The 57,671-nt window shown below is 65.0% G+C and carries 47 protein-coding genes and 1 pseudogene (1 of these 48 running past the window's edge); 26 read left to right on the top strand and 22 right to left on the bottom strand.

Features of this window, described 5'->3' with window-relative positions:
- Both AXW67_RS11425 and AXW67_RS11420 read left to right on the top strand, forming a co-directional pair.
- Positions 1-724 carry the final stretch of a CHAT domain-containing tetratricopeptide repeat protein gene (locus tag AXW67_RS11425; RefSeq protein ID WP_161491246.1) on the top strand. The gene continues 2,474 nt to the left of window position 1, outside the view, so 724 of the gene's 3,198 nt are visible here — the last part of the coding sequence; its start codon lies beyond the left edge, outside the window; its stop codon occupies positions 722-724.
- Between the two features lie 332 nt (positions 725-1,056).
- Entirely contained in the window at positions 1,057-1,371 is a 315-nt protein-coding gene (locus AXW67_RS11420; RefSeq protein ID WP_245315524.1) for a hypothetical protein, read from the top strand.
- Between the two features lie 152 nt (positions 1,372-1,523).
- Here the strand turns inward: AXW67_RS11420 and AXW67_RS11415 are convergent, their stop codons facing one another.
- Positions 1,524-2,324, bottom strand: coding sequence for a L,D-transpeptidase (locus tag AXW67_RS11415; RefSeq protein ID WP_063677956.1), 801 nt, complete (start codon positions 2,322-2,324; stop codon positions 1,524-1,526).
- Between the two features lie 302 nt (positions 2,325-2,626).
- On the opposite strand from AXW67_RS11415, the gene AXW67_RS11410 reads away from it, so the two are divergent.
- Entirely contained in the window at positions 2,627-2,953 is a 327-nt protein-coding gene (locus AXW67_RS11410) for a hypothetical protein (protein ID WP_063678048.1), read from the top strand.
- 156 nt (positions 2,954-3,109) lie between these two features.
- On the opposite strand, the gene AXW67_RS11405 is transcribed toward AXW67_RS11410, so the two are convergent.
- Both AXW67_RS11405 and AXW67_RS11400 read right to left on the bottom strand, forming a co-directional pair.
- Positions 3,110-3,871, bottom strand: coding sequence for an ABC transporter permease (locus AXW67_RS11405; RefSeq protein WP_027556915.1), 762 nt, complete (start codon positions 3,869-3,871; stop codon positions 3,110-3,112).
- Positions 3,868-4,791, bottom strand: a complete 924-nt coding sequence (locus tag AXW67_RS11400; protein WP_027556916.1) for an ABC transporter ATP-binding protein — start codon at positions 4,789-4,791, stop codon at positions 3,868-3,870. Before AXW67_RS11400 ends, AXW67_RS11405 begins: the two co-directional genes overlap by 4 nt.
- Before the next feature lie 269 nt (positions 4,792-5,060).
- Between AXW67_RS11400 and AXW67_RS11395 the strand changes: the two genes are divergently transcribed.
- Positions 5,061-5,777 carry a hypothetical protein gene (locus AXW67_RS11395; RefSeq protein ID WP_027556917.1) on the top strand — a complete coding sequence of 239 codons (717 nt, stop codon included), beginning with the start codon at positions 5,061-5,063 and terminating at the stop codon, positions 5,775-5,777.
- A gap of 62 nt (positions 5,778-5,839) precedes the next feature.
- On the opposite strand, the gene AXW67_RS11390 is transcribed toward AXW67_RS11395, so the two are convergent.
- Positions 5,840-6,700, bottom strand: coding sequence for an alpha/beta fold hydrolase (locus tag AXW67_RS11390; protein WP_063677955.1), 861 nt, complete (start codon positions 6,698-6,700; stop codon positions 5,840-5,842).
- 291 nt (positions 6,701-6,991) lie between these two features.
- On the opposite strand from AXW67_RS11390, the gene AXW67_RS11385 reads away from it, so the two are divergent.
- Entirely contained in the window at positions 6,992-7,609 is a 618-nt protein-coding gene (locus AXW67_RS11385; RefSeq protein WP_063677954.1) for a CGNR zinc finger domain-containing protein, read from the top strand.
- A gap of 56 nt (positions 7,610-7,665) precedes the next feature.
- Here the strand turns inward: AXW67_RS11385 and AXW67_RS11380 are convergent, their stop codons facing one another.
- Positions 7,666-8,301 carry an oxidoreductase gene (locus AXW67_RS11380; RefSeq protein ID WP_063677953.1) on the bottom strand — a complete coding sequence of 212 codons (636 nt, stop codon included), beginning with the start codon at positions 8,299-8,301 and terminating at the stop codon, positions 7,666-7,668.
- Between AXW67_RS11380 and AXW67_RS11375 the strand changes: the two genes are divergently transcribed.
- Positions 8,301-8,555 carry a glutathione S-transferase family protein gene (locus AXW67_RS11375; protein ID WP_063677952.1) on the top strand — a complete coding sequence of 85 codons (255 nt, stop codon included), beginning with the start codon at positions 8,301-8,303 and terminating at the stop codon, positions 8,553-8,555. The genes AXW67_RS11380 and AXW67_RS11375 overlap by 1 nt on opposite strands.
- A gap of 78 nt (positions 8,556-8,633) precedes the next feature.
- Positions 8,634-9,572 (top strand): LysM peptidoglycan-binding domain-containing protein, encoded by a 939-nt coding sequence (locus AXW67_RS11370; RefSeq protein WP_063677951.1) that lies wholly within the window; start codon positions 8,634-8,636, stop codon positions 9,570-9,572.
- Between the two features lie 81 nt (positions 9,573-9,653).
- Here the strand turns inward: AXW67_RS11370 and AXW67_RS11365 are convergent, their stop codons facing one another.
- Positions 9,654-13,676 carry a VCBS domain-containing protein gene (locus tag AXW67_RS11365; RefSeq protein WP_063677950.1) on the bottom strand — a complete coding sequence of 1,341 codons (4,023 nt, stop codon included), beginning with the start codon at positions 13,674-13,676 and terminating at the stop codon, positions 9,654-9,656.
- A 564-nt stretch (positions 13,677-14,240) separates the two neighbouring features.
- On the opposite strand from AXW67_RS11365, the gene AXW67_RS11360 reads away from it, so the two are divergent.
- The 3 genes from AXW67_RS11360 to AXW67_RS11350 all read left to right on the top strand — a co-directional run bounded on the left by AXW67_RS11360 (position 14,241) and on the right by AXW67_RS11350 (position 16,332).
- Positions 14,241-14,864, top strand: coding sequence for a FecR family protein (locus tag AXW67_RS11360; protein ID WP_347336751.1), 624 nt, complete (start codon positions 14,241-14,243; stop codon positions 14,862-14,864).
- A 54-nt stretch (positions 14,865-14,918) separates the two neighbouring features.
- On the top strand, positions 14,919-15,767 hold the full coding sequence (locus AXW67_RS11355) for a tetratricopeptide repeat protein (protein ID WP_347336750.1): 849 nt from the start codon (positions 14,919-14,921) through the stop codon (positions 15,765-15,767).
- A 322-nt stretch (positions 15,768-16,089) separates the two neighbouring features.
- Positions 16,090-16,332 (top strand): PilZ domain-containing protein, encoded by a 243-nt coding sequence (locus AXW67_RS11350; RefSeq protein WP_027555789.1) that lies wholly within the window; start codon positions 16,090-16,092, stop codon positions 16,330-16,332.
- 111 nt (positions 16,333-16,443) lie between these two features.
- Here AXW67_RS11350 and AXW67_RS11345 read toward each other — a convergent pair whose 3' ends face one another.
- Both AXW67_RS11345 and AXW67_RS11340 read right to left on the bottom strand, forming a co-directional pair.
- The gene (locus AXW67_RS11345; RefSeq protein WP_063677947.1) at positions 16,444-17,517 is read right to left on the bottom strand and encodes a tartrate dehydrogenase; all 1,074 of its coding nucleotides are present in this window, start codon (positions 17,515-17,517) and stop codon (positions 16,444-16,446) included.
- Between the two features lie 21 nt (positions 17,518-17,538).
- Positions 17,539-18,837 (bottom strand): MFS transporter, encoded by a 1,299-nt coding sequence (locus AXW67_RS11340; RefSeq protein WP_027555791.1) that lies wholly within the window; start codon positions 18,835-18,837, stop codon positions 17,539-17,541.
- Between the two features lie 171 nt (positions 18,838-19,008).
- On the opposite strand from AXW67_RS11340, the gene AXW67_RS11335 reads away from it, so the two are divergent.
- Positions 19,009-19,926 carry a LysR family transcriptional regulator gene (locus AXW67_RS11335; RefSeq protein ID WP_063677946.1) on the top strand — a complete coding sequence of 306 codons (918 nt, stop codon included), beginning with the start codon at positions 19,009-19,011 and terminating at the stop codon, positions 19,924-19,926.
- 38 nt (positions 19,927-19,964) lie between these two features.
- Positions 19,965-20,789, top strand: a complete 825-nt coding sequence (locus tag AXW67_RS11330) for an aspartate dehydrogenase (RefSeq protein WP_027555793.1) — start codon at positions 19,965-19,967, stop codon at positions 20,787-20,789.
- Positions 20,790-20,851: 62 nt separating this feature from the next.
- Here AXW67_RS11330 and AXW67_RS11325 read toward each other — a convergent pair whose 3' ends face one another.
- The 8 genes and pseudogenes from AXW67_RS11325 to AXW67_RS11290 form a co-directional block, all read right to left on the bottom strand.
- Positions 20,852-22,153, bottom strand: a complete 1,302-nt coding sequence (locus AXW67_RS11325; protein ID WP_063677945.1) for a PQQ-dependent sugar dehydrogenase — start codon at positions 22,151-22,153, stop codon at positions 20,852-20,854.
- 257 nt (positions 22,154-22,410) lie between these two features.
- Positions 22,411-22,618: pseudogene (locus AXW67_RS11320) on the bottom strand (hypothetical protein).
- A 218-nt stretch (positions 22,619-22,836) separates the two neighbouring features.
- On the bottom strand, positions 22,837-23,463 hold the full coding sequence (locus AXW67_RS11315; RefSeq protein ID WP_027555796.1) for a methyltransferase family protein: 627 nt from the start codon (positions 23,461-23,463) through the stop codon (positions 22,837-22,839).
- Positions 23,464-23,490: 27 nt separating this feature from the next.
- Positions 23,491-24,522, bottom strand: coding sequence for an NAD-dependent epimerase/dehydratase family protein (locus tag AXW67_RS11310; protein WP_063677944.1), 1,032 nt, complete (start codon positions 24,520-24,522; stop codon positions 23,491-23,493).
- A 30-nt stretch (positions 24,523-24,552) separates the two neighbouring features.
- Positions 24,553-25,089 carry an Mpo1 family 2-hydroxy fatty acid dioxygenase gene (locus AXW67_RS11305; RefSeq protein WP_063677943.1) on the bottom strand — a complete coding sequence of 179 codons (537 nt, stop codon included), beginning with the start codon at positions 25,087-25,089 and terminating at the stop codon, positions 24,553-24,555.
- 151 nt (positions 25,090-25,240) lie between these two features.
- Positions 25,241-25,924, bottom strand: coding sequence for an OmpA family protein (locus tag AXW67_RS11300; RefSeq protein ID WP_063678047.1), 684 nt, complete (start codon positions 25,922-25,924; stop codon positions 25,241-25,243).
- On the bottom strand, positions 25,924-26,340 hold the full coding sequence (locus tag AXW67_RS11295; RefSeq protein ID WP_063678046.1) for a hypothetical protein: 417 nt from the start codon (positions 26,338-26,340) through the stop codon (positions 25,924-25,926). Before AXW67_RS11295 ends, AXW67_RS11300 begins: the two co-directional genes overlap by 1 nt.
- A gap of 91 nt (positions 26,341-26,431) precedes the next feature.
- A complete protein-coding gene (locus AXW67_RS11290; protein ID WP_063677942.1) occupies positions 26,432-29,038 on the bottom strand; it encodes an ATP-dependent helicase in 2,607 nt (868 codons plus the stop codon).
- A 244-nt stretch (positions 29,039-29,282) separates the two neighbouring features.
- Here AXW67_RS11290 and AXW67_RS40395 point away from each other — a divergent pair, with 244 nt between their 5' ends.
- Positions 29,283-29,453, top strand: coding sequence for a DUF1328 domain-containing protein (locus AXW67_RS40395; RefSeq protein ID WP_027555802.1), 171 nt, complete (start codon positions 29,283-29,285; stop codon positions 29,451-29,453).
- A 129-nt stretch (positions 29,454-29,582) separates the two neighbouring features.
- Here the strand turns inward: AXW67_RS40395 and AXW67_RS11285 are convergent, their stop codons facing one another.
- Positions 29,583-30,077: a thioesterase family protein gene (locus tag AXW67_RS11285; RefSeq protein ID WP_063677941.1), complete on the bottom strand. Its 495-nt coding sequence runs from the start codon at positions 30,075-30,077 to the stop codon at positions 29,583-29,585.
- 99 nt (positions 30,078-30,176) lie between these two features.
- Between AXW67_RS11285 and AXW67_RS11280 the strand changes: the two genes are divergently transcribed.
- The 3 genes from AXW67_RS11280 (at position 30,177) to AXW67_RS11270 (ending at position 33,583) form a co-directional block, all read left to right on the top strand.
- Entirely contained in the window at positions 30,177-31,601 is a 1,425-nt protein-coding gene (locus tag AXW67_RS11280; protein ID WP_063677940.1) for an FAD-binding oxidoreductase, read from the top strand.
- Positions 31,602-31,724: 123 nt separating this feature from the next.
- Positions 31,725-33,089: a Spy/CpxP family protein refolding chaperone gene (locus AXW67_RS11275; protein ID WP_063677939.1), complete on the top strand. Its 1,365-nt coding sequence runs from the start codon at positions 31,725-31,727 to the stop codon at positions 33,087-33,089.
- 119 nt (positions 33,090-33,208) lie between these two features.
- On the top strand, positions 33,209-33,583 hold the full coding sequence (locus AXW67_RS11270; protein ID WP_063677938.1) for a hypothetical protein: 375 nt from the start codon (positions 33,209-33,211) through the stop codon (positions 33,581-33,583).
- Positions 33,584-33,679: 96 nt separating this feature from the next.
- Here AXW67_RS11270 and AXW67_RS11265 read toward each other — a convergent pair whose 3' ends face one another.
- From AXW67_RS11265 to AXW67_RS11255, 3 genes are all read right to left on the bottom strand, one after another.
- Positions 33,680-35,362, bottom strand: coding sequence for a SulP family inorganic anion transporter (locus AXW67_RS11265; protein WP_063677937.1), 1,683 nt, complete (start codon positions 35,360-35,362; stop codon positions 33,680-33,682).
- A 142-nt stretch (positions 35,363-35,504) separates the two neighbouring features.
- Positions 35,505-37,010 (bottom strand): caspase family protein, encoded by a 1,506-nt coding sequence (locus AXW67_RS11260; protein ID WP_063677936.1) that lies wholly within the window; start codon positions 37,008-37,010, stop codon positions 35,505-35,507.
- A 174-nt stretch (positions 37,011-37,184) separates the two neighbouring features.
- A complete protein-coding gene (locus AXW67_RS11255) occupies positions 37,185-38,105 on the bottom strand; it encodes a LysR family transcriptional regulator (RefSeq protein ID WP_063677935.1) in 921 nt (306 codons plus the stop codon).
- A 97-nt stretch (positions 38,106-38,202) separates the two neighbouring features.
- On the opposite strand from AXW67_RS11255, the gene AXW67_RS11250 reads away from it, so the two are divergent.
- The 4 genes from AXW67_RS11250 to AXW67_RS11235 all read left to right on the top strand — a co-directional run bounded on the left by AXW67_RS11250 (position 38,203) and on the right by AXW67_RS11235 (position 42,926).
- On the top strand, positions 38,203-38,646 hold the full coding sequence (locus AXW67_RS11250) for a DoxX family protein (RefSeq protein ID WP_027555810.1): 444 nt from the start codon (positions 38,203-38,205) through the stop codon (positions 38,644-38,646).
- Between the two features lie 397 nt (positions 38,647-39,043).
- Positions 39,044-40,075 (top strand): TRAP transporter substrate-binding protein, encoded by a 1,032-nt coding sequence (locus AXW67_RS11245; RefSeq protein ID WP_063677934.1) that lies wholly within the window; start codon positions 39,044-39,046, stop codon positions 40,073-40,075.
- A 7-nt stretch (positions 40,076-40,082) separates the two neighbouring features.
- Positions 40,083-41,936 (top strand): TRAP transporter large permease, encoded by a 1,854-nt coding sequence (locus tag AXW67_RS11240; RefSeq protein WP_063677933.1) that lies wholly within the window; start codon positions 40,083-40,085, stop codon positions 41,934-41,936.
- 12 nt (positions 41,937-41,948) lie between these two features.
- The gene (locus AXW67_RS11235; protein WP_063677932.1) at positions 41,949-42,926 is read left to right on the top strand and encodes a hydroxyacid dehydrogenase; all 978 of its coding nucleotides are present in this window, start codon (positions 41,949-41,951) and stop codon (positions 42,924-42,926) included.
- A gap of 6 nt (positions 42,927-42,932) precedes the next feature.
- Here AXW67_RS11235 and AXW67_RS11230 read toward each other — a convergent pair whose 3' ends face one another.
- Positions 42,933-44,099, bottom strand: coding sequence for an ABC transporter substrate-binding protein (locus tag AXW67_RS11230; protein WP_063677931.1), 1,167 nt, complete (start codon positions 44,097-44,099; stop codon positions 42,933-42,935).
- 323 nt (positions 44,100-44,422) lie between these two features.
- Here AXW67_RS11230 and AXW67_RS11225 point away from each other — a divergent pair, with 323 nt between their 5' ends.
- The 4 genes from AXW67_RS11225 (at position 44,423) to AXW67_RS11210 (ending at position 52,105) form a co-directional block, all read left to right on the top strand.
- Positions 44,423-46,825, top strand: coding sequence for a bifunctional diguanylate cyclase/phosphodiesterase (locus AXW67_RS11225; RefSeq protein WP_063678045.1), 2,403 nt, complete (start codon positions 44,423-44,425; stop codon positions 46,823-46,825).
- 91 nt (positions 46,826-46,916) lie between these two features.
- Positions 46,917-48,218 carry an MFS transporter gene (locus AXW67_RS11220; RefSeq protein WP_063677930.1) on the top strand — a complete coding sequence of 434 codons (1,302 nt, stop codon included), beginning with the start codon at positions 46,917-46,919 and terminating at the stop codon, positions 48,216-48,218.
- Between the two features lie 156 nt (positions 48,219-48,374).
- Positions 48,375-50,960, top strand: a complete 2,586-nt coding sequence (locus tag AXW67_RS11215) for an EAL domain-containing protein (protein ID WP_063677929.1) — start codon at positions 48,375-48,377, stop codon at positions 50,958-50,960.
- A 347-nt stretch (positions 50,961-51,307) separates the two neighbouring features.
- Positions 51,308-52,105, top strand: coding sequence for an outer membrane protein (locus tag AXW67_RS11210; RefSeq protein ID WP_145927543.1), 798 nt, complete (start codon positions 51,308-51,310; stop codon positions 52,103-52,105).
- A 249-nt stretch (positions 52,106-52,354) separates the two neighbouring features.
- Here AXW67_RS11210 and AXW67_RS11205 read toward each other — a convergent pair whose 3' ends face one another.
- Positions 52,355-52,966: a TetR/AcrR family transcriptional regulator gene (locus tag AXW67_RS11205; RefSeq protein ID WP_063677927.1), complete on the bottom strand. Its 612-nt coding sequence runs from the start codon at positions 52,964-52,966 to the stop codon at positions 52,355-52,357.
- Positions 52,967-53,092: 126 nt separating this feature from the next.
- On the opposite strand from AXW67_RS11205, the gene AXW67_RS11200 reads away from it, so the two are divergent.
- Both AXW67_RS11200 and AXW67_RS11195 read left to right on the top strand, forming a co-directional pair.
- On the top strand, positions 53,093-54,325 hold the full coding sequence (locus AXW67_RS11200; RefSeq protein WP_027551366.1) for a cytochrome P450: 1,233 nt from the start codon (positions 53,093-53,095) through the stop codon (positions 54,323-54,325).
- 146 nt (positions 54,326-54,471) lie between these two features.
- A partial coding sequence (locus AXW67_RS11195; RefSeq protein ID WP_063678044.1) for an AsmA family protein occupies positions 54,472-57,671 on the top strand: 3,200 nt, incomplete at its 3' end.

Here is a 57,671-nt window from a genome sequence, read left to right as displayed (position 1 = left end):
CGGGTTCGGTGATCCAGTGTTGCAGCGTTCCCTCGCGGACAAGCGCCCGGGGCGCAACGTGCAGCCGTACCAGAGCTACTATGACGGCACGACCGTCGATCTCGAGCGCCTGCGCTCCGGCCTGCCGGCGCTGCCGGAAACCGCAGGCGAGCTCCAGGCCGTGGCGCGCGCGCTCGGCGCCTCGCCGCAGGAGGACGTCAAGCTCGGTCCGGCAGCCACGGTGACGAACGTCAACACGTTGCCGCTCGATCACTACCGCGTCGTGGATTTCGCCACTCACGGGCTCGTCGCCGGCGAGGTCAACGGCCTCAGTGAGCCCGCGCTCGTTCTGACGCTGCCGGATCGGCCGACCAGTGAGGACGACGGTCTGCTCACCGCGAGCCGGATCGCAAAGCTGAAGCTCGATGCCGACTGGGCGGTGCTGTCGGCCTGCAATACGGCCGCTGGCGACAGGCCCGGCGCGGAAGGTCTTTCGGGCCTCGCGCGCGCATTCTTTTATGCCGGTGCGCGAGCGCTCTTGGTGTCGCACTGGCCGGTCGATTCCGAGGCGGCCGTGCGGCTGACGACAGGCGCGTTCTCCGAGGTCACCGCGCATCCCGGCATCGGTCGCGCCGAAGCATTGCGGCGCGCGATGAAAGCTCTGATTGCGGACCGGTCGTCGCCGCGCAACGCTGATCCGGCCGTGTGGGCGCCGTTTGTGCTGGTGGGTGAGGGAGGTTCGTGAAATGCGCCAATTCATCAAACAGAGCGAGATGGCTCTATAAGAGCCCATCCTTCGAAGCTCATCGTGGCCAATTCGCGCCTGTCGACAAATACGTCGTTCGCCGAACGGCGTTGCTCTCGCCAATGAAATTGTCGTGACATGCGAGCGTTTCCGATCGGACAGCAGCAGGTTGTATTCATCGCTCGTTTGATGTCTAACCTCGCCTCGTTCGACTCACTCAAACAGGCAATGTAAGTATGTTTACAAGATTAAGTTGTGCGTCTATCCTCGCGGTTCTTTCCTGCATGCCAGCGTTCGCCGATACGTGCGCAGACCACTACGAGAGCAGTGGCGTGCCGCTGGTGACCGGCCTGACTCACAAGACCTGGATGGTCTTCCCGTCGGTCAATTCCACCGTCGCCCTGGACAAGATCACCCGCGCCGTTCTGGCAGAGGGCTTTGCCAATGTGAGCGTGGACAAGAAGCTCGGTACGTTGACCACACAGCAGGAAACGACCGGATCCGGTCGGCCACAGACCTTGCGGGTGGTCGTCCGCAATGACGCTAAAGGTAGCCGCGTCGACGCAGTATTCATCTTGCCGCCCGGGCAAGTGGCCCCGGGCGTCAGCAACAACCTGTGCCGTGTCGTGAACGCAGCCGGCCAATAAGCTCCGTCTCTCGATGGAGGGATGCTCAAGCTGAACCTGCAATACGCTCCAAACCAGCCGGCATGTTCTCACTTGCGGATGATCGCCGGTCATGTGTCGCCTTCGTCGCCGCGTAAGATCGTCGTACGCGGCGACGAAGCGTTCAAATAGCGTCAGTTCTGGTAGTAATTGTAGCCGCCGCGCGGCTGATAATATTGGCGGGGCTGCTGCTGATAGTAGTAGCCCTGCTGGCCGTAGCCTTGGCCATAATACTGCTGCTGCTGCTGCTGCTGCTGTTGCTGCTGGTAGACCTGCGCATCGTAGACTTGGCGAGTCGCCGAGCGCGGCGCCGGATAGCGCGCGCCGGTGTCGCTGCCGTCGGCCGGATAGATGTAGTTGTCGTTCTGCGGCATGTAGCGGCGCTGCTGCGGTTGCGGCGTGAGATCGACGGGCTCACCGGCGGCGGAGTATTGCTCGCCCGGCGGCTGCGCGGCGCGGGCCACCGCAGCGGCGTTGCGGACGCGCGGATTGCGCGCCAGCGCAACTTGCGCCGAGCCGCTCAGCGTCACCGTGGTGTTGAGCACGCCCTGCTCCTGCACCAGCGCATAGAGCGTCGAGGCATTCTGGCGCGACAGCCGCACGCAGCCATGCGAGGCCGGGGTGCCGAGCCGACTGACCGAATCGGTGCCGTGAATGGCATGCCCGATCTTGGTGAAGAAGATCGAGTGCGGCATCGGCGCGTCGTCGAATTCCTTGGAGTAGTGGTCCTCTTCCATGCGGAAGGCACGAAACGCCCCGCTCGGCGTCTCGCGTGAGGGGATGCCGGTCGACACCGGCCAGTGGTAGCGCTCGACGCCGTCGACTGCGACGGTCATCTGCTGACTGTCCTTGTCGATGGTGATCGCGACCTTGGCCTGCGCGGTGCCCGCGCTCAAAAACATCAGGGAAGTGAAAGCAATGAAAAAGGAACGCATCTGACTTCTGGCCTCCGGCCCGTTCACGCAAGCGCCGCGGCTCTCCGTCCCCCGGCGTGCAATATGCCTGCAATCCGGCGTTGGTTCCAGCAGCCTGCCCGCGCATCGTTAACGTGGCGCCGGGCGTAAGCAAGGCCACATTGTGCCACTGCCATGCCGTCGACGCTGACATTTTCGCGAGCCAGCGCGCTCATCTCGACGACAATCCGTCATAAACGCGCAACCATTTCGCCGCTTCTCGCGTTGAGCATGGCCTGCCTTTGACCGGCGGCTTTCGCCGCCGGCTATCCTTGGAAATGAAGATGAACAAAGCTCGTATCGCCGCCGCAGCCCTGCCGGCCGGTCTATCTGTCCGCCTGTTGTTCGCAGCCGCTGCCTTGCTCTTTGCCCTGTTGTTGCTGCCGCAGCCCGGCCATGCCCAAGGCATCGTGCGCGGCGCCCAGGAGGGCGCCTATGAGGGCAACCGGATCGCCGGTCCCGTGGGCGGTGCGGTCGGAGGCGCCGTTGGTGCCGGTGTCGGCGGAGCGGTGGGCGCGGTCGAAGGCGTGTTCGGCATTCCCCACCATTATTACCGCCACCACTGCCGCGGCTATTACGACGGCTATCATCGCTTCCATTGTTATCGATAAACCAACCGTCATTCCGGGACGCGCGCAGCGCGAGCCCGGATGCGGCAGAGATGGTGGATGAATGGATTCTCTGATGCGCAATTGCGCATCATAGTTCGCGCTTCGCACGCCCCGGAATGACAGTTGGTGGCTGGAGCCCCGGAATGACCACGGTGATCAATTCTTCAGCCGGTACCCCGTCCGGAAGATCCACCAGATGATGGCGAGGCACATCACCAAAAACGCCAGCGTCATGCCGATGCTGACCGACACGCTGACATCGGCGATCTCGTAGAAACTCCAGCGGAAGCCTGAGATCAGATAGACGACCGGGTTGAGCAGCGCGACGGTGTGCCATGCCGGCGGCAGCATGTTGACGGAATAGAAGCTGCCGCCGAGGAAGGTCAACGGCGTCACCACCAGCATCGGGATCATCTGCAGCTTCTCGAAGCCGTCGGCCCAGATGCCGATGATGAAGCCGAACAGGCTGAAGGTGACGGCCGTCAGCACCAGGAAGGTCAGCATCCAGATCGGGTGCAGGATGTGCAGCGGCACGAACAAGCCGGCGGTCGCCAGGATGATCAGGCCGAGAATGATCGACTTGGTCGCGGCCGCGCCGACATAGCCGAGCACGATCTCGAAATAGGAGATCGGCGCCGACAGGATCTCGTAGATGGTACCGACGAATTTCGGGAAGTAGATGCCGAACGAGGCATTCGCGATGCTCTGCGTCAGCACGGACAGCATCACCAGGCCCGGCACGATGAAGGTGCCGTAGCTGACGCCCTCGACTTCGCTGATGCGCGAGCCGATCGCGGCGCCGAACACCACGAAATAAAGCGAGGTCGAGACCACCGGCGAGACGATGCTTTGCAGCAGCGTGCGCCAGGTGCGCGCCATTTCGAACAAATAGATGGCGCGGATGGCGCGGTAGTTCATGACGTCCTCACGAGGTCGACGAAGATGTCCTCGAGCGACGATTGCGTCGTATCGAGATCGTTGAAGCGGATGCCGGCGGTGCGCAAGTCGCCGAGCAGGCTGGTGATGCCGGTGCGCTCGCCCTTGGTGTCGTAGTCGTAGACCAGCGTCGCGCCGCTGTCGCAGAGGTCGAGCTTGTACTGGCTCAGGCTCTCCGGCAACGCGCTGAGCTTACCTTGCAGGTGCAGCGTCAGCCGCTTCTTGCCGAGCTTCTGCATCAAGGTTGTCTTGTTCTCGACCAGCACGATCTCGCCCTTGTTGATGACGCCGATGCGGTCGGCCATCTCCTCGGCTTCCTCGATGTAATGCGTGGTGAGGATGATGGTGACGCCGGACTGCTGAAGGGTGCGCACCACCTCCCACATGCCCTTGCGCAGTTCGACATCGACGCCGGCGGTCGGCTCGTCCAGGAACAGGATCTGCGGCTCGTGCGACAGCGCCTTCGCGATCATCACGCGCCGCTTCATGCCGCCGGAGAGGGTGAGGATCTTGTTGTCTTTCTTCTCCCACAGCGAGAGGTCCTTCAGCACCTTCTCGATATATGCCGGGTTCTTCGGCTTGCCGAACAGGCCGCGGGAGAAGCTGACGGTCGCCCACACGCTCTCGAACGCGTCGGTGTGCAGCTCCTGCGGCACGAGGCCTATCAGCGAGCGCGCCTTGCGGTACGAGGTCTGGATGTTCTCGCCGCCGACGGTAACCTTGCCCTCGCTCGGATTGGCGATGCCACAGATGATGGAGATCAGCGTGGTCTTGCCTGCGCCATTGGGACCGAGCAGGGCAAAGATCTCGCCGCGCTTGATGTCGAGGTTGACGTTTTTCAGTGCCTTGAAGCCGGACCCATAGGTTTTGGACAGGTTGGCGACGGAGATGATGGAGGACATGATGGCCGGACGGCTGGGGAAGGGAGGCTGGAACCCCCACCCGGCGAGGGCAGGTCAGCGGAGCCCTGAAATAGGAATGCACTTGCCCGGCCGCAATTCCCCGGAGAAAAATGGCCTCAAGACAGGCCCTTGGCTGGGCAACTGTTGCGCAACAGTCACGGGCTGCGGCTAAGATTGTCACTCACGCGGCTCTTTGTTGCGTCTGCGAGCGGGCCGTGGCTACGATTCCGGCCAAATCGCGAAGCCTATGTCCCCAGGGAAACAGATCGATGAGACCGAACGGCCGTCACGCAGCCGGCGCCAGCCAGTTGTCCGCCATCCGTATGTGGGCGATGTGCCTGCTCCTGCTGTCAGCTGTTGCCATGAGCCCGACCACCGCCAAGGCTGCGCCGTCCTCGGCGGCCGCCACGACCCATGTCTACCTGCTGCGCGGGGTACTCAATATCTTCTCGCTGGGCCTCGACACGATCGGCGCCCGGCTCGAGCAGCAGGGCATCCCCGTGACGGTCGCCAATTTCGTGTCCTGGTCCTCGCTCGCCGATGAGGCGGCGACCGCCTACAGGTCCGGCCGGATCAAGACCATCATCCTGGTCGGGCATTCCTCGGGCGCGACCGCGCTGCCGGACATGATCGCCAAGCTCAACCAGCTCGGCGTCCCCGTGAAGCTCGCGATCGGCCTCGACTCCGTGTTCAAGACCAGGCTGTCGACCGGCGCCGAGCGCTACATCAACATCTATATCGGCGACGGCCCTGGCGAGCCGGTGCGCGCCGCGAACGGTCTCCGCGGCAAGCTCGACAATGTCGACGTGCGCGGCACCGGCGTCGGCCACATCACCATCGACAAGAACGAAGCGATCCAGCGCCGCGTGATCGCCGAGATCGACGCCGCGATCGCTCGCTCGCGCGGTCCGGCCGCACCGGTTGCTGAACCCGGCGCGCCGCGACCTGCGCGCTCCGCTGCGGCAACGGCGCCGGCGCGGAACTGAGCCTTCAGCCGGAGACCACGTTTCTGCCGCCGTCGACATCCAGGTCGACGGCGGCATTGTTTTCATCGCAGCCGGCCCAGGAAGTCGCGAATGCTGCTCGCGATCTCGCGCGCATGCGTTTCCAGCGCGAAATGGCCGGTGTCGAAGAACTGGACCACGGCATTCGGATTGTCGCGCTTGAATGCTTCGGCGCCCGGCGGGATGAAGAACGGATCGTTCCTGCCCCAGACCGCCAGGAACGGGGGCTTGTGCGTGCGGAAATAGCTCTGGAATGACGGATAGAGCGCGACGTTGCTCTTGTAGTCGCCGAACAGATCGAGCTGCACGTCGTCCGAGCCTGGGCGCGCCAGGTAGAAATTGTCGAGGTTCTGGCCGTCCGGCGACACCATGGTCGCATCAGGTACGCCGTGGGTGTATTGCCAGCGCGTCGTCTCCGGCGTGAGAAAGGCGCGCAGCGCCTCGCGGTTGGCCGGCGAGGGATCCTGCCAATAGGCCTTGATCGGAGTCCAGCCGTCGCTGAGGCCGTCCTCATAGGCGTTGCCGTTCTGCGAAATAATGGCCGTGATCCGCTCGGGATGGCTGAGCGCAAGCCGAAAGCCGGTCGGCGCGCCGTAGTCGAACACGTAGACCGCGAAGCGATCGAAGCCGATGATTTCGGTGAAGCGCTCGATCACATGCGCGATGTTGTCGAAGGTGTAATGGAAGGTCTCGCGCGGCGGCATGTCGGACTGGCCGAAGCCGGGAAGATCGGGCGCGACGATGTGATACTTGTCGGCGAGCGGCGGGATCAGGTCGCGGAACATGTGGCCGGCGCTGGGAAAGCCATGCAGCAGCAGAAGCTTTGGCGCACCTTTGGGCCCGGCTTCGCGATAGAACACCTTGAAGCCGTCGACGTCGGCTGTGCGATATCTGGTGGTGGTCATGACATCCTCTGTTTTGGAAATCTGATCAGGCGACATCGTCGGCCAGAGACGTCAGCGGAAACGGTGCCGCCTGGGTCCTGATGCCTCAGCCCCGAGCGCCGTGATGACACGCGCCTAGCTCGACCGATCCGCCCAGGGTCGGACCACGGTCACACCTGCTTTGGCCATTTTCGCCTCCTGCCTGGTAACCTGTATAATAGCTTGAAGCGGGTTATGTTTAGGCGTGGTAACTTGTCAAGTGGCATTTTACAGGTTATTTCCGTGATGTTTCCTCCGGCTGGGGAGCCGCACATGCCAAACAGACCGCCCGCCCTGTTCGTTGCCGACTCGCTCGGCCTCGATTTCCTGAATTCGATCGCGACGCCGGTCGATACGCCCGTCGACTGGATCGACGACGGCGATGGACTGGTCGACTGGCTGGCCCAGGCCAGGCTGGTGCCGGCGGATGAGCTGGACGAGCTGAAGGCTGGCGCGATGCCGGGCGAATTGGACAAGGTCGCCGATCAGGCCCGCGCCTTGCGCGAGTGGTTCAGGACGTTCGTGCGCAAGCATGCGGGCCGTCCGCTCGGCGCAGAGGCGCTACAGGAGCTCGGTCCGCTCAACAGCCTCCTGGAGCGCGACGAAGCGTTCAGCCGGATCGAACCGCGACACGGCGATGGCGGCCTCGCGCTACGGATGACGCGGCGCTGGCGGTCCGCCGAATCTTTGCTGCTGCCGGTCGGCGAGGCGCTGGCGAAGTTCGTGTGCGAGGAGGATTTTTCGAACGTGAAGGCGTGCGAAGGCCATCACTGCACGATGATGTTCGCCGACCACACCCGCCGGCGCGCGCGGCGATGGTGCAGCATGGCGCTCTGCGGCAACCGCGCCAAGCAGGCCGCGCATCGCAACAGGCTCAAGAGCAGGCTGTGACGGCCTAAGGCAACCGGTGAGAGACCCGGGCCGTGACCCGGGTCTCGTCCTTAAGGTTACGCGACCTGGGCGAGATCATCGTGGCAGGGATAGTCGGTGTAGCCCCGCTCGTCGCCGCCATAGAAGGTGTCGCGATCGTGCGGGCTGAGCGTCAAGTTGCGGCGCAGCCGCTCGACCAGATCGGGGTTTGCCGCAAAGTGTCGGCCGAAGGCGACGAGGTCGGCATCACCGCTCTCGACGATCGCTTCCGCGCTGTCGCGCTCGAAGCCACCGGCGGCGATGATCGGTCCCTTGAAGACGCGACGCAATTGATGCGCCGCGACCGGCGGCAGACCATCGGCGCGTAGCTTCGAGCCGTCGATCCGCGGTTCGATCAGATGCAGATAGGCCAGACCAAAGCGGTTGAGCCGTGCGGCCGCATGGCCGAACAATGCATCCGGGTTGCTGTCTGACATCGAGCCGAAGGTGCCGCTCGGACCGAGCCGGACGCCGACGCGCTCGCCACCCCAGACCGAGGTGACGGCCTCGGTCACTTCCAGCAGGAAGCGCGTGCGGTTCTCGATCGAGCCGCCATAGATATCGGTGCGCTTGTTCGAGCCGTCCTGGAGGAATTGGTCGATCAGGTAACCATTGGCGCCGGCGGCCGATGCTGTTCGGCCAGCCGACCGACGAGGCCGCGGTGTACGAGGCAATGCCCCGCGCGCAGGTCGTGTTCGGCGAACTGGCGCGGCTGCTCGGGAATGCCGATTGGTTCGGCGGGGACAGCGTGAGCCTTGCCGATCTCATGGCCGCACCGCATTGTGATTTCTTTGCCCAGACGCCCGAATGGCCAGCACTTACCGCAGGGCGCGCCAACCTCGTTAACCGGCTCGCGCGCGCCGAAAATCGCGCATCTCTGAAAGCCACGACCTGGGCCAGGGTCAAGGAGATGGTCGCAGCCGGCTGATCCGTGCCCCAAAAACCGCCAAATCGGCGGTCACTAAGCCCCGCGAGGGCGGCCCGTTGCCTCCTGTGGTGGGGACTTATGCTTGATCCAAGGCGAATGGTTGTGCTGGCGGCGGTTGTGCTGCTCGCCTTGAATGCCGGCGCGGCCGTGGCTTCGCCGGCCAAGCCGAAGCCGACTGCGATTGCGACGGCCGTGCCGACAGCTCCGCCATCGCCTCCCCAGGTGCAGCTGCCACCGCCGAAGATCTACCTGTTCCGCGGCGCCATGGGCCCGATCTTCTCGACCGGCATGGACCGGCTCAGCGAGAAACTGACCAAGGCCGGCTTCTCGGCCGACGTCTACGAATTCACCCTCTGCCGGCTGGTCGGCAACCGCGTCATCTCCAGCTACAAGGAGAGCCCGGCCCCGATCGTGATGATCGGCCATTCCATGGGCGGGCTGTGCTCGATCATCATCTCCGAGATGGCGGCCAAGGAGAACATCCCGGTCAGCCTCGTTATCATCATCGACCCTGCGCACGCGACCGGCAACGTGCCGCTCAATGTCGAGCGCTTCATCAACATCTTCATGTCTGACAGCGTGCTCGGTGGCGGCGACGTCGTAGCCGAGCCCGGCTACCGCGGTCATTATGCGAGCTTCGACCTCAAGGAAAACTCGCGCGTCACGCACATCAACATCGAGAAGTCGGACGACATCCATCGCCAGATCATCGACATGGTGACGCAGCTGCCGCGCATCCCGCCGCAGACCCAGGTCGATGCAGTGCCGCTGCGCTATGTCGTGCCCGCGAACACGCCCGTCGAGCTCTGGGATTCCGGCGTGCGCGTGCCCGTGCGGGCCGGCGACACGATGGAGAGCATCGCCGCAGCCAATCGCGTGCCGCTATGGTCGATCGCGCAGAGCAACTCGCTGCCGGAGAACGCGCCGCTCACCCCCGGCCAGTCGATCATCGTCCCGCGTCATCTGATGCCGCTCGAGCCGGCCGCTGCCATGGCAACGCCGCCGGGCCGGCGGTAGGCATGCCGCGAATCCGGAGCGTCTTGAGCAACCGGCCGTTCCACAAATTCGTCGTGCCCCGGCAGCTTGGGCAGGCCAATGTCACACGATGAGATCGTGTTGCATATGAGGGGCGACCAAGCCGTGTCCGTGGTGAGCGCCATTGTCCGGCTGGAAGTCCTCGGTCGTTGGCGCCGCGTCGGCATGCCCCTTGGCTTCTGCCGCGCGTCCGTGCTCATCGCGCGGTGAGGGGAGATCGCTCACAAGCGTGATGCTCGATGTCTCGTGACCCGGATTCAAGAACTTGAAGGAATGGCCGGGTTCACGCGCGTTTTCGTCCGAGCCGAACGCGCCATGAGCCTTGGACAGCCATTGCGCATCGGGCACGTCGAGCCACTCCGCGCGGGCATGGCCGTGTTCGTTCGCTTGACGATAGATCCAACGATCTCCGTCGTCATTCTCGAACCATTTCAGGGGGCTGGATTCGACCGCGCTGTCCGTATCGGCAGCGCTTGCTTGGTCGGTAGCTTCGATGGCGTTGCCATTGTTGACGTGTTGATCGGCCGCAAGCTGGACGGCATTTTGCGTGCCGAGAGTGACATCCACTATCGAATGACTTTCGGTCCCTGTGCCGGCTGTTGGACCACTCCCCTTCGAATGTGCGCTGTCGGCGGTCTCGGTCCGGTCGAAGACAAATCTGGAGTCCGTCGACGGCGAAATGCTGACCTGTTCCGAGAAAGTGGGCTGCGCCGCAGTGCCGTCCGCGCTGGAAGAGAAGGAATTGTCGTTCGACGCGGTCCGGCTCTGATCGACGGCGGAGTGATGGCTCACGTCGGTTGTTTGGGGAACTGAGCTTCCGTCGACCGAGCGGGAGCCGCTACTGTCCGTCGTGCCGGAGGAGGCGTCGGATGTGCTGACCGTAACGATGGCCGCGCCGCTTTGTGTCGTTGCAGTCGGGTCAATGGCGTCGCTGACCGCGGCGGCCGGTGCCGCGGCCGAGTCCACGATGAAATCGGACGATTCGATGGTCGCGACGCCCTGTAGATGAATCTCGACCAGGCTGGAATCGCCGATATGAAGGGAGTGATCCGTTGGATTGACAAACACGACCGTCTCGTTGGCCGAGCTGTCGTAAAGCCAGGCGATGGTGTGCGCCGGCACAGGCGTGCCTGCCGAGTTCAATGCCAGGATCACGAATCCGAGCGCACCGATGGCCGTCAGATCGATCTTGTCGGATCCCGATGCGAAATCAGTGATGGTGTCGAACCGGCCCGCTCGGGAATCCGCAGCCGCGAGATAAACGAAAACATCATTGCCGTTGCCGCCCGTGAGCTTGTCCGCCCCGAGCCCGCCGATGATGGTGTCGTTGCCGTTACTGCCGTCGATATTGTCTCGTCCCGAGCCGCCGTAGATGACGTCGTCCCCGTTATTGCCTTTCGTCGTATCGTTGCTCGATCCGCCGAAGATCGTGTCATTCACGCCGGAGCCGTTGAGGGTGTCCTCGCCGGCGCCGCCATAGATGATCTGAGCGGTATTGCTGCCGCCAGCGGTGTGGTCATCACCGGGAGTTCCGTGGACGGACGGGGGATCCGATACGACGGTGTGCCCTACTGCCAGATTGTCGAAATCGTTGGGATCGCCATCGCCGGCGCCATGGATGGTGATCGTGATCTCCTGCCTGGTGCCATCGATGGTCGTGACAGTGAAGTGATCTTTGAGCGTATCGCCGACATCGAGCGCGTCGACCACGCAGTTGTTGTTGTCGAGCGTATAGGTCCATACGCCGGCCGCCGTCATCGTGAAGGTACCGTAGCCGCAGTCGCTTGCCGTGGGGCAGGGCACCGCGGTGAAGGTGTTGGACGGATTGTCGACGTCGGTGTCGCCGAGCGTGCCGGTCGCGACCGGCTTGCCGCATGAGATGCCGCCGGCTTCGAGCACCGAGCCTGTCGTGTCACCAAAGATGACGGCCGCGTCATTGGTGCCATGGATAGTGATCGTCACCACCTGCGGCGTGCCGTCGATGGTCGTCACTGTGAACCGATCGGTCAGCGTATCGCAGACGTTGAGAGCCTGCACCGTGCTGTTGTTGTTGTCGAGCGTGTAGGTCCACACGCCTGTCGCCGTCATCGTAAAGGTCCCGAAGCCGCCCGCGCTCGGCTTTGGAGAACTCACGGCGGTGAAGGTGTTGGGTGGATTGTCGGGATCGGTGTCGGTAAGCAAGCCGGTTGCAGTTGGCCGGCCAGGCATCTGATTGTCGACGCATCCGGCCTCGATCACCGCGCCGGTCTTGCATCCGGAGATGACGGCCGGATCGTTGCTGCCGTTGATCGTGATCGTCACCACCTGCGGGGTGCCGTCGATCGTGGTAACCGTGAAGCTGTCGGTCAGCGTGTCGCCATTGTTGAGCGCCTGCACCTTGCTGTTGGCATTGTTGAGTGCATAGGTCCACGCGCCGTCCGCCGTGATCGTAAAGCAGCCGTAGCCGCCCGAGCTTGCCGTCGGCGAACCGATCGCCACGAACGTGTTGGAGGGATTGTCGACATCGACGTCTGTAAGCGTGCCCGTCGCGACCGGCTTACCGGGCGATGCGCAGCTCGCTTCGATGACTGAACCGGCCGTGTCGCCGGAGACGACGGCGGCATCGTTGCTGCCATGGATGGTGATCGTTATGACTTGCGGTGTGCCGTCGATGCTGGTCACGGTAAAGCTGTCGGTCAGGGTATCGCCGACATTGAGGGCCTGGACCGCATGATTGGTATTATCGACGGTGTAGGCCCACAGCCCGGCTGCGGTCATCGTGAAGCTGCCGTAGCCGCCCGTGCTCTTGGTCGGGGAGCTGACCGTCGTGAAGGTGTTGGGCGGGTTGTCGACGTCCGTGTCAGTGAGCGTGCCGGTTGCCGTTGGCGTGCCCGGCATCACGTTGGCGACACCGCCTGCCTCCGCCACCGTGCCACCGGCGTTGCCTGAGATGATGGCCGCGTCGTTGACGCCGTTGATGTCGATCGTGAAGGTCTGGCTCACCGAGAGCGAGCCGTCCGAGACGGTGACGACAAAGCCTGTGGTCGTCGGCGACTGCAGGGCATTGATCGCATCGTTGTTCGGAACGAAAGTGTAGGCGCCGGACGTGCTGTTCAAGAAAAGGGTGCCGAAGGGGCCCGTCTGCGAAAGATTGAATGTCTCGCCGTTCAGGACCGTATTGCCGGCCGTTCCTCCGCTGAGGCCGAACGTCAGCACGGCATCGCTGTTGGGACTGCTGGCCGCGAAAGTGCCGCTTGTCGCTGTGAACTTGTCGAAAGTGCTCGTGTCGATTTCGATTGGCCCGACCGGCACAGCCAGCGACGGCGGCGCGCGTACGATTATGACTTCGTTGATCGGGATGACGAATGTCGGCAGGGGCGGAAGCACGTTCGGCGGCGCGGGCGAATCTTCCGGAGTGAAGTTGATCGGCTCCACGGGAAACGTACCGACGGACGGTGGTGTACCTGATCCTGTCGCACCATGCGTTAGATTGGCGAGCACGTCCTGTTGAGCCGCCTGCAACTCCTCCATTCGAGCGGCGCTATTGGTGACCTGGCTCACGCTGACCGACGAACCGATCCTGTTCAGGACGACGGTCTCGGCGGGATCTTCAACGATGATGTGTCGAGGTATGGCTTCCTTGGTAATGAGCTCGAAGACGCCGTGCTGCATGTCCTTGTAGTTGATCTTGTCGTCATCCAGGAATGTGGCGTCCGGGTCCGCGGCGTTTGCGTCCGGCATCATCGAGAAAGTCAATGCGGCAAGGGTCAAGATTCCGAATCCGCTTGAATAGGAGCGGCCGCGAATGCTTCCCATGGGCGTGTCGACCGTCAGGGTTCCGCCGTCTTCAAGTCGGCCGGCTGCGAAGGAAAAGCTTCCTCTGGTGACCGCAAGCACGATCGACCGCACGGTGCCGTCGGGATCGTAGACGTACTCGCTCAGCTCGATGCGAGCCCCGCTGGCGACGTTGAAGACGGTGCCGTCGACAAGCAGAATTCCGATCTGCCCGTCCGTCGCGGTCTCGATTATGTCGCCATGGCAGACAGGGTCGCCAACGCTGACTTGCACCGCCGCGCCGCTATCACGCGTCAACGTGGCATGACCCATCGCTGTCTGAACGATGCCGATGATTTGGTGAGGTAGAGTCGAGACGGCCTCATCCGTGGGTTCAACGCCGGACGCAACTAACATTGGATGTAGCCTCGCCTGCTGGATAGTTCAGGCTCGGTGCGATGCCGCAGTCTTCTTGTTGGTTTTGCCTACGCCACGGGGCAAATAGATTAGCGTTGGCAAACTTGGGCTTGCACGCCGAAAACGTCTGATGAAGAAAACCGATCTTAATACGTATAGCCAAGAGGATGACGGGTTCACGCGAACGGCAATGCCCGACGCGAGCGGGTGTTGTCTCTCAAGAACAGTTCACGATTGAGCTGCGCAAAACAAAATGTGACTTACTTTTGGTGGTCAGGCAAATGGCTTGGAACTAAGATCGATGGCAAAAAAGAGGTACTCCATCTGGGGGACTGGTCCGCAGGACCGATCCAGGTCGTAGATACCCGTGATGCATGAGGTGCAGGCTTAAGCCAGGGTTCAACGAGACATCAAGCGGCCACGCGAACGAGATCTTCTCGGAAAGGGCGGGTCATGTGCAGGCAAACGATAGCTGCTTTGGTGGCCGGTTTCGTTTGGGTATTTGCGAATGTTCTCGCTGGTCCAGCGCAAGCGCAAGTCAACCCTGCGACGCCCGCCGTTCAGGATGCTGCGGCAAAACCCATCGGTAAGGTCATAGTCGTCGTCGGCTCGGTCACGATCGAGCACAAAGGCGCGGTCGTGGTCCAGGCGAACCTCGGAGATCAGGCCGCCCAAACCAGGGTTGGCGATGTCGTCTATCTGGGCGATGTGGTGCGAACCGAGGCCGACAGCCGGGTCGGCATCAACTTCAGCGATGGGTCCTCGTTCAATCTGTCGAGCAACGCCCGCATGACTCTGGACGAGTACGTGTATGAGCCTGAGGGAAAATCCAACGCGACGTTCTTCAATCTGACCAAGGGGACGGCCACGTTTGTTGCCGGCAAGGTCGCCAAGACAGGCGATATGAAGGTCGATACGCCGGTCGCAACCATGGGAATCCGAGGCACCACGCCGCACATCGAAATTTCGGATGATGGTTCTACCAAGTTTTCGACTCTTATCGAAGAGGGCAAGAGCAAATTGCTCAAGAAGCGCGCAGCCGCCAAGACGCCGCAGCGCGCAGACGCGGCCGATCGCAAGCTGAACATCTGCCGAGGATGCTAAAGCGAATTCGTGCTGCTCGGTCTGTTTCCATTGGGGCCTGATACGGACATGACCATGAGGGCCGCCATCATCGACAGCGTCGCACCCATTCTCGTCTTGCTGTTGCTCGGTTCACCGGCGGCGGCGCAGCAGTTGCAGAAGCATAGCCAGCTCAAGAGCATCGAACAGTGCAATGGTGCGGACCGCATCCCGCCTCAAGCCAGGATCGCCGGCTGTACGGCGCTCATCGATTCCGGTGAGGCCAAGGCGGACGCGCTGGCCGTGGCGTACAACAATCGCGGCAATGCGTACACCGCAACAGCGGAGTACGACCGGGCGATCAGAGATTTCGATCAGGCCATAGAGCTCGCGTCAGCTTACGCCAAGCCCATGAACAACCGCGGCGTGGCCTACCTGAGGAAGGGAGCATATGACGACGCGGTCAAGGCGTTCGACCAGGCCATCGAGGTCAACCCCAATTACGGCGGCGCCTTCGCCAACCGTGGGGAAGCCTACCTGAAAATGAACCAGTTCGAGCGCGCCGCGCGCGATTTCGACGAGGCCATTCGTCTCGATCCGAATTCCAGTCTTGCCTGGAGCGGACGTTGCTGGATCCGAGCGATCCTCGGCGATCTGCAGGCCGGGCTCGACGACTGCAACAGGGCGATTCAGTCGGGACCGGAAAATGCTGCGACATACGACTCGCGAGCGCTGATCCATTTGAAGATGAGCCAACTCGCTGCGGCCATCGATGACTACAATTCGGCGCTGCGTGTCGAGCCACGCTTGGCAAGCGCGCTTTATGGACGCGGGCTTGCCAAGCTCAGGCAGGGTGACAAAGCCGGCGGCAACAGCGACATCTCGGCGGCAAGGATCATCGAGGCCAAGGTCGCTGACGATTTCGCCCGCCATGGCGTGCAGTGACGCCGGCCAAGGGGCGACTTGGTCCATAGCCGAGGTGTTCTGCCTGAGTGAGCCCCGTTAGCGCTTTCTGAATGTTTCGCGCGCATCATGCGAGGCTGACACGCCATTCATCCACGTGTTGTCCGGGAAGGCCTGCGCCGGTCGGGTTTGCCTCCATTCCCGGCCTTCGAAGGCCCCGGACGGTCAATTTTGTAAGTAACCAATTACCTCGTGTCCTTGTCAGCAAAAGCGCGGACGGGAACGGTCGGTTTCGGTCTGGATCAATGGTCACCTGATCGGGTCCACATTCTGCGCGGCAGGAACGGGAAGGCGTAGGTCACCGGTGGAAGAGCGACGCAGAGAGCAGCGCACGTCCGTCAGCGAGATCGCCTACATTGCCGGCGACGGATCCAGCATGCGATGCCACGTGGTCAATCTGTCCGATCATGGCGCCGCGATCGAGATATCGGACAAGATCTATGTCCGACCCCGCTTCAAGCTGATGCTGGAGAGGAGCCGTACGATCAGGGATTGTCGCGTGATCTGGTCCAGCGGAAATCGCATTGGCGTTGAATTTGTGGACTAGAGGGCCCGGAGACGCTCCGGGCCGTGATGGTCGAGGAAGACTCAGGCCGCCGATCTCCCTCAACCAGTCTGGCATCGGATGTCACTCCGATCGCGTGCTCTCCCGAGACTGTTAGACGTTCGAGCCGTGGATCGCGTCGATCACGGCGTCGGTGACTTCCTCGGTCGTCGCCTTGCCGCCGACGTCAGGCGTCAGCACGCCGGCCGCGCAGACGCGCTCGACGGCCACCATCAGCCGGTTCGCTGCGTCCTTCTCGCCGAGATGCTCGAGCATCTGCGCGCCGGTCCAGAAGGTGGCCACCGGATTGGCGATGCCCTTGCCGGTGATGTCGAAGGCCGAGCCGTGGATCGGCTCGAACATCGACGGGAAGCGGCGCTGCGGATCGATGTTGCCGGTCGGCGCCACGCCGAGGCTGCCGGCGAGCGCGCCGGCGAGATCGGAGAGGATGTCGGCGTGGAGATTGGTCGCGACAATGGTGTCGAGGCTCTTCGGATGCAGCGTCATGCGCACGGTCATGGCATCGACCAGCACCTTGTCCCAGGTGACGTCGGGGAATTCGCGCGCGACCTCGGCGGCGATCTCGTCCCACATCACCATGCCGTGGCGCTGCGCGTTCGACTTGGTCACCACCGTGAGCAGCTTGCGCGGACGCGACTGCGCGAGCTGGAACGCATAGCGCATGATGCGCGTGACGCCGACGCGGGTGAACACCGCGACCTCGGTGCCGACTTCTTCGGGCAGGCCCTTGTGGGCGCGGCCGCCCATGCCGGCATATTCGCCTTCCGAGTTCTCCCGCACGATCACCCAGTCGAGATCGCCGACGCCGACATTGCGCAGTGGCGAGGCGACGCCCGGCAGGATCTTGGTCGGCCGCACATTGGCGTACTGGTCGAAGCCCTGGCAGATCGGCAGGCGCAGGCCCCACAGCGTGATGTGGTCGGGCACGTCGGGTGCGCCGACCGCGCCGAAATAGATCGCGTCGAACTTCTTCAGTTCGGCGAGGCCATCGGCCGGCATCATCACGCCGTGCTTCTTGTAGTAGTCCGAGCCCCAGTCGAAGGTCTTGACGTTGAAGGCGAGGTCGCCGCTGCGCTTTGCCAGCGCCTCCAGCACACGGACGCCGGCGGAGATGACCTCGGGGCCGATTCCGTCGGCGGGGATTGCTGCGATCGAATGGGTACGCATGGGAATGCTCCGTTTGAGATATCAGTGGGATTGCGTGACGGGCTCGGCGCGTACGGTCTGCGCACGCGACAATAGCAGGGTGAGGACAGCGGAGAGAACGAGCAGGCCGCCGACGAAGTAAAGTCCGCCGACGAAACTGCCGGTCTGGTCCTTGACCCAGCCGATCATGGCGGGTCCGACGAAGCCACCGAGATTGCCGATCGAGTTGATGGTGGCGATCCCGGCCGCGGCGGCCGACCCCGACAGGAACATCGTCGGCATGCTCCAGAGCGGCGGCTTGGCCGAGGAGATGCCGATATTGACCAGCGCCAGCGCGACGAGAACGCTGACCACGCCGGTTGCAAGGCCGGCGAAGGCGAGACCTGCGGCAGCGAGCAGACAGGCCCAGACAACGTGCCAGGTGCGCTCGCCGGTCCGGTCCGAGTGCCGCGCCCACAGGATCATGGCGACGACGGCGGCGGTCGCGGGCACCGCGTTGAGGAAGCCGACCTGGAGCGAGGACAGGCCGAACTGCTTGATGATCTGCGGTGCCCAGACGCCGAGCGTGTAGAGGCCGGCCGAGGTACCGAAATAGATCAGCGACAGTGCCAGCACGCGCGGATCGGCAAGCCCGCGCCAGATGCTGTGGCTCGCGGTCGCGGCCTTGCTCGTGGTCTCCGCGTTCATGGCCTCGACCAGCCACCGGCGCTCGTCGTCCGCGAGCCATGTGGCCTTCTCCGGACGGTCGGTCAGGAACACCAGCACGACGAAGCCGAGCACCACCGCCGGCAGCGCCTCCAGCACGAACAGCCATTGCCAGCCCTTCAAGCCGAGCAGGCCGTCCATCTCCAGAAGCGCGCCGGAGATCGGCGACCCCAGCACGGTCGAGAGCGGCGCCGCGGCCATGAACAGCGCGGTCACCGCGGCGCGTTGGCGCGCCGGGAACCAGTAGGAGAGGTAGAGGATGATGCCGGGAAAGAAGCCGGCTTCGGCGACGCCGAGCAGGAAGCGCAGCACGTAGAAGCTGGTCGCGCCCTGCACGAAGGCCATCGCAGCCGACACCAGGCCCCAGGTGATCATCACCCGTGCGATCCAGATCCGTGCGCCGACCTTGTGCAGGATGATGTTGGAGGGCACCTCGAACAGGAAATAGCCCCAGAAGAAGATGCCGGCGCCGAAGCCGTAGACCGCCGGCGACAGGCCGATGTCCTTGTTCATCGTCAGCGAGGCGAAGCCGATATTGACGCGGTCGATGAAGGCCACGAAGTAGAGCAGCATGATGAAGGGAACGATGCGCAACGTGATCTTGCGCAGCACGCGCGTCTGAAGCTCGCTCGCCACCCTGGCCTCCTCGATATCTGGTTTATCGTTGTGCCGGCGGACCCTTAAGGTCCACGCCATCAGCAAGCCTAGGCGAGGAGAAGAGGCGGACTCAATTGGCGCTGCTTTATACAAAAAAATGATATAATCCAGGGAAAGATCGGGCGAGAGGATTCGGAACAGGACCGGCGAATGGAATTGCATCAGCTTCGATGCTTCGTGGCGGCAGCCGATCAGCTGCATTTCGGCCGGGCGGCGCAGCATCTCCAGATGCTGCCCTCCGCGCTCGGGCGCCAGATCAGGCTGCTCGAGGAGGATCTGGGAACGCGGCTGTTCGCGCGGACGACGCGCGCCGTGTCGCTCACCGAAGACGGCACGACGCTGCTGCGTGATGCCCGCGCCATCCTCGCCCGCGTCGAGGCGGTCGAGAGCAACTTACGCAACCGCTCCCGCGAGCAGACCGCGCGGCGGCTGCGGGTCGGCGCCATCGACAGCGCCGCGGCGGGACTGCTGCCGCTGCTCTTGCGCGACTTTCGCGCCAAGCATCCGGAGATCGCGGTGCAGCTTCTGGAGGACAAGACCGTCCGGCTGCTTCCGAAGATTCTGACCGGCGCGCTCGATCTCGCCTTCGTCCGGCCGCCCGACCGGCCGGACAAGCGGCTCGAATTCCGCCCTCTCTTCCAGGAGACCGCGATCGTGGCGTTCCCGCAGCGGCATGCGCTCGCTGGGAAGAAGTCGATCGCATTGTCCGAGATCGCGGACGAACAGATGCTGGTGCCGGACCGCCGCTCGCGGCCGCACAGCTACGACCTCACCATAAAGCTGTTCGAGCAGGCCGGCCTGACGCCGCGGATCGTGCAGGTCGCCGACGAGAAGCAGACCATCATCAATTTGGTCGCAACCCGTCTTGGCGTTGCGATCGTGCCGCGCTGGACGACGCGGATGGCGGTCTCGGGCGTGCGGTTCGTTCCGCTGCGGCCGCGGCAGAGCGGCCCGGTCGGCCGGCTGCCGCTGGCGGCGGCATGGCTGCGCGCCTCGCGCGATCCGGTTCGTGATGCGATGCTGTCCGTGCTGGAAGCGCGCCTGCGCAGCTATGCGCGGGAGGCTTGAAGAGCTATGACACCGGCTTGGCGAGAAAGTACGATGCGATGACCGAACAGAGAGCTTCGAACGAATTGCGGGTGGCGATCGCCGGTCTGGGCTCGATCGGCACCAAGATCGCGACCGCGCTCGATCAGGGCATCGAAGGGTTGGCGCTGTCGGCCGTCGCGGTGCGAGATCCCGCCAAGCATCAGGCCTTCCTGAGTGGCCTCCGCCGCCCGCCGCAGGTCGTGCCGATCGATCAGCTCGGCGATGCCGCGGACATCGTGGTCGAATGTGCGCCGAGCCGGCATCTGCGCTCGATCGTCGAACCGGCGGTGAAGCGCGGCAAGACCGCGGTCGTCGTCAGTGTCGGCGCGCTGCTGGACAATTCCGATCTCATCGATCTCGCCCGCGCCAATGGCGGGCGCATCATCGTGCCAACCGGTGCGTTGATCGGGCTCGATGCCGTCAACGCCGCCGCGGTCGGCACCATCCATTCGGTGAAGATGGTCACGCGCAAGCCGATCGATGGGCTGAAGGGCGCGCCGTTCATCGTCGAGAACGGCATCGACATCGATAACCTTCGCGAGCCGCTCAAGCTGTTCGAGGGCACCGCGCGCGAGGCGGCCAAGGGTTTTCCGGCCAACCTCAACGTCGCGGTCGCGCTGTCGCTGGCTGGCGTCGGGCCCGACCGCACCTTGGTGCAGATCTGGGCCGACCCGACCGTGACGCGCAACGTTCATCGCATCGAGGTCGAGTCGGATTCGGCGCGCTTCTCGATGTCCATCGAGAACATCCCGTCCGAAAATCCCAAGACCGGGATCATCACGGCGCTGTCGGTGATCGCGCTGCTCCGCAAGCAGCGCGCCACGCTCTGTGTCGGGACATAGAGCATGATCCGGAAAAGGGTGTAGCGGTTTTCCGAAAGATCATGCTCAAACTATTAAAGTCCTTACGCGCCGGTGACGCGCCAGATCACGTTGCCGACGTCGTCGGCCATCAGCAGCGACTTGTCGGGTCCGATCGCAACGCCGACCGGCCGTCCATAGGATTCCTTCTCGTCCGGCGACAGGAAGCCCGAGAGGATGTCGCGCGCCGGGCCGGACGGGCGGCCGTTCTCGAACGGGATGAACACGACCTTGTAGCCGGACAGCTTGCTGCGATTCCACGAGCCGTGCTGGCCGATCACCATGCCGTCCGGGAAGCCCGGCAGCGTGCCGGCCGGCATCCAGCACAGGCCGAGCGAAGCGGTGTGGCCGCCGAGCGCATAGTCCGGCGTGATCGCCCTGGCGACCAGCGCCGGGTCCTGCGGCACGCGATCGTCCACCGTCTTGCCCCAGTAGCAATAGGGCCAGCCGTAGAAACCACCGTCGCGCACCGAGGTGAGATAGTCCGGCGGCGTCTCGTCGCCGAGGCCGTCGCGCTCGTTGACGACGGTCCAGAGCACGGACGTCGTCGGCTCCCAGGCAAGGCCAACAGGATTGCGTAGGCCGCCGGCGAAGATGCGATGCGTCCCGGCGTCGAGGTCTAGCTCGTAGACCGCCGCGCGGCCTTCCTCGACCTCCATGCCGAGCTCGGCGATGTTGCTGAGCGAGCCGACGCCGGCATAGAGCTTCTTGCCGTCGGGGCTCGCGAGCAGGCTCCGCGTCCAGTGTCCGCTCGGCTTGAAATTGGTGAGCCGCTTGCCCGGCGCGGTGATGCGATCGGCGCCTGCGACATAGGGGAATGCCATCACGCCGTCGGTGTTGCCGACGTAGAAGGTGTCGCCGACCAGCGCCATGCCGAAGGGCTGGCTCAAATTCTCCATGAAGGCGCCGCGCTGCTCGGCCACGCCGTCGCCGTCCTTGTCGCGCAAGAGCGTGATGCGGTTGGCGCTGATGCCGAGTGCCGCCGCGCGCCGCATCGTCGCCTGCATCGCATAGTGAAACACGGTGCGGGGAGGGCCTGCGACCTGCGTCGCCTCCGCAATGAGCACGTCGCCATTGGGCAGCACCTCGATCCAGCGCGGATGGTCGAGCCCGGTCGCGAATGCGTTGACCTTCAGCCCCGGCGCGGCCGTCGGCTTGTGCCCCTCGCGCCAACCACGCGCGGTCGGCATCTTCAACGTGGGGATCGCGCCTTGCGGCTTCGCCTCGGGGATCGCCGGGGTCTGGCCCCAGGCCGGCGCCGGCTCGGTGCCGGACATCCGCCGCCATTGCAGCGCGATGCCGCCGAGCAGCGCAACGAACTGCGCGAAAATGCTGGAAAAGCTCATGAAAATCCCCTGTCGAACGTGTGGCACTGTCCGACGCCGGATCGCCCAATGCCCCGCGCGGGCGGAAGGCCTGATCGTCGATCCCCCCGGATCGACGAGGGAATGTCGTCGTGCCTCATTTGCGCGCGCATCCAACTGGGTGGCGGCGCAAACGTCAACCGGTGGGAGGCTTCGCAGACATCCATTACGGCGGAATGGCAGCCGATCGAATTTGCATGGGAGAGATGCCGACGGGCTTCGCCCGTCGTCGCCGGGGATCACCGGCCGATCTGCCGCTCCAGCCGCCGCGCGCTGCGGAAATCATCGAGATGCTGGACGTTCGGCCCGAGCGCCGCCTCCTTGGACAAGAGGTGATAGATGCGCGCGACCGTACGCTGCTTCTGCTTCGTCCGCCCGCGGGGCAAGCTCCGCGCCTTGCGGGCGGCGGCGATCGTGCGCACGGAAATAATCGTAAGCGTCCGACATGGTTCAACGCTCAGCCGAATTGCGTCCTTCGGGCGATAACGGCGTTGCGCTGGGGCGGTTCCGGGCGAGATTCGCGGCTAGGCAGTTGCGTAACGAACGGATCTCGCAACGCCAATCCACCCCCGTCACCCCCGCGCGGTTGCGCGGGGATGACGGGGTTGGCAGCGATGTCGTTGCGGTTAGTGTGACGACGCGATGACCGCGTCGAAGCTTTCGCGTCAGCGCGGCGACAGGAACGGGATGATCATCGGCACGCGCCGGCAATAGGCGCCGTAGGCGTCTTCGCCGAGCTCCTTGGACAGGAACACCTCTTCCATCCGTCCCTTCTGCCACATGCCGAGCGAGATCAGGATCGCGCCGAGGATCGCGGTCACGGTGCCGACTGCGATACCGGTGGCGAGCATGCCCGCGATCAGGCCGGTGTAGATCGGGTGACGCACGATGCCGTACGGACCCGTGTCGATGACGCGGTGGTCTTCCTTGTGCGTGATGGTGTTCGACCAGAACTTGCCGAGATGCAACCGTCCCCACCAGGTGAAGGAGATGCCGGCGAGCACGACGAGAGCCGTGATGTAGACGCCGGCATTGCTGAATACCCAGAGCGGCTTCTCGTTCAGAATTTCCGTGGTCCACGGCGTGAACAGGATGCCGCCGACCAGGATCGGAATACGATAGCGGCCGGATTCCAGCGTCAACACCTGCTTCTGGGTGCGGCCCTGCCAGAACGAGGCTCCGACCCAGCTTGCGAGCCAGGCGAGCCAGATCAGGGCGAGCAGTTGCGTCGGCCAGGTCGTGGTCCAGCCACCCCAGGCGACAGAGAGAAGCTTGCTGAAATCAAAGGACATGCGGAAAGGTTCTTTGGGTTGGGCCGCTCAGCTCGCGCGCGAGCTGAGCGCGTGATGCTCGATGGCGCCGGATGCGTGCCGGCCGCCGCGTGCGAGCAGGTGGGTGATGGTTTCGCGCAGCACCGGTTCGATCGGGCGCGGCGAATAGCCGAGCTCGGTGCGCGCCTTGCCGATCGAAAGGTCGCTCGCCGCGAGCGCAATGCGCACGCCCTCGGTGGTGCCGTTGGGCGGCCGGCGCGTGATGTGATCGGAGAGGTATTCGAGCACGGTGGCGGACGCCTCGGCGAGCCTGCCGGGAACCGCGATCGGAAGCTGCCGGCGGCCGCTCATCGCGGACATCATCCGCAGGATCTGGCCGAGCCGCACGCAGTCGCCGCCGAGGATGTAGCGCTGGCCGGTGCGGCCGCGTTCCATGGTCAGCACGAGGCCGGTGGCGACGTCGCGCACGTCGACGAGGTTGACCAGGAAGTTGAGATGCGGCTGCACCTTCTTCTGCAGGAAGTACCACAGCATCGCGGTCGGCGGCGTCAGATTGTGGTCGGCGGCGCCGATCGGCATGGTCGGCGTGCCGATGACGAGCGGGAAGCCTTCCGCTGCGGCCTTGGCCGCGTGATGCTCGGCGAGCGACTTCGAGCGCGTATAGGCGCCGGGCATCGCTTCTGCCGGCTGCAGCGCCTCCTCGGCGGCACAGCCGTTGAGATTCGAATAGGGGAACAGGATCGATTCCGTCGAACAGTGCAAAAAGCGCGACACGCCGCGCTTCCGCGCGGTCGCCAGCACGACTTCGGTCCCGCGGCAATTGACGTCGTGAAAGTCCTGCTTGTTGGCCACCCACATCCCGGGCAGGCCGGCCAGATGGTAGACCTGATCGACACCCATGAGCGCAGCATCGACCGCGGCGCCATCCAGCACCGAGCCGTGGACGTAGTCGACGTCAGAGCTTGCCGTGGCCGGCGGCCGGACATCGAGAACGCGCACCCGCTGGCCGCGGCCGCGGAGCGCTTCTACGAGATGTTGTCCGATGAAACCGCTGCCACCGGTAACCAGTACGAGAGCCATGAAGAAGGTTTGCTGTTCCGCTTCTGGAAGCTATCGGGTTGAAAGTGAATTGGTCGGAAGAGGCGCGAGAATCGCGGCAAGGTCGCGACGGAAGCCCAATGCAATAAACAATTTCGCCATGACAAACATAGGTCCAAGCAGGAAATGAGTCGGATGATCGACCATTGACGGCTGCCGCTCTTCAAAAACCTTGTGGCCGACGGTCTGCGCTCCGACGCCCAGCACGATCAGCACGGCAAAAATCGACCACATCATGACCGTTGAGACCTGATTGCCGATTGTCGTTGCGACCGAAAGCAGCACCACCGCGGCGGCGAGAATGCCGAGCCCGATTCCGGCATCCAGCATCAGCCAGTACACCAGCACCGGCAGGGCCAGGATCACCGCCAGGCTCACCTCGATGCCGAACACGGGGATGTGCACGAGCGTCAGCGGCAATGTCGCGCCGGTGAACAGGAGAAGGATGCCGACCACGTGCATCGCGCAATTCCAGGGATCGCGGTGATATTCGACGTATTCGGCCAGTTGGCGTTGAAAATAGCCAGCCATCTCGGTCTCGTGCATCATGGGGTCGGGAAGGACGAAATGAGCCTATAGCATCTGCCCGGGCACTGCACAAACCGGCGCTTTTGTCGCGCAAAACCGTGCTGTCGCGCCCTGGGACAGGCTATAAAACAGTCAGGACTTCAAGGAGTTCCGCGAGAGCGCGGGACGCACTCTAGTGGTGCTTCTTGGCCGGCTTTTTCGTCGCGGGTGCCGCGGCGGCCGCGGGCCGGGCCGGTTCGTCCTCGGGCAGCTTGGCGAGGGTCAGGATCTGCAGCTGCCCGTTGACCGCCGAGGTCGGCTTTGCGCGGTCGAAAAACTGCTCTTCCCCGAGCCCAATCGACTGGACCCGCTTGGCCGAAATCTTGAACGTGTTCACCAGCACGTCACGAATCGCATCCGCGCGGCGCTGGCTGAGGATCGCATTGGCTTCCCGCGTCTTCGAATTGGATTCGACATGGCCGACGATCAGGAACGTGTAGGGCAGCAGCGAAGCGTGAACCAGCGCGTCCGCGATGCGACCGACGGTCTGGTAGGAATCCGGCTGGATGATCGGCGTGTCGGCGTCGAACTGGATCTGCGCGTTGAAGGCGGGCAGATTGGCGAGGTCGGGCGCGATCAGCGGCCGGTTCACGGGACCCGGGTCGTTCTTGATGCGCGCCTTTGCGCGCTCCATCACCTGCTGTTTCAGCGCGGGAAGGTCGACCTCAGCGGCCTGTTCGAAATGGTTGAGCTTGCCGACGATGTCGTCGCGCGTCGGCGCCGTCTGCGCGCCGGCTGCGCCCGCGAGCAGGGCGAGGCCGAGCGCCAAGCCGAGTGGGATGCCAATTCCAGCGATGGAAAACCTGCTCGCCCGCATCATCGATAGCCCGCGTCGTCTATGGCTTTCAGGCAGTTGTTGCTGATGCCCTTGGGCGTCGTCGTCAGGCACGGGATCGACTTGCTGGTCTCCTTGGTCGAGCCGCCGCAGACCTTGACGATCTCGCGCTGGCAGGCGTTCGCCACCGTGACGCGGGCGGCGACGCGTTTCTGGATGGCGTCGAAGGCGCTGAGGTAGCTGCTCTGGCACTGCGGCGACAACACGTCGCGGTTGCGGGACAGGCACTCCTTCAGGCGGGTGGAGTCCGGATTGACGCCGCGGCAATTGGCGACGATTTCCGCGCCGCAGCCCTTGGCCAGCATCCCGATCGAATCGCCAAAGCTCATGGTTTCCGCCGTCGCAAGCGACGGCATCCCCAATGCCAGCACGATCAGTGTGATGGAGCCCCGGACCATGGTTCGCATCTGATACGGGGAAGTTCGCGGTGGTCAAGGGGCGTGGATGGAAGAAAGGCGGCGGCGTTACGCCGCCGCAACACCGCAAGGCCTACGCCCGCTGTACAAAGCTGTCGACGACCTTCTTCTCGCCGGCCTTGTCGAAGGCGATGGTGAGCTTGTTGCCGTCGATCTTGGTGACGTGGCCGTAGCCGAACTTCTGGTGGAAGACGCGGTCGGAGAGCGAGAATTCCGAGGTCGTGCCGGTGGATTTGGCCACCAGCTCGCCCTCGATGGTCAGGGGCCCGCGCCGGCGCGAGGAGAAGCTGCCGAAATCGGGCGAGGACGACGAGGACGAGAACGAGGAGGCTTCTTCCTCGAAGCCGCCACGGCTGCCGCCGCCGCGGCCGCCCTGGCCCCGGTTGCGGTTGGCCTGGGCGCGCTGCCAGCCCGGCGTCGAATAGCTCGAGCCGAACGCCTCCATGTCGTCGAAGCGCGAGGCGCCGTAGCCGCCGGTGCCGCCCCAGGCCGAGCCGCCCTTGGATTCCGTGATCTCGACATTGGCCGCCGGCAATTCGTCGAGGAAGCGCGAGGGGATCGTGGTCGACCAGGTGCCATGAATCCGGCGGTTGGTCGCAAAATAGATCTTGGCACGGCGGCGGGCGCGGGTGAGGCCGACATGGCCGAGCCGGCGCTCTTCCTCGAGGCCCGCGCGGCCCTGCTCGTCCAGCGTCCGCTGGCTCGGGAACAGGCCTTCTTCCCAGCCGGGCAGGAACACGTTGTCGAATTCGAGCCCCTTGGCCGAATGCAGCGTCATCAGCGACACCGCATCCTCTTCGGAGCCGCCGTCACGGTCCATCACCAGCGCGATGTGCTCGAGGAACCCTTGCAGGTTCTCGAACTCTTCCATCGAGCGCACCAGCTCTTTCAGGTTCTCCAGCCGGCCCGCGGCGTCCGCCGAACGGTCCTTCTGCCACATCTCGGTGTAGCCGCTCTCGTCGAGCACGATCTGGGCCAGATCCGTGTGCGCGGTGACTTCGCGCTGGGCGCGCCAGCGGTCGAACTGGGCGACGAGGTCGCGCAAGGAGCCGCGCGCCTTTGGCTTCAATTCGTCGGTCTCGACCACCGCGCGAGCCGCCTCGAACAACGGAATGCGGCGCTTGCGGGCGTGATCATGCAGCATCTGCACGGTGGCATCGCCAAGCCCGCGCTTGGGCGTGTTGACGATGCGCTCGAAGGCGAGATCGTCGGCCGGCGAATTGATGACGCGCAAATAAGCCAGCGCGTCGCGGATTTCAGCGCGCTCGTAGAACCGCGGGCCGCCGATCACGCGATAGGGCAGGCCGAGCGTGACGAAGCGGTCTTCGAACTCGCGCATCTGGTAGGAGGCGCGCACCAGGATCGCGATCTCGTTGAGCTTCTCGCCCTGGCGCTGGAGCTGCTCGATCTCCTCGCCGATGCCGCGAGCTTCCTCTTCCGAATCCCACGAGCCGGTCACCGTGACCTTCTCGCCGTCCTGATCCTCGGTGCGCAGCGTCTTGCCGAGCCGGCCTTCGTTGTGCGCGATCAGATGCGAGGCGGCAGCGAGGATGTGGCCGGTCGAGCGGTAGTTGCGCTCGAGGCGAATGACCTTGGCGCCGGGAAAGTCGTGGTCGAAACGCAGGATGTTGTCGACCTCGGCGCCGCGCCAGCCATAGATCGACTGGTCGTCATCGCCGACGCAGCAGATGTTTTTGGTGGGGCCTTTCGGCTCCCTCGCCCCGCTTGCGGGGTCGCGACGAGCTTCGCTCGCGCTGAGAGGGTCGGGGTCCAAGAGCTCAGTCTGCGGAGAGTCCCCCTCACCCGATTTGCTTCGCAAATCGACCTCTCCCCGCAAGCGGGGAGAGGTGAAAGAAGAGGGCGCCTGCGACAGCAGCCGTAGCCACAGATACTGCGCGACGTTGGTGTCCTGATATTCGTCGACCAGGATGAATTTGAAGCGCTGCTGGTATTGCCGCAGGATGTCCGGGTGCTCGCGGAAGATGCGGATGTTCTCCAGCAGGAGATCGCCGAAATCGGCCGCGTTCAAGATCTTCAGCCGCTCCTGGTAGCTCGTATAGAGCTTGCCGCCCTTGCCGTTGGCGAACATCGCAGCTTCCCCGGAGGGGACCTGCGATGGCATCAGGCCGCGGTTCTTCCAGCCGTCGATCAGGCCGGCCAGCATCCGCGCCGGCCAGCGCTTGTCGTCGATGTTCTCGGCTTGCAGGAGCTGCTTGAGCAGGCGCACCTGGTCGTCGACATCGAGCACGGTGAAGTTGGACTTGAGCTGCGCGAGCTCGGCGTGGGTGCGCAAGATGCGGCCGCCGATCGAGTGGAAGGTGCCGAGCCACGGCATGCCTTCCACGGCGTGGCCCAGCATCTGGCCGAGCCGGTGCTTCATCTCGCGCGCGGCCTTGTTGGTGAAGGTCACCGACAGGATTTCGCCGGGGCGCGCGCGGCCCTGGCTCAGGATGTGCGCGATGCGCGTGGTCAGCACGCGCGTCTTGCCGGTGCCCGCGCCGGCCAGCACCAGTACCGGACCGTCCAGCGTCTCCACCGCCTCGCGCTGCTCGGGATTGAGCCCGGACAGATATTTCGGCCCCACCGAGGCGCGCGCGCGCGCGGCAATGCCGCCGGCCGCGGGCTGGTGGTCGGGAACGCTTTGAGAGGTAATCTTGCTCGGCTCGGTCATGCGAATCATTGGCCCCACGATGGCACCGCGGGGTGGCGGAAGGGAGCCTTCATAACAGGGATTACCGCCTATATGGGGCGGCTGCGAGAGGTTTTCCACGTACGGGGAAGGCCGATTTGTTCCAGCCGGCCCAGCGAATTTCCACCTTGCGCGGCTCGGAACCATCGTTTCGCGGTCGAGATTGTCTGGGCAGGTGTGGCGCGGTGGTCAGCCGCGTCGATCACAGACAGACATCAAGACAGAGGGTTCGACCATGCTTGGCTGGGTTGTGACGTTTCTCATTATCGCGCTGATCGCCGGTATTCTGGGCTTCGGCGGCATCGCTGGCGCATCGATCGAGATCGCCAAGGTCATCTTCTTCATCGCGGTCGTGCTGTTCCTGGTCTCGGCCGTGGTCGGCCTCGCCCGCGGCCGAAGGATCTAGCGTCACAGGCCCCTCATGGTGAGGAGCGCGAAGCGCGTCTCGAATCATGAGGCCGCACTGAGGCCTGCATCCTTCGAGACGCCCGCTTCGCGGGCCCCTCAGGATGAGGAGATATGGCGGGCCAACTCGCTACCGCTTCGAGGGCATCGCCACGTTCCGGCCGATTCCCTCAGGCCGCGGTACCGCGCTGTGGGCCTTGACGACGGTCTGGATGCGCTCGCGGATGTCAGGCGGGAACGCCGCCACTTTTCGCGAGCCCATGTCGATATGGAGCGACATGTTCTCCGAGGTCGCCGACAGCCAGCCCTCGGTCGCATGCCGCAACTCCTCGAATGTGTGCAGTCGCTTGTCATCGGCCTCCAGCAGCCAGACCGAGACCTGCACGGGATCGCCGAGATGGATTTCGCGCAAGTAGCGCACATGGCATTCGGCCGTGAAGGTCGAACCGTTCCGCTCCTTCATGTAAGTTGGCCCGATCCCGAGCTTCAGCCACATCTGGTCGATCGCGCGGTCGAACATCACGTTGTAATAGGCCATGTTGAGATGGCCGTTATAGTCGATCCATTGCGGCTCGATCTGCATGATCGAGGCGCGGAACGGCTCAGCAGTAGCGGTCTCCGGCATGTTTCCTTCCAGCCAATCTCTTCCTGACATGCGTCCGATCCCTTGACTTGACCGGTCATATGTCCTTTGCCACGGTTTCGTCTGTCGGGAGGAATGTCCGTGGGTACGACCATCACCAATAATCCGCCGCGGCCTGAGCCGAAAGCCCTCGCGGGCGCGCTGGAGCAGCTTGCCGCACGCTTCGGCAACCGGCTCGTCACCTCGCAGGCCGTGCGCGAGCAGCACGGCCACACCACGACGTGGCTTCCCAACCAGCCGCCGGATGGGGTGGTGATGGCGCAGGAGACTGCCGACATCCAGGACGTGGTGCGCATCTGCGCCAAGAATCGCGTGCCTGTCATCGCCTTCGGCACCGGTACATCGCTCGAGGGCCAGGTCAACGCGCCGGCGGGCGGCATCTGCATCGACCTGCGCGACATGAACAAGGTGCTCGCGGTGCATGCCGAGGACCTCGATTGCGTGATTCAGCCGGGCGTCACCCGCAAGGCGCTCAACGAGCATCTGCGCGACCAGGGCCTGTTCTTCCCGATCGATCCCGGCGCGGATGCGTCCCTGGGCGGCATGGCCTCGACGCGCGCTTCCGGCACCAACGCGGTGCGCTACGGCACCATGCGCGACAGCGTGCTGGCGCTGAAGGTCGTGCGCGGCGACGGCGAGATCATCACGACCGGCACGCGGGCGAAGAAGTCCTCCGCCGGCTACGATCTCACGCATCTCTTCGTCGGCGCCGAAGGCACGCTCGGCATCATCTCGGAATTGACCATCCGCCTGCGCGGCATTCCCGAGATGATCGCGGCCGGCGCGGTCTCGTTCGAGACGGTGCATGGCGCCTGTCAGGCGGTGATCCTGGCGATCCAGACCGGCATTCCCGTGGCGCGCATCGAGCTCCTCAATGCCGCGCAGGTGAAAGCCTGCAACGCCTATTCCAAGCTGACGCTGCCGGAAACGCCGCTGCTGCTGATGGAATTCCACGGCAGTGAGATCGAGGTCGCCGAGCAGTCGAAGGCCTTCGGCGAGATCGCGAAGGAGTGCGGCGGCGGCGACTTCTCCTGGACCACCAAGCCGGAGGATCGCACCAAACTGTGGCAGGCGCGGCACGATGCCTATTGGTCGGTGAAGGCGCTGCGGACCGGTGAGGGCGTTGGCGTGGTCGCGACCGACGTCTGCGTGCCGATCTCGCGCCTTGCCGACTGCGTCAGCGAGACCGAGGACGATCTGAAGCGCCTCAATCTCTTGTCGCCGATCGTCGGTCATGTCGGCGACGGCAATTTCCACTGCTCGCTGGTCTGCGACGTCAACGACGCGGATGAGATGGCGCGTGGTGAAGAGTTCATGCATCGCCTGGTCGAGCGGGCGCAGGCGATGGACGGCACCTGCACCGGCGAGCACGGCATCGGCCAGGGCAAGCAGAAATACCTCAAGGCCGAGCTCGGCCCCGAGGCGCTGGACGCGATGCGGGCGCTGAAGAAGGCGCTCGATCCGCAGAACATCTTCAACCCCGGCAAGATCGTGCCGGAGGCGTAGCGCCGGCTTGTTACGCTGCAACCGGCCGCAACGCGGCCGGCGCGGGAACTTTCGGCCGGCCGGCCAGTTCCAAATCCCGACACGTTCCGATGCCTCACTGGACCGGATCTGCGGGAGCGTAAGATGTTGCGACCAGTCCTTCGAATTGCCGTGGTGGCTTTGGCCTGCATGCTGGCGGGCGCGGCGCTGGCAAAGGGCGGAGGCGGTGGCCACGGTGGCGGCCATGGCGGTGGCCACGGTGGTGGTCACGGTGGTGGCCATGGCGGCGGTCACGGCGGTGGGCACGGCGGCGGTCATTTCGGTGGTCATCATGGCGGCGGCCACTTCGGCGGTCACGGCTTCGGTCGCGCGCATTTCAGTGGCGGCCATCATGGCGGCGCGAGGTTCGGAGCGGCTGGACGGCATGGCGGCCCGAACTTCGGCCACATCCGCAATGCGGCCGTGCGCCCCGCCAATCTCCGCAATGCGCTGAACCTGCACGCCAGCGCGTTTCGGAACGGCCGCTTGATCGGCAATCCCGCGGCGCGGGCCCAGATTGCGGCCGCAGCCGCGCTGGTTGGCTGGCACGGTGCGGGCAGCGGATGGTGGCAGCACCCCGGCGGCTTCTATGGCTGGGTCGGACCGCTGTTCTGGCCCTTCGCCTATAACGATCTCTACGACTACACCATCTGGGGCGACGGTCTCGGCTTCTGGGGCTACGGCTATCCGGACATCTATGCAGGCATCTTCGGTCCCTATGGCTATGACGGTCTCGCGACCTACCTGCCGCAACGTCCCTCGGGACGACGGCAGGCGAGGAGTGTTCCGCTCGATCAGCTCTGCGGCAGCGATCGTCGCGAGATCACCGGCCTGCCGGTCGATCAGATCGCAGCCGCGGTGCAGCCGACGGACGCTCAGGGCGCGAACCTCGACGAGCTCGGCAATGCCTCGATCCAGGCGGCAGCGATCATCCGCGCCTCATGTCCAACGCAGGTCGCGGCGACGGCGTCCGGTCGCCTGGCGGCGATGCAGCAGCGTGTTGATGCGATGGTGAAGGCCGTCGAGCTGGTGCAACCGGCGCTCGACAAATTCTATGCGTCGCTCACCGACGAGCAGAAGGCCCGTTTCAATGCGCTCGCCGAGGACCAGCGCAGGGCCGCGGCTTCCAGCAACGCCAATGCATCGCTGGTGCAGAATTGCGCTGCGCCTGTCGGGCTCGATTGGCCAGGCGCCGAGATCGAGGCGCGGCTCCATCCGAATGAGACCCAGCGCGCTGCTCTGCAGGTGCTTCAGGATACCAGCGCCAGGACCAATGATGCGCTCAAGGCAGCGTGCCAGCCCAGCGATGTGTTGACGCCACCGGCGCGAATGGCCGCCGTTCACAAGCGGCTCGATATGATGCTGGACGGCGTCAAATCGGTGCGCGCTGCGCTCGATGATTTCTATGCCACGTTGAACGACGAGCAGAAGGCGCAGTTCGAGGCGATCGGGCCACGTCGCACGTCCTGAGCCGTCGCAACAAGGCGTGGCGGAAAAATCCGCCTCGCCGATCTCACGACGGTTCTCTATGCTGGGCGGATAGCTGAGGCGCGACAATATGTGGCCGGAAGACCACGAATGGCAGGGCGATGAAGTGGTTCGCGAGGAAGAAACCGGGGGACATCTGGGACGAGGCGATCGCGGGTCCGCTCGGCGACATCGAGGCCGCCGAGCGCATCCGCGCGATCTGCCAGGCTGCGACCACAAGTGCCGAGGCGGTCGGAAGCTCCGGGGCGCGTGCCGACAGCCGTGAAGGCGAGCGCTATGAGCGCGCGGCACGTGCTGCGATGGAAATCGCGATGAAGATTTCCGACGGCCTGATGCGCGACGATGCGGTCAGCCGCATCGTCGGTCTCTGCATGAAGGCCAACGACGCCAAGACCGCGCGGATATTGTCGCGCGCGATCCAGGCGAGCTGGATCCGGGAGGCTGTGCAGCGGGACTATCCTGCGCTGTCGGAGTGAGGCGCAGCTAAAGCGTGATGGCTTGTTGCAGCCACGCAAGCGGGAGAGGTTGACCGAGCCTGCGGTCCGATCGATTCAACCGAAAGCCATCACGCTTTAGCGCGCCAGCTTGTGGACGGCCTCGTCCACGCTATGGAACACGTGCTCCCTCGGCAGGGCCTCGAACAGCCTGAAGCGTTCGAACGCGTTCTGCGCGCGCACCGACTCCAGCCGCGCCAGCGCCACCGTGACGCCCTGCTCGCTGCACGCCTTCAAGACGTCGAGCAGGATCTGCGCGGCGGTGAAGTCGATCTCGACCATGCCGCTCGCCTCCAGCACCAGCAATTGCGGCGTCGACGTGCTGAGGACCTTTGCGACGTCGCTGCGGAAGCCGGGCGCGTTTAGGAATGACAGCGGCGCCTGGAGCCCGATCACGGCGACGCCGGCGATGCGCTCGCCGGTGATATGCGGATGGGCGGGCCACCAGATCGTTGTGCCCGGCACGCGCTCGAATTCGACGAGCCTTGCGCGAGTGGTGCTCCAGATGCCGTGCAACAGCGACAGCACGATGCCGAGAAAGGCGCCCTGCTGGATCGGCAGCACGATGATCAGCGCGGCGGTGGCGACGATCAGCAGAAACTCGCTGAAGGACTGGCGATAGATCGTGACGATCTGCTTCGTGCGGATGATCCGCAGCGCCACGAACAGCAGGATGCCGCCGAGCGCGGCATCCGGCACGTGCCGCAGCAGTCCGGTGCCGAAAGCGAGAAGCGCCAGCACGATCACCGCCGCGGCAAGGCCGGCGAGCTGCGACTGCCCGCCGGTCTCCGCGACGATCCCCGTTCGCGGCGGGCTGGCATTGACCGGAAACGCGCCGAACAGGCCGGCCAGCACGCTGCCGGCGCCGGCGCCGAGAAAATCGCGATCGACATCGGCAGGCTTGTCGGGATCGGACAGGAACGACCGCGTCGTCGCCGCGGTCTGCACCATCACGACGACCGTGATCACGAAGGCAAGCGGCACCAGCCGCACCCACAGCTCCGGCGCAAGCTCGGGCAGCGTCGGCCGCGGCAGCGTGCCCGGAACTGCGCCGACGACGTTGACGCCCTTGCTCTCGAGGCCGAGCCCGATCACGGCCAGCGTCGCGCCCGCAAGTCCGATCAGCGCGCCGGGAATTTTCGCGCTCACGTTCTCGGAGGCGAAGACCACGGCGAGCACACCGAAGCCGATGCACAGCGTGTAGGGATTCGCTTTGCCAAGCTCGCCCGCGAGCACGCCGATGCGATCGAGCGTCGGGCCATTCGGGGCCTCGACACCGAGCACGCCCGGCAATTGCGAGACGATGATGTGGACGGAGATGCCGGCGAGAAAGCCGACCATCACCGGTACCGACAACAGATTGGCGATGCCGCCAAGGCGGAAGGCGCCGCTGGCGAGCAGCATCGCGCCGACCATCAGCGCCAGCGCGATCGCCAGTCCCTGGTATTCAGGCGAGCCGGTCGCCGCCAGCGCCGCAAGCCCGCCGGCGAAGATCGGCGTGATCGTGGAGTCGGCGCCGCAGGACAGGAAGCGGTTGCCGCCGAGCAGGGCAAAGCCGAGCGAGCCCGCCATGAAGGCGAAGAAGCCGATCTGCGGCGCGAAGCCGCCGAGCCGCGCGGTGGCCATCTGCTCGGGGATGGCGATGGCGGCGAGCGTCAGCCCCGCCATCAGGTCCCCCGGCAGCGAATAGGACGCAAGCGAGCCGAACAGCGGCCATGATGTCCTGGCCTCAGATATCTTGGCGTGAGTGTCGTGCGGCATTGATGTGCAGTCCCGGAAAAGCTTCTCTGACGATCAGACTACAGCATTTCCGGACGGCTAGGCGGCAGAGAGGGGCGCTACCATCAACAAGAATGCCCGCAGGTGACCCCTGCGGACATCCATTCGTACCGGGGCGGGAGCCTCAGTACCGGCGGTAGTCGCCGTGTCCCTCGCCGCCGCGGCCGCCCATGCCCATGCCGAGGCCAATTCCGACACCGATGCCGATGCCTTGCATCACGGCTGCGGGCGGTGGACCGGGAGGCGGTGCGCGCTCGACGACGATGTCGTCACGCGGGGGCCGGCGTTTGGGCGGCGTGTCGACGACCCTGCGCTTCGGCGGTGCATCGTCCACCCTGCGCTTCGGCGGCGTGTCATCGACGCGCTTCTTGATGATCGGCGCCACCGCCGGATTGACCGGCGTTGCCGGTGTCGAGGGCGCCGAGCACGGACAGGTCGGCGCCAGCGCGACGGCGAGCGGAGCGGGCAGGGCCGCGGTGGCGGCCGGGCCGTAATTGCGGTTCTGCACGCGGAGCAGCAGCCTGCGCGCGGTCGCAGCCAGGTCGCTGTTGTCCCAGTTCGCAAGATAAGCCTCGAACGAGGCGCGCGTGTTGATCGCGACCGCGCGCTCCCAGGCCAGCATCTGGCGCCGGCGCTCCAGGATCGTGCGCATGCGCGGCGCGGAGGCATCCTGCGCGAACAGTTCGACATAGGCCTGATACGCCGGCACGGTGTCGTCGGAGATCACGAGCTCATAGGCAGCCTTGGGCGCCTTGCCGCGCAGCTCGTTGCGCCAGTCGTCGACGCTGCGCGTGGCGCTGGCGAGCGCCGTCGAGCCTGCGCCCGGGACAGAAGACGGCTGACCGCTGCCATCGCCACCGAAGAATTTGAAATCGGTCGTCAGCGAAGAGCTTTCCCAGGGGATCTGCCGACCGTCGGTCGATTGCGCCACGGCGACGCGGATGCGCTTGAACACTTCCTCGATCGGGATGTTGGGCTCCTTGGCGATGGTCAGCGCTGCCGTGGTGTAGGGGCTGTCGATACCGGAGCCGTCCTCGGCTTCCGCGCCGGGCGAGGTCGAATAGGAGATGAACGAGCCGGGCGCGCCGGCCTTGGTGTCGACGATCGCAAGGCCGTGGCCGGCGCCGCTGAGCGCCGGGAACGGATTGTTGCGGCAGGCATCGAGCATGAAGATGCGTGCCCGCGTCGGCAGCGCGCCGAGGGTGTTGAGGAGATCGTTCAGTCGCACGCCCTGGAGCGGGATGTCGGCTTCGCGTTTGGGATCGAGGTCGACCGGCACCAGATAGTTCTCGCCGTCGATCTGCAGGCCGTGGCCCGCATAGAACACCAGTGCGACGGTATCGGCGCCGCTCGCGCTGACCTTGCTCGCAAAATCGCTGATCGTCTGGCGCATCTCGTTCTGCGCGAGGTTCGGCGCCGTGGTGACGCTGAAGCCGGCGTTGCCGAGCAGCTCGGCCATGCCCTTGGCATCATTGGCGGCGTTGGGAAGTTCCGGCACCGTGCGATAGGCGGATTGGCCGATTACGAGCGCGAGCCGTGCTTCTGCCGCGGCCTCCGTGGGCGTCATCATTTGGGCGAGGGCAAGAAGGCCGGATGCAACCAACAAACTGCAAAAGACTGGACGGCGCATGGTGTCACCTCCATCGGCAATGCGCGCGAGGATCTCACCTTTTCTAGGCCTTCGCCACGTTGCCGTCTGTGCGCTGGCTCACGCTCCAAGACATGCAGCGAAAAGACATGCGACGAAGCGTGCGACAAAATGGGGCAGGGACCTGCCGGACCCGGTCGCGCCGAGCCGTGCGCGTCACGGCAGTCCGTGGTCCCAGGGCGGGACTGGCGAAAACCGCGCGGCGAGATAGTCGATGAAGGCGCGCACCTTGGCCGGCGGCCGGCGGTCGGGCAGGTAGACCGCATGCACCGCCGATGTCTGGATCTCGGGTTGGTCGAGCGGAAGTGCGATGAGCGTGCCTGCGCGCAGGTCGTCGGCGACGATGAAGGTCGGCTGTCGCGCCAGCCCAAGCCCGGCGAGCGTTGCGGCGCGCAGCGCATCGCCATTGTTGGCGCGCAGATTGCCGCTGACCCGGACACGGATCTCGCCGTCCGCGCCGAACAGCCATTCCGCCGCGCTCGCCTGCTGCGAAAGTGTGTAGCCGAGACAATTATGGGCGGCGAGGTCGGCGACGTTGCGCGGCGTGCCGTGCTTCGCCAGATAGGACGGCGCGGCGCAGACGACCAGGCGGTTCGGCGCGAGCCGCCGCGCCACCATGCTGGAGTCGCGCAGCTTGCCGATGCGGATCGCGAGGTCCCAGCCTTCCTCGGCGAGGTCGACCAGGCGATCGTTAAAGCCGAGCTCGATCGTGACCTCGGGATGGCGGTCGCTGAACTCTGCGATGAGGGGCGCGATCTGCCTTGTGCCGAACACGACGGGCCCATTGACCCGCAGCAGTCCGCGCGGCTCGACGCGCTCGCGCGCGACCGCAGCGTCGGCAGCCTCCATGTCAGCGAGGATCCGCTCGGAGGATTCGAGATAGCTGCGTCCGGCCTCGGTGATGGACAGCCGTCTTGTGGTGCGGTGGAACAGCCTGATCCCAAGCCGCGCCTCCAGTGACGCCACATGCTTGGTGACCATGGTCTGCGACAGGCCCATGGCGCGGGCTGCGCCGGACAGGCTGCCAATGGCCGCCACCTTGGCGAAGACCTCGAGGCTGGTGAGGCGGTCGAGCAAAATGACTTCACTCTGTCAGTGTGAGCTATATTTCCAGAATAGCGGATTATCACTCCATTGAGAATAGATCATATCGGATCCAACAATGGAGACCGTCATGATCGATTCCCGCACCGCTCCCTACGCCGCGCTGGTGCTGCGCGTGACACTGGGCGCGCTGTTTCTGGCCCATGCCAGCCTGAAACTGTTCGTATTCACGCCTGCCGGCACCGCCAAGTTCTTCGGCAGCCTCGGCTTCCCGCCCGAACTCGCCTATCTCGTGATCGCGGTCGAGGTGCTGAGTGGCGTCGCCCTCATCCTCGGCGTGTGGACCCGCTATGCGGCGCTGGCGGGCATCCCGATCCTGCTGGGCGCGATCTTCACGGTGCATGGGGCCGCCGGATTCTTCTTCAGCAATCCGAAGGGCGGCTGGGAATACCCCGCCTTCTGGGCGATCGCGCTGGTGGCGCAGGCTCTCCTCGGCGATGGCGCCTACGCGTTGCGGCCGTCGCGAGATGTCGAGGCGGCGAGCGGTCAGTTGAGCGGCGCGCATTCGCGCTGACGTTACGGCATCATCAATCGACAAGAGCTGCGGGAGCGCGATCTCCCGCAGCTCTTTCTTTTTGTGTCGCGTGCCGAAGGACGCTCGGCAGTCGAAAACCCAATCAGCAAGGCGCAATCAATATGCGTTCTGCATTGATTCATACCTGAATTGGATCGATCCGCGTCAAACCCACTCCGCAGGCCCTTAGGTCACCGGATCATTGCGCAGCATTCATCGAAACATCGGCAAACGTAGGCCTTGTGCCGCGATCTACGCCGAAATGTCTGCTTCGCGGATGCTTGCTCCGTCACTGGGCGCGACCCTTGCGTGCGCTGTCGCTTTGGCCATACAGTCCGGGCAACAGGTCGCGACAATGATCGGGGCCGAACAAAAAATGCTTGGGAGAGACTGCATCATGACCATCGTGCCCGTGAGCCGTCGCGCGTTCATCAAGTCGTCGATGGCGATGACCGCCGGCCTGGTGCTCTCTCCCGCGATCATCGGCCGCGCCCAAGCCGCGACGATGAAGCTGAAATGCTCCTCCTCGCTGCCGAACGATCCGAAATACGCCAACGGCCGCGTCTACTATGACAATCTGGTCAAGAATCTGAAGGCGAATGGGCTCGGCGAGCAGATCGAGGTGTCCTTCTTCCCCGACAACCAGCTCGGTCAGGAAATCGACGTCATCAATTCGGTGAAGCTCGGCGTCATCGACCTCATGGTGTCGGGCTCGTCGATCTCGGCCAATCTGGTGCCGCTCGTCGGCACCTTCGACCTCGGCTACCTCTTCAGCAGCTTCCCGCAGCAGACCAAGGCGTTCGATGCCGGCGCCGCCAAGCCGATCGAGGATGCGCTGCTCAAGGGCGGCAATATCCGGATCATCGCCTGGGCGTACAATTTCGGCTCGCGCAGCGTGCTGGCGAAGAAGCCGGTGAAGACTCCCGAGGACCTCGCGGGCCTGAAGATCAGGACGCTGCCCAATCCCGTCATCACCGAATGTCTGCGCCTGATGGGCGCGGCCGCGACGCCGCTGGCGTTCGGCGAGATCTACACCGCATTGCAGGCCGGCGTGCTGGACGGGCTCGAGCACGATCCGCCGACCATCCTCGCCAGCAAGTTTTTCGAAACGGCGAAGTTCTATGCGCTGACGCAGCACAACTTCTCGCCGCTGGCGATCTATTTCAGCGACATGACCTTCAATCGCATGGATCCGAAGCTGCGCGAGAGTTTTCTCGACGCCGCCAAGAAGGCCGCGGCCGATACGCGCACGCACGGGCTTGCGGTGGAGAAGGAGGCGCTGGCAGCGCTCACCGACAAGGGCGTGACGGTCGCCGAATGCGATCGTGAAGCGTTTAGGAAGCGCGTCATGCCGCAGACCGACAACTTCATCAAGGCGCGGCCCGAGTCCAAGCCGGTCATCGACATGATCCGCGCGACCCAGGCCTGAGGCGGCGATGACAGGCGCCGCGTCCCTCTCGGGCGGCCGCCACGGGGGCATCACCTTGCTTCTTCGCGCCAGCGATGCGATCGCGGCCATCCTGCTGGCCGCCGATCTCGTGGTGGTGTGCGGTTCCGTACTGCTGCGCTTCTTCTTCAACGCGCCGGTCGAGTGGTCTGATGACGTCGCGCGCGGACTGATGGTCGGATCGGCCTTCTTCGGCGCGGCGAGCGCGCTGGCGCGCGGTGAGAATGTCGGCGTCTCCTTCTTTCGCGACATGCTGCCGTTGCGGCTGCGCGCGCTGGTCGATGCCGCGGGCGCGCTGCTGATCGTGCTGATCTCCGGTTACGTCGCCTACAACGCGATTAAGCTGGGCTCGCTGACGGCGGGCCAGACCACCGGCTCGGGCCTGCCGCTGGAGCTGACCTTCTACCCGATGGGCATCGGTGCACTGTTCATGGCGGTGTTCGCGATCGATCACCTCTGCGCACGGCCGCTCCCCGACATCGCCAAGGGCCTGGTTGCGATCGCCGTGGTCACCGCCTTGTACTTCGCCTGGGACTTTCTGTCGCCGTCAACGGTGCCGTCATCAGGCACGCTGATGCTGATCGGCTTCTTCGCGACGCTGTTCGGCGGCCTGCCGATCGGCTTTGCGCTGGCGCTCGCCGCGCTGATCTTCATCTGGGTCGAGGGTGCGCTGCCCGGCGTCATCTTTGCCCAGCAGATGGCGCGCGGCATCGATAATTTCGTGCTGCTGGCGATCCCGTTCTTCATTCTCGTCGGCTACCTCATGGAAGCCAACGGCATGTCGGTGCGTCTGATCGAGCTGTTGCAGCGCGCGGTGGGGCGCATGCGCGGCGGCCTGAACGTCGTGATGGTGGCCTCGATGGTGCTGTTCTCGGGTATCTCGGGCTCGAAGATGGCCGACGTTGCCGCGGTCGGCTCCGTGCTGATCCCGGCAGCGCGCCGCTCGAAGCAGAACCCGGGCGGCGCGGTGGCGTTGCTCGCCGCATCGGCGGTGATGGCGGAAACCATTCCGCCCTGCATCAACCTGATCATCCTGGGTTTTGTGGTGAATCTGTCGATCGGCGGCCTGTTCGTCGCTGGGCTGCTGCCCTCGGCGCTGATGGCGCTGGTCCTGATCGTCGTCTCCATCATCTTCGGCAAGCGGCCCGCCACGGTCGAGGAGGTCGAGCCGGAGACGCCGGTGTCGGGCCTCTGGACCGGCGCGATCGCTTCGTTCGGCTTGATCTTCATGATCTTCTTCGGCTTCAAGACCGGCTTTGCCACGGCCACCGAGATATCCGCTTTCGCGGTCGCCTATGCGCTCGTCATCGGCAGTCTCGTGTTCCGCGAGCTCAGCCTGAAATCGGCCGCGCACAGTTTCGTGCAGGCGGCGACGCGCGCGGGGCTGGTGCTGTTCATCGTCGCCGCCGCGCAATCGCTCGCCTTCACGCTGACCCTGCAGCAGGTGCCGCACGCCGTCGGCGATTTCATGCTTTCCTTGTCCAAGACCAGCGGCGTCTGGCTGTTCATGCTGCTCGCGATCGCGGTGCTGATCGTGATGGGCTCGGTGCTGGAAGGCGCGGCCGCGCTCATCATCTTCGGCCCGCTGCTCTTGCCGGTGGCGGTGCAGCTCGGCGTCGATCCCCTGCATTTCGGCGTCGTGCTGGTCATCGCCATGGGCATCGGCCTGTTCGCGCCGCCGCTCGGCCTCGGCCTCTACGGCGCCTGTCTGATCGGCAACGTGCCGATCGAGCAGACGGTGAAGCCGATCATGGGATATCTTGGCCTCATGATGCTGTGCCTGCTGGTGATCGCCTTCGTGCCGTGGCTCAGCACCGCGCTGCCGCGCGCATTCGGCTACTGAAGGAGCTTTGCCGTGAAAGTCCTGTTGGCTCACACGCCGGAGATGCGCCGGAACTATTACGGCGCGCGCAGCCTGAGCGGGCTGCAGGCGATCGCCGAAGTGATCCTGCACGAGGGCGATCAGCCGCTCGATTCCGCTAGCCTCGTTCGCGCGGCGAAGGATGCTGACATCATCGTCGCCGATCGCATGACCGAAGGCCGCGGCGAGATTTTTGCGCAGCTTCCGGATCTGCGCGCCTTCGTCCGCTGTGCCGTCGACATCCGCAATGTCAATGTCGACGCCGCTTCGCAAGCCGGCGTGCTCGTGACCCGCGCCGGGCCCGGTTTCGTGCAGGCGGTGGCCGAGCTCGCGCTCGGCTTCATGGTCGATCTGTCGCGCGGCGTGTCGCGGACGACGGCGGACTATCAGGCCGGCCGCAAGGTGGAGGCGCGGATGGGCCGCCAGCTCGCCGGCAGCAGGATCGGCATCATCGGCTATGGCAGCATCGGCCGCTATCTCGCCGAGATCGCGAAGGTGCTGCGGATGGACGTGCTGGTGTCCGATCCCTTCGCGACCGTCGGCGACAGCGCCATCAGGCAGGTCGGCCTCGACGAGCTGTTGTCGGCGTCGGACTATGTCGTCTGCCTCGCCATCGCCAATGAGCAGACCGAGAACCTGATCGGGGATACGGCGCTTGCACGCATGCAGAAGCATGCCGTGTTCATCAATCTTTCGCGCGGCAATCTCGTCGACGAGGCGGCGCTTGCGAGGGCGCTACGCGAAGGGCGCATCGCCGGCGCGGCGATGGATGTCGGCCGCGCGCCCGACCAGATGCCGACGCCGGAACTGGCCGCGCTCCCCAACGTCATCGCGACGCCCCATGTCGGCGGGCTGACCCCGCAGGCGATCGAATATCAGTCGCTGGAAACGGTGCGGCAGGTCGAGGCGATCATCAAGGGCGAGATCCCGCCGGGCGCGGTCAATGCCGACTGCTGGACACGCCGGCCCTGAGGCTGCCTACAGCCGATCGACCGGCTTGAAGGTCCCGTCCTTCTGAATCACGGTCAAAAACACCTTTGGCGGCGTATCGATTGCATGCGCTCCGACGGTGACGATACTGCCGCTGATGTCGAAGCGGCCGACATCGTTGATTACGCGCAAGAGGCCCGCCCGTGTCGGATTGGGGCCGGTCTTCTCCAGCGCCGCGGCGGCAAGGCGGCCGGACAGATAGCCTTCGAGCGACACGAAGTCCGGCGGCAGCGTCGGATCATACGCCTTCTGCGCCGCCTGATAGTCGGCGACGAGCCTCAGCGTGCGATCCCAGGGAAATGGGACGACCTGCGAGACGATGACGCCTTCGCCTTCCGCGCCGAGCTCCCGCGCCAGCGCATTGGCGCCGACGAAGGAGATGTTGACGAAGGTCGGATAGAAGCCGCTGCGGTGCGCGCGCTTGATGAATTCGGCGCAGGGGCCATAGGTGCCGACCATGACGATGGCTTCCGGCTCGGCGCGCCTCAACATCCGCCAGGCCGAGCCGACCGCGCGGGTGTTGCGCTCGAAGGTGCCTTCGGCAGCGAGCTCGAGGCCGCGCTTTGCGAGCGCGCTCTTCACGCCGGCGAGACCGTCGCGGCCGAAGGCGTCGTCCTGGTAGAAGATGCCGATGCGGGTGAACTTGCGATCCTCGGTGAGGTGCTTGATCCACGCCTCGGCCTCGGCGCCGTAGCTGGCGCGAATGTTCACGACGTTCGGCAGCTCGAGGTCGCGCAGGAATTCGGCGCCGGTGAACGGGCCGATGAAGGGAACGTTCCTGGCGCTGGTGATCGGAATGGTGGCCATCGCTGTCGGCGTTCCCACCGCGCCGATCAGCGCGAACACCTTGTCGTCCTCGATCAGCCGCAGCGTCTGCACCACCGAACGGTCGGGATCGTAGCCGTCGTCGCGGCTGAGCAATTGCAGCCTGCGGCCGTGTACGCCACCCCTGGCATTGATCTCGGTGAACGCGGCGACGATGCCTTGGCGCATGCGCTGTCCGAGCGCCGACGAGGGGCCCTCGAGCGCGGCCGCCTGGCCGAACAGGATCGCATCTGCGCTGACGCCGGCCTCATCGCCCCTGGCTGCGGGCGCGAGCGCGGCCAGCAGCACGACGATGAGGGCGACGCAGGTTGCTGCTCGCGATCGTTTCATGAAGACGGTTGCCGGATGCTGGAAGAATTGCAGGAACGATAGTGCGGGCAGCTGAACAGCTCGCTAACCCCCTTGCAAGGACGCTCCGTAAGACTGCGGGGAAAAGCTGCAACTTACGACCGGAATGGACCGACTTGCGGATCAATCGTTAACTAAGCCGCGCAATGCGGGACGTCCGGCTTGCGAAATTGTGCACTTCTTAACTCCGTTCCTTGTCCGATCGTTGCCTCGGCGGCTCAACCAGAGGTGCGATCCGCCGCGCGGCAAGGGGACTGCGGATCAAGATGGGCGATCACGATCAGAATGATCAGGATCGGAAGCGCATGATTGGACGGTGGCGTTCCGCGCCGCTGTTGGGGCTCTATCGTCCTGCGCTGGTCGCGGCCTGCGTCGGCCTTCTGTTCTCGCTGGTCGGCGCGGCCGCCGTGTCGAGATGGGAGGACCGCGTCAACAAGGTCGAGTTCGACAGCGCCGCCGAGACTGAATCCATCGTCATGCAGAATGGCATGAACGAATACATCAGCAGGCTCCTGGCTCTGCGCACCCTGTTCGAATCGGCCAACGAGGAAATCACGCGCAGCGAGTTCGAGACCTTCAGCGGCCGGCTGTTCGAACGCCATCCGGGCATGCTGCGCATCGCCTGGCTGCCGCGCGTCGATCGCAAGGAGCGTGCCGAATACGAGGCCGCGGCGGTGGCCGACGGCGTATCCGGCTATCGCATCAAGTCGCTCCAGGGCCAAGAAGATGGTCAGGGCTTTGCGACTGCGCCGCAGAGCGATGAGTACTTTCCGGTCTTCTATTCGACGCAGCCGAAGACGTCGGCCGTCTACGGCATGGACTACGCGACCGTTCCGGACCGCCGCGCGGCACTCGAGCGCGCACGGGACAACGATCGAATCGCCGCGCTCCGGACCGAGCTCTATGGTCCGAAAGAGGGCGGCCAACAGCCGAACGTCCTCGTCGTGGTGCCGGTCTATGCCAAGGGCACCTCGCGCGAGACGGTTGCCGATCGCCGCCGCAATCTTGCGGGTTTCGTCGTCGGCATCTTCGACCTGCCGCTGTTGCTGCAATCGATCCGGGCCACGACCGCGGCAAGTCCGGCAATCAGCGTCAATGTCTATCCGCCGTTCTCGGGGCAGATCGTCAGCCTTGAGCGGTCAATGCCGGATTTCTCGTCCGCACCCGCCGCGCCGCAGTCGATGCGCGACGTCGCGCGCGGCGTGCACTGGTCGGGGATACTCAGGATCGGCGATAGCGATTGGCAGGTCCGTGCCATCCCGACGGCCGGAGGCACGCTGGAGACGTCGTACGACCGCGCGCTCACGGTGCTGATCGTCGGCATGCTGCTGACGCTGTCGCTTGCCACCTATATCGTGCTCGCAAGCCGCAACGCCCGGCGGCTGTCGCTGGCGAACCGCCGGGTGCTGGAGCTCGCCCAGACCGACATCCTGACAGGCTTGCCGAATCGCGCGTTCTTTCTCGCACAGCTCGACGAGATCAACCGTCAGTTGGAGGAGAGCGGCTTGACCTTCTCGATCCTGATGCTCGACCTCGACCGTTTCAAGAACGTCAACGACTCCCTTGGTCACGGGGCCGGCGACTTGCTGCTGCGGCAGGTGGCGCAGCGCCTGAAATTGGCGCTGCGGGAGAGCGACGTGCTGGCGCGGCTCGGCGGTGACGAATTCGCGATCATCCAGGAGGGCTGCGAGGATCAGCGGGTCTGCTCCACCGAACTCGCCGCGCGCATCGCAAAGCTGGTGGCCGAGCCGTTCCTGCTGCCCGGACATCGCGTGGAGATCGGCACCAGCATCGGCATCGCGATCGCGCCGGAGCACGGCCGCGACCAGGAGCAGCTATTGAAGAAGGCCGACCTTGCGCTGTACCGCTCGAAATCGGCGGGCCGCAACTGCTTCACCGTCTACGATGAGGCGATGTCGGCCGAGCTCGTGGCGCGCAACACGCTGGAAGGCGACCTACGCGATGCCATCGCGCGCTGCCAGCTCGAGCTGCACTATCAGCCATTCGTCGACGTCATCGGCGGCGGGTGCCGCGGATTCGAGGCGCTGGTGCGCTGGCGGCATCCGAGCCGGGGCTTGATTCCGCCGGACCAGTTCATTCCGCTCGCGGAAGAGACCGGGCTGATCGTGCCGCTCGGCGAATGGGTGTTGCGGCGCGCCTGTGCGGATGCCGCGACCTGGCCCGCGGAGCTGATGGTCGCCGTGAACCTGTCTCCGATCCAGTTCAAGGAAGCCGAGCTGTTCGAGGTGATCTCTGCGGCGCTGAGGGATTCCGGTCTGCCGCCAGAGCGTCTCGAGATCGAGATCACCGAGTCGGTCCTCCTGGAGCGCGGCGTGGAGAACCTCGCCTTCATGGAGCGGCTCAAGAGCATTGGCGTCGAGCTCGCACTCGATGATTTCGGCACCGGCTATTCGTCGCTCAGCTATCTGACGGCGTTCCCGTTCGACAAGATCAAGATCGACAAGTCCTTCATCCGCAACCTGACGCATCAGCCGCGCAGTTCGGCCATCATCTCCTCGATCGTGACGCTGGCGCGTGGACTGGACATGTCGGTCACCGCGGAGGGCATCGAGACCCCTGAGGAGTTCGAGCGGCTGACCGCGCTCGGCGTCAATTTCGCGCAAGGCTATCTGCTCGGACGCCCGCAGCCGGTCGACCGAATTGAGTTCGGTGCGTCCGTTCAACCTTCGCGGCGCGACGCCGCCTGAACGCGCCGCCCAACGGGCATGCGCGAAAAGCGCTTGACCCTGGCATCCCCAGATGCTCGGAAAGATCGTCCAGGGATGAAACAAACACAACATGCGGCTTCCGTTCTTCTACGGCTGGATCGTGGTCGCCGTGACCTTCGTCACCATGGCGATCGGCGTCAACGCGCGCACGGCCTTCTCGCTGTTCTTTCCGCCGATCATCTCCGAATTCGGCTGGGAGCGCGGCGTCACGGCGGGCGCCTTCTCGTTCGGCTTCGTGGCGTCGAGCGTCGTCAGCCCGCTGATCGGCCGGCTGATGGACCGGGCCGGTCCCCGCGCGGTGATGGAGCTTGGCGTTGCGCTGATGGGCGGCGGAATGCTGCTCGCGCCGCTCACCAGTCAGCCCTGGCATCTCTATGTGACCCTCGGCGTCATGGTCGGCGCCGGCAGCGTCTGCCTCGGTTATTCCGGCCAATCGCTGTTCCTGCCGAACTGGTTCATCCGCACGCGCGGCTTTGCCATCGGCATCGCTTTTGCCGGCGTCGGCATCGGCTCGGTGAGCTTGCTGCCATGGGTGCAGCATCTGATCGAGCAGACCGGCTGGCGCACCGCCTGCACCGCGATGGGCCTGCTCATCCTGATCGTGCTGGCGCCGATCAATCTGTTCCTGCGCAAGCGGCCCGAAGACATCGGCCTTCGACCTGACGGCGATGCAGCGCCGGCCGCGGGGGCGGCAAAGCCTGTCTCCAACGTTGTCGATCCGGCCTGGGCCGGCACCGACTGGACGCTCAGGCGCGCGCTCGGAACCGCGCGCTTCTGGTGGATCGCACTCGGCTATTTCTGCGGCCTGTACATCTGGTACGCCGTGCAGGTGCACCAGACCAAATTCCTGCTCGACATCGGCTTCAGCGCGAACGTCGCGGTGTGGGCGCTCGGCATCGTCAGCTTGCTCGGAATTCCCGGCCAGATCCTGCTCGGCCATCTCTCCGACCGGGTCGGGCGGGAATGGATCTGGGCGGCGAGCAGCGCAGGATTCGCGATCTGTTTCGCGGCGTTGATCGCCCTGAAGTTCGAGCCCTCGCTGTGGCTAGTCTACCTGATGGTGTTCACGCAAGGCGCGCTCGGCTACGGCCTCACCTCGATCATGGGCGCGGTGGTGTTCGAGATCTTCCAGGGCAGGCACCAGGGCAGCATCTTCGGCACGATCATGCTCGCGGCGCTCGCCGGCGGCGCGGCCGGTCCGTGGCTGACCGGGGTCCTCTACGATCGCACCGGCGACTACACGCTGGCGTTCGCCATCGCCATCGTGGTGAGCGGATTGTCGGCGCTTGCGATCTGGCAGGCGGCGCCGCGCAAGGTGCGGGCCGTGGCCGGCCGCCTGCACAAGATTCACGCGGGACCCGGCGCGGAATGAGTTCCGCACGCATCGTATTGCAGCCGTCGCTTTCGCGGAATGTTAATCATGTCGCGCCTTGGCGGGAGGCCATTCGGTTGCAAAAACGTCTTGGACACCATCGGAGCATTAGCTTCGGATCGATTGTCGCATCTTCACGATGCCTCCGGGTCAACGATGTCTGCCTCCGACTGCCTTGTGACCGAAACTCCGGACGTCCTACGGGCCGCGCTCGAGCGTGCTGACGATGGCGTCGTCATCCTCGACAGCGCGCACCGCATCACCCATTTCAACGCCGCTGCCGAGCGGATCTGGAAGCTCGCGCGCGCGGACGTGCTCGGCCGCGATGCGGCCGCTCTCTCCCTGACGTGCCTTCAGGCAGATCCGGTCGTGGACTTCCGCGACGAGATCAGCCTGGTGCGCCGCGACGGCAGCCGGATCAAGGCGGCCGTATCGCTCGCATCGATTGTGGCCGAGGGGGCCATCCATCACATCGTGTTCGCGCGCGACGTCACCGCCGAGGCCGAACGCCGCGTCCGTATCGGCCTGCTCAACGCCGTCTCCGACCAGACCAACCGCGTGGTGATCATCACCGACACCGACCAGAACATCCGCTATGTCAATTCGACCTTCACCAAGCTGTTTGGCTACACCAGCGCGCAAGCCGAGGGACGCCGCGCGGCCGAGCTGATTGCCGGCAGTCACACCAACCGCAAGGCGGTCGGCAAGCTCGTCGAGCGTCTCATGCATGGCGGTCGGCGCGGCGAGGTCGAGACGCTCGTCTACGACAAGGACGGCGAGGAGATCTGGGTGTGCGCCAGGATCGACGCCTTTCGCGACACGAAGGGGCGCGTCAAGCACTTCTTCGCCCTGCTCGAGGACATCACCGAAACCCGGCAGCTGCGCTCGCTTCAGCAGCTCATCATGAGCGCGCTCGCCGACGAGGTTCCGATCACCGAGATTGCCGACCGGCTCTGCCGCCGGGTCGAGCAGATCGCTCCCGATGTCGTCTGCTCGCTGCTGCATGTCGATTCCGCCGGCCTCGTTCATCCGCTCGGTGGTCCGAGCCTGCCCGAGGATTATTCCCGCGCACTCGACGGTATCGCGATCGGCCCCGATGTGGGCTCCTGCGGAACAGCCGCCTTCTACGGAAGGCCTGTGCTGGCGATCGATCTCGACACCGATCCGCGCTGGCAGCCCTACAAGGCGCGTCCGCTTCAAGTGGGCTTGCGCGCATGCTGGTCGACGCCGATCAAGGCCAAGGACGGCCGGGTCATCGCCACCTTCGCCTTCTACTTCCGCCAGTCGCGCGCGCCGAGCAACTGGCACCGGCGGATCGTCGATGCCTGCGTCGACCTCGGCGCCTTCGCGATCGAGCGCAAGGAGGCGCGCGCCGAGATCGCGCGGCTCGCCTATCACGACATTCTCACCGGCCTGCCGAACCGCGCGCAGTTGCGGCACCTGATCACCACGGCGATCGACGCCTGTCCGACCGGCGGCCATGTCGCGCTCGCCTTTCTCGACGTCGATCACTTCAAGGACGTCAACGACACGCTGGGGCACGCCGCGGGCGACGAGCTCCTGGTCCAGCTCGCGCAGCGCCTGCGCGAGCAGATCGGACCCGCGGACATGCTGGGCCGGCTGGGCGGCGACGAATTCGTCATCCTGCTGCCCAATCGCAACGCGGAGAGCGCCGCGCGCGTTGCGGGACAGATCACAGATGCGCTGTCGGCGCCTTTGCGGCTCGGATCCAAGCCGATGCAGATGTCGGCCAGCATCGGCATCAGCCTCTATCCCGATCACGCCACCGACATCGACACGCTGATGCAGCAGGCCGATGCTGCCATGTACATGGCCAAGCAGGCGGGCCGTTCGACGCACCGTCTGTTCAGCGCCGAGATGAACGGGCTCGCCGAGCAGCGGCTGGCCCTCATCGCGGCGCTGCGCCGCGCCATCGCCGAGGACGCGCTGACCCTCAGCTACCAGCCGCAGATCCGCAGCCGCGACGGTGCCGTCCACGGCGTCGAGGCGCTCGCACGCTGGCACGATCCCGTGCTCGGCGAGGTCTCGCCCGCAAAGTTCATCCCGCTCGCCGAAGAATGCGGTCTGATCGAGCAGATCGGCCTGTGGTCGGTGCGCGAGGCCTGCCGGCAGATGGCGAGCTGGCGCCGCGCCGGGCTCAACATCCCCTCCGTGTCGGTGAACCTGTCGCCGATCAATTTCCGCCACGTCGCGCTTGCCGCGCGGCTGGCCGACATCCTCGCAGAATACGAGCTGCCGCCGAATGCGCTGATGCTCGAGATTACCGAAGGCACGTTCATGCAGGACGGCGCGGCCGCGCTGGAGACGATGCACGCGATCCGTGCGCTCGGCGTCGGCCTTTCGGTCGACGATTTCGGCACCGGCTATTCGAGCCTCAGCCGGCTCGCGCATCTGCCGATCCGCGAGCTGAAGATCGACCGCAGTTTCATGCGCGACATCGAGAAAGATTCCGCCGCGCTCGCGATCGCCACGGCCGTGGTGCGGGTGGGGCAGGGCCTCGGCATGACCGTCGTCGCCGAGGGCGTCGAGACCGAGGGTCAGCGCAAGATGCTGGCCGAGCTCGGCTGCGACGTCGTACAGGGCTTCCTCTATGCGCCCGCGCTCGCGCCGGTCGCATTCGAGCGCTGGCTGATCGAGCATAGCGCCGAGCAGGCGAGGGCGATGCTGGGCCGCCTCGACGTTGCGCCGCGCGATGCAGTCGCGGTGAAGCGATCGGCATAGTCGCCTCTGGTGCCTAAGCCAGAGATCGTTCCCTCTCGGGGGAGAACCAGGCGCTCTATGCCCGCTCTAAGGACTTCGGTTGTTGACCCAATGCTGCAATCTAGCGAGCCTTTGAGCATTGGTCAGCTGGTGACGGAAGAGCCGACCTCGCAGCGTAACCGGTTGCTTCGCACGAGCGATGGTTCATTGGCTTCGCGGCCAAACCTCAGACAGTTGCCGATCTGCAACATTACCGCTTTTTTTGCAACTTTGCCAAATCTGCATAGGCAGCCTCCCGCTCCTGCTGTTGCATTCCCTTAGGGGCATACAGCGGCTGCGATTCACATCGCTCGGATGGTGCTCGGTTTTTGCAGAAGGGGACGCAAATGAATAAGACGTTGACCGCAAGTGTCGCGCTCATTGCGCTCGGCACAACGGCCGCCGGAGCAGCGGATATGCCTGTTAAGGCCCCGCCGCCGCCACCGCCGGTGCCCATGTTCAGTTGGACCGGGTTCTACATCGGCGCCAACATTGGAGGCGCCTGGTCCAACAACCGCTGGCACGACACGCTCTTCCTGACAGACTTCAACAACAATAACAACGGCAGATTCATCGGCGGCGGACAGATCGGCGGCAATTACCAGATCGGCAACTTCGTCATCGGCGGCGAATGGGACTTCGACTGGGCCGGCAACAATAACAACAACGGCGCCGGTGTTTTCATTCCGGGCGTTGGAGCCATCGCGGTCACCAACAACAACAATCGCTGGATCACGACAGTGGCTGCTCGCTTCGGCTGGGCCGTCGACCACTGGATGTTCTATGGCAAGGCCGGCGGCGGTTGGGTCGGCAACAACAACTTCACCGTCACCAACCTCACGACGGGCGCGTCTTTCACCTGCGGCACCTTCGGCCTTACAAACTGCGGCAACAACGCCGGCGGTTGGCTGGTAGGGGCTGGCTTCGAATATGCGTTCACGAACAATTGGACGGTGAAGTTCGAATACGACTATCTCGGCTTGGGCAACCGGACTTTCGTCATTCCCGCCACGGCCCCGTTCCTCGCTGGCGATACGTTCACCTCCAACAATCGCAATGTCCAGATGGTGAAAGTTGGTGTCAACTACTTGTTCAACTGGGGCGCGCCGGCTGCCTCCAGATACTAGTCGCCGAATCCATCTTTGACTTTGGGCAATCAACATAAGGGCTCCGGGCTCTCGCACCGGAGCCCGCTCTGTCTTACGGCGCGGGCCTCCAATACGCCCCTCATCGCCAGCGCGATGAGATGATTGAAGAGCACGCAATTTGCAGCGGTGCATGAGTCCGGAGTTGCCCAAATCCCGACATGTGCCCACGCCGCTTGAACGTCTGCTTTCGAGAGCAAAACTGGCTCGACGATTTTGTGAAGCCACACCCTAGTCCGGCGACAATCCCGTCCTGCGCCTCAAATCCGTGATCGCGCGCATAAAACTGTCGGCCGGCGTCGTCTCCGGATCGATCAACCGGTGCAGGCGAAAGCCGTCCTCCAAGGCCAGCACGACGGACGCTGCCCATGACGGGTTGAGTCCGCCATTCCTGCCGTTGCCCTTCAGCGTGGTCTCGACGATGTCGGCAATCAGCTTGCGCCGGGCGCGCAGGCGTTTTGCAAGTTCGGGGCGGCGTTTCTCGGCGCGCGCGACGTAGAGGATCATCTCCATGTGCAGGAGCGGGGAGCGGCCAAGCGGATCCTGCCGGCTGCGATCCATCGATTTCAAGGCGGCAATGAAGTCGTCGAGATCGGTATGCTCGGCGAGAATGTCGAGATTGCGCCGGATCGACTGCTCGACATGGTCTTCGAGCATCGCGATGATCAGCTCATCCTTGCTCTTGAAGTTCGAATAGAACGCCCCGCGGGTGAAACCGGCCGCGGCCGCGATCGCCTCGATGCTGGCACTGCCGATGCCTTCCTGCTCGAACACGCGGGCGGCTGCCTCGAACAGCTTGTCGCGCGTGTCGTCCCTGGTCGGCCTGGTTCTTACCCTTGACATCGGCGCAGATTAGGCGAGAATGCAACTCGATACAACAATGTATCGAGTTGAATATTCAGGGATGGTTACGCCGGGCTTTGGGCCGCCGGCGTATTCGTGTCATGCGGCAACCGATTTGAGGTCACCATGAACGAGCATGTGCAACCCGCAGGCGGCGGGCCGCTGTTCAATCCGCTGTCACCGGACTTCATCCGCGATCCCTATCCGCACTATGCGCGGCTGCGCACGACCGATCCGGTCCACCTCTCGCCCTACGGCTCGTTCGTCACCAGCCGCCATGCCGAGGTGAGCCTCGTGATGCGCGACAAGCGTTTCGGCAAGGACTATGTCGAGCGCACCAAGCGCCGCTACGGCGAGAAGATCATGGAGGAGCCGGTCTTCCGCAGCATGAGCCACTGGATGCTGCAGGCCGATCCGCCCGATCACACCCGCCTGCGCGGCCTGGTGGTCAAGGCCTTCACCGCCCGCCGCGTCGAGGACATGCGGCCGCGCATCCAGGAGATCGTCGATCAGACCATCGATGCGGTGATGGATCACGGCCACATGGACCTGATCGAGGATTTTGCCTTCCGCCTGCCGGTCACCATCATCTGCGACATGCTCGGAATCCCCGAAGACCATCGCGAAGTCTTCTACAAGAGCTCGCGCGATGGCGGCCGGCTGCTCGATCCCGTGCCGCTCTCGCCGGAGGAGATCAAGCAGGGCAACGCCGGCAACCTGATGGCGCAGATGTATTTCCAGCAGTTGTTCGAGCTGCGCCGCCGCAATCCCGGCGACGACCTCACGACCCAGCTGGTGCAGGCCGAGGAGGACGGCCACAAGCTCACCAACGAGGAACTGACCGCCAACATCATCCTGCTGTTCGGCGCCGGCCACGAGACCACCGTCAACCTGATCGGCAACGGCCTGTTGGCCCTGCATCGCAATCCGGACCAGCTTGCACTGCTGAAGGCGAAGCCTGAGCTGATCACCAATGCGATCGAGGAATTCCTGCGCTACGATTCGTCGGTGCAGATGACCGGGCGGGTCACGCTGGAGGACATCGACGACCTCGGCGGCGTGCGGATCCCCAAGGGCGAGACCGTGCTGTGCTTGCTCGGCTCGGCCAACCGCGATCCGGCCGTCTATCCTGATCGCCCCGACCGGCTCGACATCATCCGGCCGAACGTCAAGCCGCTGTCGTTCGGCGGCGGCATCCATTTCTGCCTGGGCGCCCAACTGGCGCGCATCGAGGCCGAGATCGCCATCGCCACGCTACTGCGGCGGCTGCCGGACTTGCGGATCGACGACGTCGAGAACCCGGAATGGCGGCCGACCTTCGTGCTGCGCGGCCTGAAGCGGCTGCCGGCGAGCTGGTAAGGCGGCTCGGCGTTAACCTCCGTGCGCAACAGTCGCTGTGACTTCGCCACACTTCGCCCTATATAAGGGATTGTTCCGGCGCGGGTTTAGGCAGTGACGCAAGGCTTGGGTTTGGCCCGGGCGCCGGTTTGGCCGAGGGGAGACCCGTGCAGACGACACTGCTCGGATTAGCGATTGCCTTCATCATTGCGCTGCTGGCCGCGCTGATCGGGCCTTACTTCGTCGACTGGAACCAGTTTCGGCCCCAGTTCGAGGCGGAGGCGACCCGGATCATCGGCGTGCCGGTGCGGGTGGCGGGCGAGCTGGACGCGCGGCTGCTGCCGGCGCCGACGCTGCGCCTGCGCTCGGTTACCTTCGGCGGCAACAACGATCTCGGCCGCCTGCGCGCCGACAAGCTCGACGTCGAGTTCAGCCTGGGCTCGCTGATGCGTGGCGAATGGCGCGCCACCGAGCTCACGGTCAATGGCATGGCGGTCGATCTCGGCCTCGATGCCAAGGGTCGGGTCGACCTGCCGTCCACCGCGAGCAGCAGCTTCAATCTCGCCTCGCTCGCGATCGAGCGGCTGAACCTCACCGGCCGCATCGCCCTGCATGATGCCGCCAGCCGCTCGACGCTGGAATTGAACGACATCGCCTTCTCCGGCGACGTGCGCTCGCTCGCCGGCTCGGTGCGCGGCGACGGCAATTTCACCCTCGGGCGCACCCGCTATCCGTTCCGCCTCTCCTCCGGCCCGAGCGCCGACGGCAGCGCCACCCGGCTCCATCTCAATATCGATCCCGGCGAGCGCGCCATCCTGGCCGATCTCGAGGGTGTGCTCACCTTCGACAACCGGCTGCCGAAGTTCGACGGCGCGCTGACGCTGGCCGTACCCAAGAAGCCGGGCGAGGCGGGGCCGACGCCCTGGAAGCTCGCCGCCAAGCTCAAGGCCGATCCGGCGGGTGCGAAATTCGAGCAGATCGACGCGAGCTTCGGCGCCGAGGACAATGCGCTGAAGGTCGGCGGCGTCGGCGACATCAGGTTCGGTGCGGCGCCGCTGCTGCGCGCGGTGCTGTCGGCGCGCCAGGTCGATGCCGACAAGCTGACTGGCAAGGACGATGCGGAGCCGCTGCGCATCCTCCCGGTCCTGCGCGCCGGCCTCGCTGCGATCCCGCAGGCGCCAATCCCGGCGCAGATCGAGTTCAATTCCGACCAGATCATGCTGGGCGGCCGTCCTCTGCAGAACATCGCGGCCGAGCTGCAGACCGACGGCAAGTCCTGGACCTTCCAGCGGCTCGAGCTGCGCGCGCCCGGCATGACGCAGCTTTCGCTGAACGGCGCGGCTCCCGGCTCCGACAGTTTCAGTGGCCGCCTCAGCGTCGAATCCTCCGATCCCGATGTGCTGGTCGCCTGGCTCCAGGGTCGCAGCGACGTCAACCGCCGCAGCACGAGGCCGCTGCGCCTTGCCGGCGACGTGACGATCGCCGCCAACCATCTCGCGATCGAGAAGCTGAAGGCCGAGATCGAAGGCGGCGCCGTCGAGGGCCGGATCGCATTCGCGCAAGTCGGCGCGAACAAGGGCTCGCGGATCGATGCGGAGCTCAAGGCCGATCGCCTCGATCTCGACGTCGCATCGGCCTTCGTACGCGCGATGGCCGGGCCGCAAGGCGAATGGCCGGAGGAGGCAAAGCTTTCGCTCGATGTCGGCCGCGCGATCTCGGCCGGCCAGGAGCTGCGGCCGTTCACGGCGAAGCTCGGCTACGGCCCGACATCGCTCTCGTTGGAGCAGCTCCGATTTGGCCAGGCCAGCGGCGTCACCACGGAAGCGAGCGGCAATTTCGACCGCACGCGCACGACCGGCCGGCTTGCGCTGACATCGTCGGCGGGCTCGCTGCGCGAGCTCGCTGCGCTGATCGAGCCGCTGGCACCAATGGTCCGCGCGCGGTTCGATGCCATCGAAGCGTTGCCGGGCGCCACGCGCCTGAAGCTCAACGTCAGCCTCGACAAGAACGCCGAACATGCCGACCGCAGCGACGCGCGCGCGACGTTCGATCTCGATGCGCCGCAGCTCAAGGCCACCGCGACATTGGCGGCTCAGACCCCGGCGACGGCGGTCAACGGCATCGACATCGACAGGCTGCGCAGCAGCGATTTCACGCTGGACTCGAAGGTGTCGACGCCGCAGGCCGCGACGCTGCTGGCGCTGCTCGGCCTTGATCGCGCGGTTGCCGCAGGCGAGGGGACTTCGCAGTTCGAGGGCCGCCTGAGTGGCGTTTGGCAGAAGCCGCTGCAATTCAGCGCCAAGCTGTCGGGCGGTCTGGATGCGGACGCGCAGGGCAGCTTCGATTGGTCGGCATCCAAGGGCAGTGCGAATCTGCGCGTGCGCAACGCCAATCTGGCGCCGCTGTTCGGAATGAGCCCGACCGAGAAGTCGGCGCAGAATGTCGGCCTGTCCTCGCGGGTCAGCCTGTCCGGCAACAAGCTGATCTTCGACGATCTCGACAGCAGCGCGGCCGGCTCGCGCCTGCGCGGCCGTCTGGCGATGACGCTGGACCAGGACAGAAGCGTCGAGGGCGAGGTCGGCCTCGACACGCTCGATCTCATGCCGGCGCTCGCGGTCGCCCTTGGCGCGGCCGGACGTGACGCCGGCGAGCCGCTGAGCGTGGGGCTTCTCGGCAACTGGCGCGGCAAGATCGCCTTCCAGGCCCTGCGCGGCAGCCTGCCGGGCGGCGTCGAGGTGCGTCCCTTCAGCGGCACGATCCGGAACGACGGCCAGGCGCTCTCGCTCGATGGCCTGAAGGGCAGTGTCGGCGGCGGCGAGATGGCCGCGAGCCTCGATGCCAGGAATGGCCCTAACGGTCTTGCGCTGAACGCGCGTATCGAGCTCACCGATGTCGATGCGACGACGCTGCGCTATCGCAACCTCGCACTGCCCAAGGGACGCGCCTCGGTGCAGATGGCGCTGACCAGCCAGGGCCGCAGCGTTGCGGCACTGACCGGCGCGCTGGCCGGCAACGGCACGGTGACGCTGAACGCGGCCGAGATCACCGGCCTCGACCCGCGCGCCTTCGAGATCGCGATCCGCGCCAGCGACGGCGGCCAGGTCACCGATGACAACCGTCTCCGGCAGCTGGTCGAGCCCGCGCTGTCGGCAGGTCCCATCGCGATCGCCTCGGCGCAGATCCTGTTCACGATCCGCGACGGCCGCTTGCGCGTCGGCGCCACCACGCTCGAAGCGAAGAACGCCCGCGCCATCATCTCCGGCGGCTACGATATTCCGGCCGACCAGGCCGACATCCGTGCCAGCCTGACGCCGATCATGACTGGGCTCTCCGGCGCCCCGCCCGAGATCCAGCTGTTTGCGGCAGG

This window comes from Bradyrhizobium neotropicale, from assembly GCF_001641695.1.
Classification (GTDB): domain Bacteria; phylum Pseudomonadota; class Alphaproteobacteria; order Rhizobiales; family Xanthobacteraceae; genus Bradyrhizobium; species Bradyrhizobium neotropicale.
This window is presented reverse-complemented; position numbering and strand designations above follow the sequence as displayed.

What these genes read in the sequence shown, in the direction of transcription:
- AXW67_RS11220 (WP_063677930.1), top strand. Translation starts at nt 46,917, where the DNA reads ATGCGGCTTCCGTTCTTCTACGGCTGGATCGTGGTCGCCGTGACCTTC.
- AXW67_RS11250 (WP_027555810.1), top strand. Translation starts at nt 38,203, where the DNA reads ATGATCGATTCCCGCACCGCTCCCTACGCCGCGCTGGTGCTGCGCGTG.
- AXW67_RS11230 (WP_063677931.1), bottom strand. Translation starts at nt 44,099, where the DNA reads ATGAAACGATCGCGAGCAGCAACCTGCGTCGCCCTCATCGTCGTGCTG.
- AXW67_RS11330 (WP_027555793.1), top strand. Translation starts at nt 19,965, where the DNA reads ATGACCGAACAGAGAGCTTCGAACGAATTGCGGGTGGCGATCGCCGGT.
- AXW67_RS11205 (WP_063677927.1), bottom strand. Translation starts at nt 52,966, where the DNA reads ATGTCAAGGGTAAGAACCAGGCCGACCAGGGACGACACGCGCGACAAG.
- AXW67_RS11365 (WP_063677950.1), bottom strand. Translation starts at nt 13,676, where the DNA reads ATGGGTCATGCCACGTTGACGCGTGATAGCGGCGCGGCGGTGCAAGTC.
- AXW67_RS11240 (WP_063677933.1), top strand. Translation starts at nt 40,083, where the DNA reads ATGACAGGCGCCGCGTCCCTCTCGGGCGGCCGCCACGGGGGCATCACC.
- AXW67_RS11405 (WP_027556915.1), bottom strand. Translation starts at nt 3,871, where the DNA reads ATGAACTACCGCGCCATCCGCGCCATCTATTTGTTCGAAATGGCGCGC.
- AXW67_RS11410 (WP_063678048.1), top strand. Translation starts at nt 2,627, where the DNA reads ATGAACAAAGCTCGTATCGCCGCCGCAGCCCTGCCGGCCGGTCTATCT.
- AXW67_RS11285 (WP_063677941.1), bottom strand. Translation starts at nt 30,077, where the DNA reads ATGCCGGAGACCGCTACTGCTGAGCCGTTCCGCGCCTCGATCATGCAG.
- AXW67_RS11300 (WP_063678047.1), bottom strand. Translation starts at nt 25,924, where the DNA reads ATGCGGGCGAGCAGGTTTTCCATCGCTGGAATTGGCATCCCACTCGGC.
- AXW67_RS11370 (WP_063677951.1), top strand. Translation starts at nt 8,634, where the DNA reads ATGCTTGATCCAAGGCGAATGGTTGTGCTGGCGGCGGTTGTGCTGCTC.
- AXW67_RS11260 (WP_063677936.1), bottom strand. Translation starts at nt 37,010, where the DNA reads ATGCGCCGTCCAGTCTTTTGCAGTTTGTTGGTTGCATCCGGCCTTCTT.
- AXW67_RS11275 (WP_063677939.1), top strand. Translation starts at nt 31,725, where the DNA reads ATGTTGCGACCAGTCCTTCGAATTGCCGTGGTGGCTTTGGCCTGCATG.
- AXW67_RS11310 (WP_063677944.1), bottom strand. Translation starts at nt 24,522, where the DNA reads ATGGCTCTCGTACTGGTTACCGGTGGCAGCGGTTTCATCGGACAACAT.
- AXW67_RS11345 (WP_063677947.1), bottom strand. Translation starts at nt 17,517, where the DNA reads ATGCGTACCCATTCGATCGCAGCAATCCCCGCCGACGGAATCGGCCCC.
- AXW67_RS11305 (WP_063677943.1), bottom strand. Translation starts at nt 25,089, where the DNA reads ATGATGCACGAGACCGAGATGGCTGGCTATTTTCAACGCCAACTGGCC.
- AXW67_RS11415 (WP_063677956.1), bottom strand. Translation starts at nt 2,324, where the DNA reads ATGCGTTCCTTTTTCATTGCTTTCACTTCCCTGATGTTTTTGAGCGCG.
- AXW67_RS11225 (WP_063678045.1), top strand. Translation starts at nt 44,423, where the DNA reads ATGATTGGACGGTGGCGTTCCGCGCCGCTGTTGGGGCTCTATCGTCCT.
- AXW67_RS11215 (WP_063677929.1), top strand. Translation starts at nt 48,375, where the DNA reads ATGTCTGCCTCCGACTGCCTTGTGACCGAAACTCCGGACGTCCTACGG.
- AXW67_RS11245 (WP_063677934.1), top strand. Translation starts at nt 39,044, where the DNA reads ATGACCATCGTGCCCGTGAGCCGTCGCGCGTTCATCAAGTCGTCGATG.
- AXW67_RS11335 (WP_063677946.1), top strand. Translation starts at nt 19,009, where the DNA reads ATGGAATTGCATCAGCTTCGATGCTTCGTGGCGGCAGCCGATCAGCTG.
- AXW67_RS11265 (WP_063677937.1), bottom strand. Translation starts at nt 35,362, where the DNA reads ATGCCGCACGACACTCACGCCAAGATATCTGAGGCCAGGACATCATGG.
- AXW67_RS11325 (WP_063677945.1), bottom strand. Translation starts at nt 22,153, where the DNA reads ATGAGCTTTTCCAGCATTTTCGCGCAGTTCGTTGCGCTGCTCGGCGGC.
- AXW67_RS11375 (WP_063677952.1), top strand. Translation starts at nt 8,301, where the DNA reads ATGCCCCGCGCGCAGGTCGTGTTCGGCGAACTGGCGCGGCTGCTCGGG.
- AXW67_RS11315 (WP_027555796.1), bottom strand. Translation starts at nt 23,463, where the DNA reads ATGTCCTTTGATTTCAGCAAGCTTCTCTCTGTCGCCTGGGGTGGCTGG.
- AXW67_RS11290 (WP_063677942.1), bottom strand. Translation starts at nt 29,038, where the DNA reads ATGATTCGCATGACCGAGCCGAGCAAGATTACCTCTCAAAGCGTTCCC.
- AXW67_RS11200 (WP_027551366.1), top strand. Translation starts at nt 53,093, where the DNA reads ATGAACGAGCATGTGCAACCCGCAGGCGGCGGGCCGCTGTTCAATCCG.
- AXW67_RS11270 (WP_063677938.1), top strand. Translation starts at nt 33,209, where the DNA reads ATGAAGTGGTTCGCGAGGAAGAAACCGGGGGACATCTGGGACGAGGCG.
- AXW67_RS11295 (WP_063678046.1), bottom strand. Translation starts at nt 26,340, where the DNA reads ATGGTCCGGGGCTCCATCACACTGATCGTGCTGGCATTGGGGATGCCG.
- AXW67_RS11395 (WP_027556917.1), top strand. Translation starts at nt 5,061, where the DNA reads ATGAGACCGAACGGCCGTCACGCAGCCGGCGCCAGCCAGTTGTCCGCC.
- AXW67_RS11400 (WP_027556916.1), bottom strand. Translation starts at nt 4,791, where the DNA reads ATGTCCTCCATCATCTCCGTCGCCAACCTGTCCAAAACCTATGGGTCC.
- AXW67_RS11390 (WP_063677955.1), bottom strand. Translation starts at nt 6,700, where the DNA reads ATGACCACCACCAGATATCGCACAGCCGACGTCGACGGCTTCAAGGTG.
- AXW67_RS40395 (WP_027555802.1), top strand. Translation starts at nt 29,283, where the DNA reads ATGCTTGGCTGGGTTGTGACGTTTCTCATTATCGCGCTGATCGCCGGT.
- AXW67_RS11385 (WP_063677954.1), top strand. Translation starts at nt 6,992, where the DNA reads ATGCCAAACAGACCGCCCGCCCTGTTCGTTGCCGACTCGCTCGGCCTC.
- AXW67_RS11355 (WP_347336750.1), top strand. Translation starts at nt 14,919, where the DNA reads ATGAGGGCCGCCATCATCGACAGCGTCGCACCCATTCTCGTCTTGCTG.